Below are 55,378 nucleotides of genomic sequence, written 5' to 3'. Positions count from 1 at the left end.
CAACGAGCCGTGACACTTCCGATAGATAGGACGAAAGGGCTGGGCTCCGCTCAGGATTTCGCCTGTCGGCTCCCGCTCGCCTTCGCTGCGCTCGGCATCGCTCACGCCGCCAAAATGGCTCAATTTCGTAGGGGCCGAGTTTATGGCCGGAGGTCAGGGGCATTGCCGGGATTATATGGGACGAACCGTGCTCCTGCGACGGGCGGGTGCACGTCGACGAAAAAAACTTCTCACCGCGGATGACGCGGATTTTCTTGACTCGATGCGGTATTGGGGTTGACCGGAGTCCGTGTTGATGGGAGCGGCGCACACATCTGCCAACGGAGGGCAGATGTGGTGCACCGGAGCAGTGGTGCGGTGTTCGCGGGCGGGGTCGCCCGCGTCCACAGGGTTCGTGGTCGCCCGATGGGCGGTGCTGCGGGTAGGGATCCTTCGACTCCGCCCGCGCTATTCGCGCGGACTTCGCTCAGGATGACTCGGGTGAAGAGCGGAGGTAGCGCGGAGACGTAGCAAGCTGCGTCTCTACCAACGTTTCTTCTCCTTACTTCTTTTTGAGTTCGGCGGGCCAGTTGACGACGAGGTTGAGCGGGGCGGGGGAGTCGTTTTCGGCGAGGTTGGCGAGGATGCGTCTCCGGGCCAGGCGATCGGCGCTTTCCGCAAGCGAGCCGGACTTAGGCGTTCCATCATCTATGATGGGAGAGCGGCGTGGCCGCGCTCATCATGCAGGTGCGAGTTCTGTTTTTTGGGGTGCTGAAGGACGTGCTGGGGCGCGCGGGGGAGACCGTGTTGCTGCCTGAAGGGGCGACGGTTGGCGACCTGGTGGCGCGCTATGAGCAGGCGGAGCCGCGGCTGGGGAAGTGGCGGGCGTCGCTGGCGATGAGCGTGAACCAGGAGTACGCGCGGCCGGAGTCGCGCCTGAAGAACAATGATGAAGTGGCGCTGCTGCCGCCGGTGAGCGGCGGCGGCGAGGGCGCGGTGGTGGGGCCGGGGTATCCGCGAGTGGGGATGGTGCACGAAAAGATTGACGCGCACAGCATCGTGCCGCCGCTGGAAAGGCCGGAGGATGGCGCGATCGTGATGTTTGACGGCATTGTGCGCAACCACAGCCGCGGGCGGAAGACGCTGTATCTGGATTACGAGGCTTACGAGCCGATGGCGCTGGCGGAGATGGCGAAGCTGCGGGCGCAGGCGCTGGAGAAGTTCGCGGTGCGCGAGGCGGCGATCGTGCACCGGCTGGGGCGGCTGGAGGTTGGCGAGTCGAGCGTGTTCATCGCGGTTTTCTCGGCGCATCGCGCGGCGGCGTTCGAGGCGTGCCGGTGGATCATCGACACGCTGAAGAAGACGGTGCCCATTTGGAAAAAAGAGTATTTCGAGGACGGCGCGGTGTGGGCGGATGGCGAACCGTTTCCGGCGGAGATTGCGAAAAGCGGAGCCGGGCTGCGCTCGGCCTCGCCCGACGAGCCGCCGGACGCCACGCAAACCAGATGAAGCGCGGCGCCCTCATCGCAATCCTGTTTCTGCGCGCGCTCGCTGCTCCCGCGCAGCAGCCAACGGCGGCTCCCGAAAATCCGCAGGACGCGCCGGCCACCACGCTGAAAGTGGACGTGAAGCTGGTGAACGTGTACGTGAGCGTGCTCGACGCGAACGGTTCGCCGGTGGCGGGGCTGACGCGCGACAACTTCCGGCTGGCGGAGGACGACGAGCCGCAGAAGATCGCGGTGTTCGACCGCGAGGCGGAGCAGCCGCTTTCGATCGTGCTGGCGATTGACACATCGCTGAGCACGCGCAAGGACATCCGGCTGGAGCTGGAGTCGGCGCGGCGGTTCGTGCACACCATTCTGCGTCCGGTGGACCGGCTGTCGCTGTATCAGTTCGACGAGGTCGTGAAGGAGATGGTGCCCTTCACGGCGGACCTGAAGGCGATCGATCGCGGCATCGATGGCGTGCGTGTGGGCTCGGCGACGGCGGTGTTCGACGCGGTTTACCTGGGATCGGAGGCGCTGAGCGGGCGGCGCGGACGCAAGGTGCTGGTGATCGTGACCGACGGCGGCGACACGGCCAGCCAGGTGGACTACCTGGAGGCGCGGCGCGAGGCGCTCACGGCGGAAGCGCTGGTGTACAGCGTGATCATTGTTCCGATCGCGTCGAGCGCCGGGCGGAACACGGGCGGGGAGCACGCGCTGATCCAGCTGTCGAAGGACACGGGCGGCAAGTATTTTTACGCGGACACGACAGCGCGGCTGGACGAGGTGTTCCACAAAATTGACGAAGAGCTGCGCACGCAATATCTGCTGGGCTACTACCCGAGCCGGAGAGTTTCAGACTCGGAGTTCCGGCGGATTGAAGTGAAGGTGACGCCGCCGGCGGGCAGCGGCGAGATGACGGCGCGGCATCGGACGGGATACTTCACGAATCCGTCGAAGTAGGCCAAGGCAGACACAAAAGACTTCTCTCTCACCCGAGTTTCTCAGGACGACAATTTCGGTGCCCTCGGGTGACTCGCAGGCAAGGTGCGAGCGCGCCGCCTGGCGCTTCCGGTCGTCCGACGCGGAATAGAACATCGGAACAAGCAGACACGGGCGACGCAACGCTACGTTCCTGCCCGGGCAGGCATCTGCTACATTGCGCGCATGGGTAGGGCGAAAGCAGAAGGGATGCTGGCGCAGATCCGGCAGACGGTGACGCGCATTCCGAAGGGCAAGGTCGCCAGCTACGGGGAAGTGGCGCGTGCGACCGGGTATCCGGGAGCGGCGCGGCAGGTGGTGTGGGCGCTGCATGGCTCGCGCGGGTTGCCCTGGCAGCGCGTGGTGGGCGCGCAAGGACGAATCCTGCTGCGGGGTGAGCACGCGCTAGAGCAGCGGCTGCGGCTGCAGAGCGAGGGCGTGGCGTTCATCGGGGAGCGCGTGGACATGAAGGCGCACGGTCTCGTGTTTCCGCGCCGGGCGGCGCGGAGAGTGTAGGCGCTGGTTGCGTGGCTCGCTTTCGGGAGGCGCCTCCATGCGGGCGGGGGCGTCCGCGTCCACACGGCCGGTGGTGGCGCGAGCACGCGGACGAGGCCGTCCGCGCCAAACGGTCTGTGGTTGCCCGGAATGCGTGGCGATGGGAGCGGCGCCCAAACGCCAAAAGAGGCGGACGCGCGGGGCGCCCGCAGACGCGGGCGCCGGGGACTTCCGCCGATGGTCTGTGGTGAACCAGAAAAGGTTGTCCACGAGTAACCAATCATCCCGGCAGGAGGACAGGGCCGGAGTGTCCGGATGCGCGGCTGCGCTGCGCTTCCGTAATTAGCGCGAAACGCGCGCGTAGTTTTGAATGGGCTCATGAAGTGGTGGTCTGAACGGCGCGCACGGCGGGCGGTTCCAACGGATGCCTCGGGGCGTGCACCCGGCCGGTCGCAGCGTTTTGCGGTGCGGGGGCCGGTGCAGTATCGCTGCCGCGGAGAGCAGGACTGGCACGCGGGCACGAGCGAAAACCTGAGCTGCACCGGAATCCTGTTTCGCGCGCAGCAGCCGCTGGCGTCAGACACGCCGGTGGCGATCCGGCTGGCCCTGCCATCACAGCTTACCGGCGGGGCGCCCCTGGAGATCGTGTGCGACGGCTACATTGTGCGCGGCGAGGCGGATTCGGACCGCGGATACGGACTGGCGGCGGCGATCCTGAGCTGCCGGCCGCGGTATCCGGAGAACCGTCGCGAGGCGGCGTACCGGCGATTGCTGGCGGGCGAGCCGGCGACCGGCAGCGACGTGCTGAAATTCGTGCACGAGCTGAGCAGCCAGCTGGCGGTGATCGTGGGGAACGCGGACATCATTCTGGGACAGAACGAAATTCCCGAGCCGCTGGCGATCCGCGCGAACGAGATCAAGCGGGCCGGATTGGCCGCCGCGGCCGCGCTGCAGCAGGAGCTGAAGCGGAGGCTGGAACCGCAGTGAGCGGTCCGTGGTCGTTGAACCAGGGTTCATGGAGGGTTGCTCCCGCCATTTGCGGAGCAAAAAGGCGCTCGGCAAAGGATGGCGGACCCGCACGCTCCGCAACGATTTTGGGAGATGCACGACGGCGCGAGCTGGCGCACAACTGGTGAGGCAGGCGCCTCATCTGATGAGTGCCACGCTCGTCTGCCGGTTGATCACAATCAAGAAGGAGAGTCATGGACACCAGGGACACGCTGCCTCCTCCCGCGCCCCTAGTCCCGCCGCAGCAGTTGCGGGAAACGGTGTGGATTGATCACCTGATCGCAGTGACCGACGAGCTGCTGCATCAACTGGAACAGTCAGGGCAGAAGAAGGCGGCGTAGGCTCGCCTCCCTCGCGTCTCGCGCTCGTTCGGCGCGAGACGCGCCCCTTCAACGTGGAATTCCGCTCAAGCCAAAGAAGGCTTGAGTTGCGGCACCCAAGTCCTTCGTTGTGCATATTCCGTCATCTATAATTGAGGCATGGCGGAGACCGACAAGATCAGCACCAGCGTTCCGTCGGCGGAATCGCATCTGAGCGGTCACACCGTGTTCGAGAACGCGGTGGGCAGCGAGCACGATCCGAGGCGGATTGCGCAGGTCACGTATGGCGCGGGCGAACAGCCCGAGGGCGTGATCCTGACCACGCTCGACCGCGCAGTGAACTGGGTGCGCAAGAATTCCCTGTGGCCGATGACGTTCGGCCTGGCGTGCTGCGCCATCGAGATGATGGCAATGGGAGCGTCGCGGTTCGACATTGCGCGCTTTGGGGCTGAGGTATTCCGGCCATCGCCACGGCAAGCTGACTTGATGATCGTGGCGGGACGCGTCTCGCAAAAGATGGCGCCGGTGATCCGGCAGCTGTGGGAGCAGATGCCCGAGCCGAAGTGGGTGATCAGCATGGGCGCGTGCGCCACCTCGGGCGGCGTGTTCAACAACTACGCGCTGGTGCAGGGCGTGAACCAGTTCATTCCTGTGGATGTGTACGTTCCCGGATGCCCTCCGCGACCGGAGCAGCTGATTTATGCGATCACGCTGCTGCAGGAAAAAATTGCCAGCGAGCGCGGTTCGTTCAAGCGGGCGCTGAACCTGGGGTAAATCCAAAAGACTCACCGCGGACAGCGCGGATTGGCGCCGATTTCTGAGGCGAACGCGAACTTCCGTGACGCTGCAGCCCGCGGACGAAGGCGTCCGCGCCACGCAGGTTGTGGTCGCCCGGTGTTTGCTGGTGGCGTGCTCGCGGGCGAGGTCGCGCGCGTCCACACGGTCCGTGGTGAATAACGGCGGGCGAGGGCGCCCGCCGCTACAACCTGTGATGTTGTGATGGTGCGCTAGTCGGCGGCGACGGTTTCGGTGGCGGGTTCGTATTCGCGGATGTAGCCGGCGACGGCGCTGGCGGCGACGGTGAGGGGTGAGGCGAGGTACATCTGGCCGGGGCCGCTGCGTCCGGGGAAGTTGCGGTTCTGGGCGCTGATGACAACCTGGTCAGGGCGCGTGCTCACGCCGGGGCCGGCATTGATACAGGCGCCGCAGCTGGGCTCGATGACGATGGCGCCGGCTTGCCTGAAGACGTCGAGATAGCCCTTGCGCACGCAGTATTCGCGCGTTTCCTGAGAACCGAACTGAATGTAGAAGCGCGTGGACGAGGCGACGCGGCGGCCTTGGCGGACGGCGTCGGTGAGCACGCGCGCGTACATGTCCATGTCTTCGTTCTTGCCGGCGGTGCAGGTGCCGCCGTAGGCGATCTCGACCGGGACGGGCGTGTTCAGGTCGCGGACGAACTTGCCGTTGCCGGGGTCGCCGGGCGTGGCGACCATGGGGTAGATATCAGCGGCGTCGAGCTCGATGACATGGGCGTACTCGGCGCCCGGGTCGCTGGAGAGGCCGGCGATCATGCGCTCGACCTCGGCGCGGTCCATGCCGCGGCGCTCGGCGAGGAAGTTCACGACCTTCACGTCGGGCGCGACGATGCCGGTGAAGCCGCCGATCTCGGCGGCCATGTTGGTCATGGTGGCGCGCTCGTCAACACTCAGCTCTTCCACGGCCTCGCCGGAGTACTCGATGACTTTGGCGAGCGCCTTGCCGCTGCGGATGTAATCGAGCGCGAGCAGGACGAGGATGAAGTCCTTGGCGGTGACGTTGGGGCGGCGCTTGCCGCGGATGACAACCTTCACTGATTCTGGAACTCTTACGCGCACGTCTTTGGTGATCCAGGAGTTAAAGACGTCGGTAGTGCCGATGCCAAAGGCCACGCAGCCGACGGCGCCGACGTGCGGCGTGTGCGAGTCGGAGCCGACGTTGAGCTGGCCGGGCAGGGCATAGCTTTCAGTAATAACCGAGTGGCAGATTCCCTCTGAACCCTTGCGGTCGGTGAGCTCGCCGTGCAGCTTGATCCCCTGACGCTTGCCGAAGTCTTCCTGTTTGAGCTTGAGCTGGGTGGCGAGGTCGAGCAGCCCCATCTTGCGCTTTTCTTCCGAAAGGACCTCGTCAAGGAAGGTGAGGTGGTCGCGGAAAAAAAGGATAGATGCGGGATCGTTGACCTTGGCGTCTTTGCCGACGAAGTGCTCGAAAAAGATGGCCGCCATGGGCGTGACGTACTCGTGGCTGAATCGCAGGTCGGTGCGGGCGAAGCCGGTGTCGCCGGGCTTGACGCTGGGGACGCCGACGTTGCCATGCTCGTCGACCATGTGGCGGGCGAAGATTTTTTCCGCCAGCGTCATGGGGCGTTCGGGCGTGGTTATAGCCGGCAGAAATACTTTTTTCTGCATGCGGGCGACGTTGAAGGGGAACAGGCCGCCGTACTCGATGACCTGGCGCGTGATCTCGTCTTCGCCCGCGGTGAATTCGGAGAGCGGGATTTCCTGGCCGGCGCGAATCTTGTCGATGAGCGAGAAGTTGGTCGAAGTGAGAACGCCGAGGTTCTGGCAGTTCTGCTTGTAGATGCGCTCGATGTTTTCCGCGATGACGAGCTGGATGCCGGCGGAGCGCTCGGCGTAAGGCGACTGCTCACGGCTGGAACCTTTGCCGCGACGCTTGCCGCTGACGGCGGCGACGAACCCGCCCTTCTTCACGTCAGTGCGCTTGATGGGGAGTTCGGAGCCGCACTTCAGGCCGGTGTAGGGGAACTCGCCCAGGGTTTCGTCGAAGAAGAAGCAGATGTGCGCGGGCGTGATCTCGTCGGTGGAGATGTCGTCGCGCAGCTTGGGATTGGCGGCCGGATTTTTCGTGTCCCAGGGGAGGTCCTCGCCGGCCAGTTGGCGGCGGATGAGCGCGGGATCTTCGGTGAGGAACAGGATGCGGCCCTGGAGGCGGACTTGGGAGGGTCGCTTGATGATTTCGCGGGTGAGGAGCGCAGGTATCACAACGTGATTTTAGCAGGGAGGCGTCGTTGGTCGTCGGTCGCTGGAGCATCCGATGTTTCCCAGCCTCCGCCAAAAGACGGCGGAAGGGTGGGCACTCCAGGGTCGCGGTGATGGGGGGACGCGGACGAGGGCGTCCACGCCACGCAGGTCGTGGCGGCCCAGTGCTCAGATGTGGGTTGCCGGCGGGCGAGGGCGCCCGTCGCTACAGCCTGCGACGTTGAGGGGCCCGCGGGCGGGGTCGGCCGCGTCCACACGGTCCGTGGTGAATGCGAGGGCGCCTGTGGCTAGAACACGCGCGGGTCGGGCAGTGGTTCGAGGTTGCGGCCGGCGAAAATCTGGTCGAACTGGTCGACGAGGGCGGCGTGGATGATGCCGTTGGTGGCCAGGGTCTGGCGGGCGCTGCGGTGGTCGAAGGGGCGGCCGTGCATGTCGGAGATGGCGCCGCCGGCTTCGGTGACGAGGAGGGCGCCGGCGGCGACGTCCCAGGGATTGAGGTTGAATTCCCAGAAGCCGTCGAAGCGCCCGGCGGCGGTGTTGGCCAGGTCGAGGGCAGCGGAGCCGGCGCGGCGCACGCCGTGCGAGCGCATGGTGATCTGGTGGTAGAAGTGGATGTTGGGATTCTTGTGGCGTTTGTGGGCGGGGAAGCCGGTGGCCAGCAGGCTTTCGGAAAGTTTTTTTGTCGCGGAGACGTGGAGCGGCTTGCCATTCAGTTCGGCGCCTGAGCCTTTTCCGGCCGAGAAGAGCTCGTCGCGGGTGGGATCGTAGACGACGGCGGCGAACAGCTCGCCCTTGTACTCGAGGCCGATGGAGACGCAGTAGACGGGAAAGCCGTGCGCGAAATTGGTGGTGCCGTCGAGCGGGTCAACGTACCAGATGAAGTCGCTGCCGGTGGAGCGGCGCGTGCCTTCTTCGCCGACGGCGTCATGGGTGGGCCAGAGCGAGCGGATGCGGCCCATGATGAGCTGCTCGGACTCGCGGTCGGCGATGGTGACGATGTCGACCTCGCCCTTGTACTCGATGGCGACGCGCTGGGCGGCGTGGCGCTGGAGCAGAGCGCCGGCGTGGCGCGCGATTTCGCGCATGGCGCGGAGGAATTCTGCGGGCTGGGGCATCAGTCGCGGCCGCCGTTTTCCGACGACGGCGCGGTGTTGGAGACACGGGTGCGGCGCGGCAGCGCGTCGCGCTCGGCGATGTAGGCGATGTCGTGCTTGTAGATGAACAGATTGGGAGCGCCGTCGCGGGTGAGGCGCACCATGCCGTGGTCGTAATACTCGATCCAGCCGTGAACGAGTTCGCCGTCGAGCAGCCGGATGGTGACGGGGCGCTGCTTTTCGCCGAGATACTTGAGGTAGGCGGCTTCCTGGCGTGTGTCGTCGGGCGGCGGAGTTTTTCCGCGCGGTGCGGGCTGGAAGGGCATCTGAGCATTGTAGCAAGATGTGATCGGCCGCGACGGAGCACGGACGAGGGCGTCCGAGCAACGGAGGTCGTGGCCGCTCGGTGTTTGGTGGCGGCGTGCTGTCGGGCGAAGTCACCCGCGTCCACACGGTTCGCGGTGAACGCCTGCGGGCGAGGGCGCTGGCCGCTGCACGTTCGCGTATCATGGCGGCCATGGCTGCAGCTGATTTCTTCTATCTGGTGGTGGGAATCGTTGTTGGCGTGCTGTCGGGGATTATCGGGATTGGCGGCGGGATCCTGATTGTGCCCGCGCTGGTGCTGTTCATGAAGATGAGCCAGCATCGCGCGCAGGGGACGTCGCTGGCGTCGCTGCTGCTGCCGATTGGACTTTTCGCCGCGTGGAAGTACTACCAGGCGGGCAACGTGGACGTGCGCGCGGCCGCGCTGATCGCCTTTGGTTTTGCGGCGGGCGGATACTTTGGCGGAATGTGGGCGCAGCGCATTGACGACCTGCTTCTGCGGAAGATTTTTGCCGCAATCCTGATGCTGGTGGCGGTGCGGATGTTTTTCCAGAAGTAGGCGTTCGACTTTAGCGCCGCAAGAAGCGCGTCGCGAACGCGGGGCTCCCTCGCGGTTGCGGTTTCCGAATTGGAGAAGCTCGGGGCCAACCTGCGGGTGTGCCTGGGAATCTGTGTGGGAGCGCCCTTCGTACAGCAACCCGTGCCGCGGCACGGGCCAGGCCATGTACGACCGCGCCCACGTCCCGCTCGATGGATTAACCCATTCGCGTCGCCGAGATCGCGAAACCCGCTCGTGGGTGAACCACCTGCTGCAGCTCGCCGACCAGGTACTGGCGGAGCCCTGGAGCGCTGAACCGGCCTTCAGCTTCCCCGAAGAGAGCTTCCACGCGCACATCCAACAGGCGCGCCGGACGGCGAAGGTGATGGAGTTGCGTCCCAGGCAGCGGTGATGGCAAGATTCCCGGTCTTCTTCAACTAGAAGGAACTCAGGAGAGAGCATGAGCGGTTTGCGGCGGTCGGTGTGTCTGCTGGCGGTGGTGGTGTGGTGTGCGTGCATTTCGGCAGCGCAGAGGCAGCGCCCGCAGCAACAGCAACCGCCGGCGCCGCCTGCGGCGACTTCGCCAGGCCAGAACGCGGCTCCCAGCCCGACGCCTGCGGCCGGGGAGGAAAAGCAGGGCGAAACAACGGTGGCGAAAGGCACGCTGCCGGCGGCGCAGGAGAAGGAACCGCCGGAAGAAAAGCCGGTGGTGACGCATCACGAGATGCGCGCTGGCGGCAAGGCGCTGCGCTACACGGTCACAACGGGCATGATGCCGATCCGCGACGCGGCAGGGAAGCTGGAGGCCAACATCTTCTATATGGCGTACACGCTGGACAATCCCGGGCCGGGGAAGCGTCCGCTGACGTTTTCGTTCAACGGCGGGCCGGGATCGTCGTCGGTGTGGCTGCACCTGGGCGCGATCGGACCGAAGCGCGTGAAGATGCAGAACGAGGGCTTCATGCCTTCGCCGCCGTTCGAGCTGGTGGACAACGAATACACGTGGCTCGACCAGACGGACCTGGTGTTCATCGATCCGGTGGGGACGGGGTACAGCCGCGCCGTGTCGCCGGAAGTGGGGAAGAAGTTCTGGCAGGTACGGGGCGACATCGAGTCGGTGGGCGAGTTCATCCGGATGTACCTGGTGCGGAACCAGCGGTGGACGTCGCCGCTGTTCATCGTGGGCGAAAGCTATGGAACGTTTCGCGCGGCGGGGCTGTCGGGTTACCTGGTGGACCGCGGCATTGCGCTCAACGGCGTATTGCTGATTTCGACCATCTTGAATTACGGAACGCACGACCCGGCGCGGATGAACGACATGCCGTATGCGCTCATGCTGCCCAGCTACACGGCAACGGCGTTCTACCACAAGCGGCTGGCGCCCGATCTTCAGCAGGACCTGCAGAAGACGCTGCGGCAGGCCGAGGCGTTCGCGGTGGGCGACTACGCGGCGGCGCTGGCGAAGGGAGATCTGCTGTCGCCCGAGGAGCGTGCCGCGGCGGCGGAGAAGCTGGCGCGCTTCACCGGACTGGACAAGCAGTACGTGGACAACAGCAACCTGCGCGTGCCGCTGGGCATGTTCCTGAAAGAGCTGGGGCGGCCCGAGCGGCGCAGCTATGGGCGACTGGACAGCCGCTTCGCAGGCATTGACGCGAACGCGGCCGGGGCGACGCCGGACTTCGATCCCTCGCTGGCGGCGATCACGCCGCCGTACACCAGCATGTTCAACAACTACGTGCGCTCGGAGCTGGGATATAAAAGCGACAAGACGTACTACATCCTGGGCGGCGGGTTTTCGAACTGGGACTTCACCAAGGGCTTTGGACGCGGCGAGGAGGGCGGGCAGGGCTACGCCGACACCAGCGAGCTGCTGCGGTCGGCCTTCGCCAAGAATCCATACATGAAGCTGTTCGTCGCGTCCGGGTATTACGACATGGCGACGCCGTACTTTGCGACCGAGTACACGCTGTCGCATCTGTCGCTCGATCCGAGCGCGCAGAAGAACATTACCCGGCGCTACTACGAGGCCGGGCACATGATGTACATTCATACGGAAATGCTAGCGCGCCTGCGTAAGGACGTGGGCGCGTTTCTCGACGCTGCGCTGCGCTGACCAACTGCCAGGGCGCGCGGACGGCGATCAGGGTGGCGGAGCGCGAAGACCCGCCACGAGATGAGACCTGGGGAGCGGGCAGGAGGAGCCGGGGCCGCTCCTGCATTGGGTGTCCTGCTGCGAAGCAGGTTCGATCAGGGAGAGCCATGCCAGCTCAGCCGGCAGCGCAACCACCCGCACCTGGACTTCAGGAAGAACAACTCACCCCAATTGACGGGCTCATCAAGCTGCAGCGGGCGCGTTACTACCTCTCCGGGTATTACGGCGGACAACGCGACGAGAACGACCGGCAGGCGGCCGAGACGGTGATCCTGCCGCTGGAGGGGGAGCTGATGCGGGACTTGGGGATCAGGAAGTTGTAGGAGACCGCCGTTGGTCGCCGGTCGTTGGCAAGAATCGAGCGTAGTTGAAATTCCCTGGGTCGGCGTGGCGCTGCTGGCGTGTGCGGGGTCGTTCGACTTCGCCTTCGATCCCGCCGCGCGGGATCGAACGCTGCGCTCAGGATGACTCGTCCAGATTACGGAACAAGAAAAAGGAAAGCGGCCGGGTTGCGGCCGCTCTTTTCTTTTTGCACGCGCTTTGCGCTGGCGTGGGAGACGTAGCAAGCTACGTCGCTACGGCCTTACGCGGCGGCACCGACCTTGTGGGCGGTGGAGTTCTCGACCTGCATGGAGTGGACCTTGGGCGGCTCGTTCATGAGCGGGCCGAGTGTCTGCGCGATCTCCTGGAACAGCCCGCTGTTGTAGCGGTCGAGGTCCTGCTGCGTGTTCCACAAGGTCATGCAGACGAAGTGCCCGGTAGCCGGGTCAACCGATTCGACCAGGTCAACGAAGCCGGGTTGCGCCTTGAGGCGCGGAATGAAGCGGGTGTTGAGCGTGTTCTTGAATTCGTTGAGCTTGCCGTGCTGAATGTTGCAATCGACGATGCGAGAGAACATGCGACCTCCTCGAGCGTTCGTGGGTGACGGGCGTGGCCTGCGGTACGAGTGGCCGGAGGTACTGAGGCCGGAAAGCGTAGAACGGTTCGCGAGCCGGGTCAAGTAAGGCAGCTCTCAGTTTCCGGTTCTCAGGGCTCAGCCTGCGGACGAATGATCGGTCAGGAAGTTCGCGGCGGAGCGGGTGAAGCGCCGGCGGGGGCCGCGGCGGCGCCTTGTGCAATGGCGGCGCCGGGCGCGGCGGCGAAGGGGGTCTGGCAGAAGGGGCAGACGACGGCGGCCACGTTGGACTTCTGCGCGCACTTGGGGCAGATCTTGAGCGGCTGCGCGACCTTCATAAAGATGAAGATGATGAGCGCGCCGACCGGGTGCAGGCCGAACCACATCCAGTGCGGTGAGCGGTTCTTCTGTTTGGCGGCGCGGATGCCGAAGAAAACCAGGCTGCCCCAGATCGAAAATACGATCAGGAACATGAACAGGATGATGAAGACCACCAGGGCCCCGGCTTGGTTGTCGCTCATGTCGCCTCGCGAAAGCGGGATGCAGCCGCCGTCCGCAGCCGGCAGCCGGTTGCGGGAATCTATGCCGTGGCGGGGCAGAGTGTCAATGAATTTTGGCGGCGGAAAGAATGGCTCCGCAGGTAGGACTCGAACCTACAACCCTCCGGTTAACAGCCGGATGCTCTGCCATTGAGCTACTGCGGAGTAGATGCGCAGCGCGGTCGCGATGCGCAAACTGAATTTGTAATTACTTTATATCAGCGCGGGTTGTGGGTCAAAAGCGGGGACTGTCGATGTTGCCACGCGGCGCGACCGGTTCGGTGGCGCAATCGGCAACTGCAGATCCCTCGTCGCTCCGCTCCTCGGGATGACAATTCCTGAAGATATGTGGTGGCATGCCGACGGGCGAGGGCGCCCGTCGCTACAACGTGCCGGGCATCGCAGGTGTCGCGCTACCCGCAGTAATTGTTGTGCTCGCGAATGAAAACCAAAAAGCAAAAGCGCACGGCAATGCCGTGCGCCTTTGCAGCAGAGACTCGGGTGTCAGCGGCCGTAGTATTCGGCGTTGCGCGCGGTGAAGGCTTTCCACTTTTCAGGCAGGTCGTCGAGCGCGAAGATGGCCGAGACCGGGCACACGGGAACGCAGGCGCCGCAGTCAATGCACTCCACCGGGTCGATGTAGAGCATTTCCTCTTCGGCGTGCCGCGGCTCGTCCTTCTTGGGGTGGATGCAGTCCACCGGGCAGGCGTCGACGCATGCCGTGTCCTTCGTGCCGATGCAAGGTTCTGCGATTACATATGCCATGACGCGGGTGGTCTCCCCTCGTTTTCGCGATGATGACTACCAGAGCCCGCCATTCTAGCAGTATTCCGGAGTGGCGCAAGCGCGGGGCGGAGTAGCGTGCGTTTTGACGCACCAGCCGACCCACGTCTGCCAGCAGAGGGCGCCGCGTCCACACGGTCCGTGGCTACTCGGCCTTGCCGCGGACGGCGGGGGTGGCGGAGAACGGGCCGTAGTCGTCGAAGAGAGCGATGGAGGCGACGGGGCTCGATGCGGCGACGGTGATGGAGCCCACCCAGTTCGCGGCGGGCAGAGCGGACCGGATTTCGGGAACCTGCGAGAGGTCGAGGGCGGCCTGGGCGAAGGGCGCGAGATTGAACGAATACGTGGCGGCGAGGGCTCCGCTGGAGTCCACCAGGCGAAGGGTGACGAGATTGACGGCGCCGCTGGTGTTGGCCAGGGCGAGGCCGATGGTGCGTCCGGTGGGCGCGTGTTGAGGGACGGGTTCGAACTCCGCGGGCAGGGAGAACTCGGTCATGGGCGGGGCGTCGTTGAAGCCGACGCTGTTGGCCACGGGCTGTCCAGGAGCGGCGACGAATTCGAAGAACAGGTTCACGGCGACGGGCTGCTCCGAGCCAACCACGGCCCATTGAATCCTGAGCGGAGAGAAGCGCGCGGCTTCGTCGGTGGAGACGCGCAGCGTGGCGCCGCGGGCGAGCGGATACGTGTTGCTGGATGCGCGAACACCGGACTGAGTGATGAAGTTCACGGTCACGTTGTTGGAGGCGCCGGTGATGTTGACGACGGTGATCTTGGTGACGAATCCGGCGCCGCTGGGCACGTGAGGCAGGAAATAAAGATGCGGCGTGTTGGGCAAAGGCGCGGCGCCGACGGTGAACGGCAGCGGGTTGGAAGTGCCCCCGCCGGGCGCGGGCGTGGAGACGGTGATCTGGGCAACGCCGGCGACGGCCAAATCCTGTGCGGTGAGCGAGGCGCGAAGCTGGTTGCTGTCGATGCGGGTGGTGCCGCGTCCCAAGCCGTTGAATTGCACCTCCGACGTGGGCTGAAAGTTCGCGCCAGTTACGACGACAGAAACCGCCGCGGTGCCGGCGGGCGCGGTGGCGGGCGTGAGCGAGGTGGCTGTCGGCGCGGGGCTGATGGTGGCGCCAAGGCCGATGAGCGAGACGGTGTGCGGCGAGCCGGGGGCGTTGTCCACCAAGGTGAGTGTGCCGGAGCGGCTGCCGGCCTGGAGCGGCGTGAAAACGACGGAGATCTGGCAGCTGGAGCTGCCTGCGAGCGAGGCGCCGCAATTGTTGCCGCTGATGGCGAAGTCACCAGCGCCGCTGGAGATCGAGATGCTCGCGATGCCCAGCGGAAGCGTGCTGGTGTTGGTGAGGATGACGGGCTGGGCAATGCTTGTAGTGCCGACGAACTGCTCGGAGAAGGAGAGCTGCGACGTGGAGAGCACGGCGACCGGCGAACTTGGGGTGATGGTGAACCAGTTCGAGGCCGCGAAGATCAGGCGCGTGGGCGCGGGCGCGATGTTGGAGGCGACGTAGCGGGGGACGGCGCTGGCGTTCACGTCGTCGTTGCCGGCGCCGGCGGCGGCGCCGGGTCCGAAGAACGCTCGCAGCGAGACTGTCCCCGCGCCGGAGGGACTGGCGACGTGGACGCCGATCGCCGGACTCGAACCGTTCGCGCCGGTGCGAGGGCTGGCTGCGGTGACTACGGTGATGGTGGAGCGGGCGGCGGAGGCGGTGGTCGCGTCATAGATGGCGGCGCAGGGTGTGATGCCGGGGCAGGTGCCGCCGCTACGGAGCGTGAAGACGACTCCGGCGCCGCCGGAGGTGGAGCCGATGATCGAGTTGGGGAAGGTGACGGTGACGCCGGCGGGCACGGAGCTGCCGGCGTCGAGGATGAGGCTGGTGGAGGTTGTTGGCGCGTCGTTGAGGACGCGGCTTGTGCCGGCGGCGCGGAAGGCGCCGGTGAAGCCTTCGGTGAAGCGGAACAGGGCGTCGTTGGCGAGCGTGGTGTTGGAGTTCTGCGTTCCCGAGCCGGAGCTGATGAACGGGCCGGGCACAGCCTGGATGGTGGCGGCGATGATGCCGACGTTCTTCGTCGGCGCAGCGGGCGCGGTTCCTGTGGCGGTGGTGCTCACGGCGACAGTGACGTTCAGGCCGCCGGAGATGGCGGTGACATCGGCGCGCAGGTTCTTGATGCGGACCGCCGAGCCGGCGGCGCCAGTGGTGAGATCGCCGGAAGCGCCGCTGCTGGTGATCGTGAGTTGAATGGTTGTCGAGGAAAGAGCTGCGGCGGTGAAGTTGAGCGCTAAGCCGGTGTCGTAGGCGTCGAAGTTGGCGGCAGTGCGCGCGAGCGTGCCGGCGGCGATGGATGCGGGCACGGTGATGGGCGCGCCATAGGTCAGTGTGATGACGTTGCCGGCCGAAAGGCAGTTGGGCGGGACACCGCTGTCGAAGATGAGCACGTCGGCCAGGCGCTCGGCGAGGCCTTCGTTGTTGAGCGTGGGACCGTCGGGCGGCTGATTGAGCGGGGTGATGTGGACGTTGGTGGCGCCGCCGGCGGGATCGGTTTGCGGGATAGAGATGACCGGCTGGACGACGCAGATGGCGGAGGAGAGTTGCGTGACCGCGAGGATGGCGAAGATGACCGCGGCGCTGCGCATCGGAGGATGCTAGTTTTGGTCGGAGGGCGTTCAAAGCGTCAGAATCTGTCACCGGTGGCGTGTGGTGGCGCATGTCGCGGGCGAAACGTCAACGCCGTTTTCACACCAAGGGCACGAAGGGTTGTGCCGGCATTGGGTGAGCGCAGTGGCGATGGTGCGAGCGGCAGGCTCAGATCCCTCGCGCGATGGCGCGCTCGGGATGACAATCCTGAGGAGGCAGTGGTGCGGTAGGGACCAGTACGCGCCTCAGCTTCCTGGCGTCGTGGATTAATGACATTCCTGAGGAGGCAGTGGTGCGGTAGGGACCGTTCGAGTGCGCGCGCGAACCCGCTGCGCGGGATCGCGCGCTCCGCTCAGGATGACACCAAAAACATGACGCCAAAAACAGCGCGGACGAGGGCGTCCGCGCCACGCGGGTTGTGGTCACCCCGTGTTCAGCGGCGGCGTGCCGGCGGGCGAGGGCGCGCGGCGGCGTGCCGGCGGGCGAGGGCGCCCGCCGGTACCACGTCCCGCGCATTGCTGAAGGCGAAAAGCCCCGCCGGAGCGGGGCTCTTCGTTGATCGGCCGGTCAGGAAGGCCGATGCCTGCTCGCAACGCCGGTGTGCCTACTTTGCGACGAAGGCGCCTTTGTAGCGGGCGCGGCCGTCGTTGTCTTCGATGGCGTAGTGGTAGGTCTGGCCGGGTTGCAGGCCGGTCAACTGGACCTGGTGATTACGCGTTCCGCCCGGCGTGTACGCCTTCTGGTTCATGTTGTTCGGATCGGTGCCGTACACGACGCGCGTGGCCGAGTTGTTGTTGGTCGTCCAGGAAAGGACGGCGGTATTGCCGGCGGTCTGGACTTGCGGCTCGCCGGTCAGATCAACCTTGTCGCTGATGCCGCTGGCCTTCTCGGTAGCGGCTTCATTGGCGCTGACGCCGGGGGGTACCTGGGCGCCAGGCGCCTGGGGGGCGGCGGTTGTGGAGCTACCGGCCTGGAACTGGCCCTGATAACGGCGGCGTCCATCGTCGTCTTCGATGGCGTAGTAGTAGGTCGCGCCGGCCTGCAGGTTCTTCAACTGCGCGGTGTGGTCACGTGATCCGCCGGGCACGTAGGCGTGCTGCGACATGTTGTTCGGATCGGTGCCATACACGACGCGCGTGGCGGCGGTGTTGTTGGTGGTCCAGGTCAGACTGGCCGTGTTGGCCGAGGTCGGCGTGACGTTGGGACCGTTGACGATGTCCACCTTGTCGTTAATGCCGCTAGCCTTCTCGGTGGCGTTCTCCTGCGAGGTGACGGCGGGGTTGGGATTCTGCGTCTGGGCGAACAGGGGTAGCGCCAGGGTGGCGAGTAGAGTAAGTACAAGGACGAGGGTAAAGCGTTTGGCAGTCATATCTCCGATCTCCTCAGGCAAACATTGGGACAATGCTCCTGCCGGCAGGGGACAGGGGTTTCTTGTGGGATGTCGCTGGCGGACGGCGAGTTTCCCCGGACAGCTTTCATTGACGGGGGTGGCAATCCCGCCTAAGATGGCGCGGTTCAACGACTTTCCACGGGGTAAGGCATGCTGGGCTCGGTGATCTCTCACTACAAGGTTGAGGCTGAGCTGGGCGGCGGCGGGATGGGCGTGGTGTATCGCGCTCTCGACACCAGCCTGGGACGAGCGGTCGCACTGAAATTTCTTCCTGCCGACAGCGTTGCCGACAAGACGGCGATGGAGCGCTTCCTGCGCGAGGCGCGGGCATCGGCCGCGCTGAATCATCCCAACATCTGCACGATCCACGAAATCGGCGAGCACGATGGGCGGCCGTTCATCGTGATGGAGCTGCTGGAAGGCGAAACGCTGCGGCGGCACATCGAAGGACGTCCGCTGAAGCTGGAGCGGCTGCTCGATCTTGCGATCCAGATTGCCGACGCGCTGGATGCGGCGCACACGCGCGGCGTAACGCATCGCGACATCAAGCCGGCAAATATTTTTGTGACGCGCTCGGGGCAGGCGAAGGTTCTGGACTTTGGGCTGGCGAAGCTTTCGCAGCATCGCATGCTGGCCGCGGTAGGGGCGTCGGGCGCGGTGACAGCGATTTCCGACCATGATTTGACGAGCCCGGGAACGGCGATTGGGACGGTGGCGTACATGTCGCCGGAGCAGGCGCGCGGAGAAGAACTGGATCCGCGCACCGATCTGTTCAGCTTCGGCGCGGTGCTCTACGAGATGGCGACGGGACAGCTGGCGTTCCAGGGCACGACCTCGGCGGTGATCTTCGACAGCATCCTGCACGGTACACCGAAGCCGTTCGGCAACATTTATCCGGGATTGCCGACGGAGCTGGAGCGCGTGATCCAGAAGGCGCTGGAGAAAGACCGCGACCTGCGCTACCAGACGTCGGCCGAACTGCGCGCGGACCTGAAGCGGTTGCGGCGCGATCACGGGTCGAGCGGGCGACAGGAGCCGGCGCGCAGCGCCAGCAGCACGACGGCGGCGGCCGCAGCGGCGGCGCCGGCGCTGAAGTCAGTCGCGGTGCTGTACTTCGAGAACGTGACCGGGACGAAGGAAGACGAGTACTTCCGCGACGGGATTACCGAGGACATCATTACCGAGCTGTCGAAGATCGCGCGCCTGAAAGTCTTTCCGCGCTCGGAAATCCTGGCGTTTCGTGACAAGCCGATCACGGCGCCGCAGGTCGGGCAGCAGTTGAACGCGGCGTACGTGCTGGAGGGCAGCATCCGGCGCGCGGGCAACCGGCTGCGCATCACGGCGCAACTGGTGGAGACGCAGACGCGGCACTCGGCCTGGGCGGAGCGCTACGACCGGCAGATGGAAGACGTGTTCGCCATCCAGGACGAGATTGCGCGGGCGATCGCGCAGGCGCTGCGCATCACGCTGACGCCGCAGGAAGAGAAGACGATTGCGCGCAAGCCCACGGCGAACACGCAGGCCTACGACTTCTACCTGCGGGGACGCGACTACACGCGGCGCGAGAGCCTGGACTTCGCGCTGCAGATGTTCGAGCAGGCGATCAAGCTCGATCCGGGGTTCGCCGACGCGCACGCGGGCATCGCGACGGTGTGCGGGCTGAACTACGAATATCGCGAGCAGAGCGCGAAATGGCACGAGCGCGGCTTCGCGGCGTGCGAGCGCGCGCTGCAACTGAATCCGCAATCGGCGGAGGCGCTGGCGGCGCGCGGGCGGCTGCTCTACGGCCAGAAGAAGTACGACGAAGCGGTGCAGGCGGCGAAGCAGGCGATCGAGCGCAAGCACGATTGCGAGGGAGCGTACAGCGTGCTGGGCCGGGCGTTGTTCGCCTCGGGGCGCTACCAGGAAGCGGTGGAACTGGCGGACAAGGCGGTCGAGGCAAACGGTGACGATTACAACGTCAGCGTCCCGTTCATCAACTCGATGGAGAAGTGCGGAGAAATGGAGCGCGCGCAAAAGCTGCGCGCCCACGAGCTCAAGGTCGTGCAGCAGCAGCTGGAGCTGGCGCCGGAAAACGTGCGCGCGCGCATCCTGCTGGCGGCGAACTTTGCCTGGCTGGGCGACGGCGATGAGGCGATTCGTCACCTGGAGATCGCGGTGGCGCTGCGTCCGAACGACTCAAATGTGCTGTACAACGCGGCGTGCACGTATGGCGTCCTCGGGAAGAAAGCCGAGGCGCTGGAGATGCTGCGGCGGTGCGCCGCGGCCGGATACGGCAACTGGGAGTGGGTGAAGCGCGATCCGGATTTGACGTGCCTGCATGATGATCCGGAGTTCAAGCAGATTTGCGAGGGCGGGGCGAAGAAATAGTCTTGTTGGTTGCGGAAGCCGGGGCTGCGGCCCCGGCTTTTTGTTTTTAACAAACACGTTTCACGCCAAGGACGCAGCCGTGGTGGCTTGCTCGCGCGGGCGGGGTCGCCCGCGTCCACACGGTTCGTGGCAGCGCGGGCTATTGCGTGAGTTCGGCGCTCCGGAGGAAGTCGTAGTTGCCGCTGGGGCTGAGCTTGAGGTTGCGCACGCGGCGGGTGTGGACGACCACGTTGTCGAGATACCACATGTGGATGTAGGGCAGGTCCTGGTTCAGGATTTCCTGTAATTCCACGTAAATTTTGCGGCGTTTTTCCTGGTCGAGCTCGCGGCGGCCTGCGTCGATGAGCGCGTCCACGCGCGGGTTGGAGTAGTAGCCGCGGTTGGCGCGCCTGGGCGCGAAGCTCGAGGTGTGGAAGACGTACTCGAAGATGTCGGGGTCTTCGTTGCCGCCGATCCAGCGCAGGCCGGTGAAGATCTGGAAGGCGCCCTTGGTGACGTCGGCATACCAGGTGGCGAACTCGAAAGTGCGGATGTCGAGCGCGATGCCGACCGCGCGCAGTTGCTGCTGCAGGATGGCGGCGAGCAGGCGGTTGTACTCCTCGGTGGACGTCTTCAGCACGAGATGAAAGCGGACGCCGTTACGCTCCGGGTAGCCGGCGGCGTCGAGCAACTGGCGGGCGCGCGCCGGATCGTAGGGAAACTGCCGCGCTCCGGTGTCGTAGGCCCAGCTCTGCACGGGAAGGATGCTGGCGGCGGGCTCGGCGAGATCGCGCCAGAGGTAGTGCAGGATGGGCTTGCGATCGATGGCGTAGGCCAGCGCCTGGCGCACGCGCACGTCGCGCAGGATGGGGTCGCGCAGGTTGGGCGCCAGATACGTGTAGATGGTGCCGGGCGCGGTCTGGACTTCGAGCGAGCCTTCGCGGCGGATGGCGGCGACCATGTCAGCCGTGAGGGCATTGATGGCGACGTCGGCGCTGCCCTTGCGGAGCTCGAGGGCGCGCGTGGTGGTGTCGGGCACAACCATCATGCGAACGCGCGCGATGCGCGCTTTCTCGCCCCAGTAGTCGGGGTTGCGTTCGACGATGACTTCCTTGTCCTGCTCGTGGCGGACGAAGCGGAACGGGCCGCTGCCGACGGGATGGAGGTTGAAGTCAGGGCCGGAGCCATACGGCACGATGCCGATGGCGCCATCGCTCAGGTTCCAGAGAAGCGTGGCGTAGGGCTCCTTGAGGCGGACGACGAAGGTGTAGTCGTCGGGCGCTTCGACGGCGGCGACATAGCGGAACGTGCCCGTCTTCAGCGTGCGCGGGTTGCCGGCCATGATGGTGTCGAGCGTCCACTTGACGTCGCGCGCGGTGAGCGGCCGGCCGTCGTGAAACTTCACGTCATGGCGCAGGTGGAAGATGTAGGTGAGCGGGTCGGGGACATCCCAGCGCTCGGCCAGGTGCGGGCGCAGGTTGAAGTGCTCGTCGCGCTCGAGCAGGGCGTCGAAGATGAGCTTGCCGATGCGCTCGGATTGCGCGTCTGTGCCGACGCGCGGATCGAGGTTCACGGGGCTGCTCTCGATGATGAGGACGAGTTCGCCGGGGGCGGGTCGGGAGGTGCAGGAGAGCGAGAGGAGGCAAAGTGCTACCGCCAGCAGTATCCAGTGCTGAATGGTAGGTGGCGACTTGAGGCGGCACTGGGGCACGTTCCCTGCAAAGTTAGCATGGGCCGGATTCTGCTGCCGTGAGCGCGTATCATCGGCGCCACCGTTTGCCGCAGTGCCAACCGTGCAGGCCCCTCGCTTCGGCTTCGCGCAGGGTCGGGATGACAATTCCTGAAAATTTGTAGCGGCGCGCCGACGGGGACGTGGCCCGCGTCCACACGGTCCGTGGTAATGGCCGACGGGCGAGGGCGCCCGTCGCTACACCGTGAAGGGCGCCCGCCGCTACAACGTGAAGGGTGGAAACGAGATCTTGCCGAGGACGGCGGCGTGCTTAGCGCCGGTGGCGGAGGGCAGGTTGCTGGGCTGGCGGCGCCAGGTTTGATAGGCGAGGACGGCGAAGGCGACCGCTTCTTTGGCTTCGGAGGGCAGGCCGAGCTGGTCGGTAGTGCGGATGCGCAGGCCGAGCGGGGCGAGATCGGCGGCGAGGGAGCGCATGAGCGTGTGATTGCGCGCGCCGCCGCCGGAGACCAGAAAGTCACTGAAAGTATTCCTTGAAGCTTTCCCGATAACCAGCTTGATAGAAGCGAATACGCTGCGCGCCGTCAGGGCAGTCGCCGTGGCGACGACGTCTTGGCGGCGGGCGCCGCGGCAGCGGCGCAGGAAGGCGGCAACGAACTCGCGTCCGAACTCTTCGCGTCCGGCGGTGCGCGGGGGCGGGCGGCGGAAGAAGGGGCGGGCCAGGGCCCAGCGCAGCGCGTCTTCGAGGATGCGGCCGCGGGCGGCAATGCGGCCGTCGCGGTCGAAGGGCTGATGGAAGAGGCGCTCGGTGACGGCGTCGATCACCATGTTGCCGGGGCCGGTGTCGAAGGCGGTGACGTCTTGGGGGCGCGCGCCGGCGGGGATGGCGCTGAGGTTGCCGATGCCGCCCAGGTTTTGGACGATGCGGCCGCGGGTTCGGTGGCGGAAGAGCAGATAGTCGAGGAAGGGAACGAGCGGCGCGCCCTTGCCGCCGGCGGCCATGTCGGCCGGGCGGAAGTCGGAGACGACAGGCACACCGAGGCGCGCGGCGATGAGGGCGCCTTCGCCGCTCTGCCACGTGGTCACGATGCTGCCGCCAAGGAACGGCGCTGGCTCGCCCTGGTGATAGAGCGTCTGGCCGTGGCAGCCGACCAGGTCGAGCTTGAGTCGCGGTGCGCGGCGGAGCGTGGCGGCGACGGCGTCTGCGTATATTGCGCCAAGCGCGAAGTTGAGGCGCGCGAGGTCGGCCACGCTGGCGGCGGGCGCGTTCATCAGCGACAGGACTTTGCGGCGGAGCGGCGCGGGGTAGTTCACGTGGTGGTGGTTGAGTAGCCGCAGGCGCGTCGAGAAGCCGCGCCCCCAGACGCGGCAGAGCGCGACGTCGATGCCGTCGGCGGAGGTGCCGGACATGATGCCGGCGACGATCACGGGGACACCGTCGAGAGGCGCTTTTTGCTCTGGGCCCTTGGCCTTTGGCCAAAAGCCAAGAGCCAGGAGCCAGGGGCGCAGGCTTGCCTGCTGCTGCTCATTGGTTCACAGCCTCTGCGCCGCCGCCGCTTCGCAGGCGCGGCGGAATTCGAGCACGCTCCAGCGCAGCTTTTCGACGGTGCGCTCGCTGGGCGGCGCCGGCAGGCGCGCGCTCAGCTTCCACTTCCTCTTGGCCTGGCGGACGCGGCGGGCGCTCTGCGCGATGTGGCGCGCCAGCTTCCGGTCGCGCTCGGCGGCGGTCAGGACCGCGTCCCATGTCTGCTGCACGGCTTCTTCATTGTGGCAGACGAGGAACATGTCGGCGCCGGCGCGCAGGGTTTCGACGGCGGCTTCGCCGATGGAGGAGGCAGCGAGCACGCCGCCCATCTCCAGGTCGTCGGAGACGATGAGGCCGTCGTAGCCGATTTTCTTGCGCAGGATGTCGGTCATCCACTTCTTCGAAAGCGAGGCGGGGCGGCGGTCGCGCGTGACCTTGGGATACGCCGCGTGCGCCACCATGACGAAAGGCAACTCGCGGCGCAGTTCGCGGTAGGGCGCCAGGTCCTCGCGCCAGAGCGCGTCCCAGGGCTTGGCGACGGCGGGCAGTTCTTTGTGCGTGTCGAGCGCAGCCTCACCGAGTCCGGGGAAGTGCTTGCCGCAGCCGAGGACACGGGCGTCGGCGAGTCCGCCGAGGAACTGGCGCGCGTAGCCGGCGACGGCCTCCGGGCGCGATGAAACGACGCGCGTGGTCAGAACGTTACGCGAGGCGGGAAAGGCGAGGTCGAGCGTGGGCGCGAAGTCCACGTTGAAGCCCAGCGCGCGGACTTCTTCGCCGATGACGCGTCCGTGGCGGCGGAAGAGGCGCGGGTCGCCGGTGGCGAACACTTCGGCGGCGGCGGGCGCGTGCGCGACCACGTTGCGCAGGCGGTCCACCGTGCCGCCCTCGAGGTCAACGCATCGGAAGAGCGGCGTGTCGAGCACTTCCTGGCATTCGGCGAGAAATTCGTGCGTCTGCTCGGCGCCGGTGATGTTGCGCGCGAACAAAATGATGCCACCCGGGGCAAGCGTGCGCAGCAGCGCGCGCAGCGTGGAGGTGGCCTCGACGCCGGTGAAGCCCATGATGAGAAGCTGGCCGACGTCGCGGCGAAGGTCGGAGGAGCGCATCGCGATAAAACCTACCACAGAGGCACAGAGACACAGAGAAAAGCGTTTGAACTCTGTGCCTCTGTGTGTTTGTGGTCGATGTCGTCAGTCCAGCTGCTTCTTCAGTTCGTGCAGCAGGTTCAGGGCTTCGAGCGGGGTGAGACGGTCAACGTCGGCGGCGCGGAGGCAGTCGACGATCTTCCGGGAGAGCGGGGTGAACATGGTGAGCTGCAGGGCTGATTCGGCGGGCGCGCCGGCGACGGCTTCCAGGTGCGCGGTGACGTCGCGTTCGGCGGATTCGTGTTCCGCCAGGACCTCGCGGGCGCGGGCGACGACGGCGGGCGGGAGTCCGGCGAGCTTTGCCACTTCGATGCCGTAGCTGCGGTCGGCAGTGCCGGGCTCGACTTTGCGCAGGAAGACGATGCCGCCGGCGTTTTCTTTGACCGAGACGCGGAAGTTTTTGACGCCGCTGAGGCGCTCGGCCAGTTCGGTGAGTTCGTGGTAGTGGGTGGCGAAGAGGGTGCGGGCGCGCGTCTGGGCGTGGATGTACTCGATGGCGGCCCAGGCGATGGCGAGGCCGTCGTAGGTGGCGGTGCCGCGGCCGATTTCGTCGAGAAGGACCAGGGAGCGCGGCGTGGCGGTGTTGAGGATGGTGGCGGTCTCCATCATCTCGACCATGAAGGTGGAGCGGCCGCGGGCGAGGTTGTCGCTGGCGCCGATGCGGGTGAAGATGCGATCGACCAAAGCGAGGCGGGCCGAGCGCGCGGGGACGAAGCTGCCCATCTGCGCGAGGATCACGATGAGCGCGGCCTGGCGCAGGTAGGTGCTCTTGCCGCCCATGTTGGGACCGGTGAGGACCAGGATCGCGTGCGTCGTTGAATTCAGGAACAAATCGTTGGGGACGAAGCGCTCGGCGCCGCCGCGCAGTTCCTGCTGTTCGACGACCGGATGGCGGCCAGCGATGATCTCAATCGTGCCGCTCGAGTCGGCGTCGCTTAGCAGCTCGGGGCGCACGTAGCCGCGCTCGGCGGCCAGGTGGGCGAGCGAGGCGAAAACGTCGACTTCGGCGAGGGCGAGCGCGGCCTGGCGGATGCGTTTTGCTTCGGCGGCGACGGCGGCGCGGAGTTCGGCGAAGAGGCGGCGCTCGATCTCGAAGATTTTCTCCTGCGCGTCGAGAATCTTGCTTTCGTACTCCTTCAATTCCGGCGTGGTGAAGCGCTCGGCGTTGACCAGCGTCTGCTTGCGTTCGTATCCGGTTGGCACCAGGTGAAGGTTGGGCCTGGTGACCTCAATGTAGTAGCCAAAGACGGAGTTGAACTTCACCTTGAGCGAACCGATGCCGGTGCGCTTGCGCTCGCGCTCCTCGATGCCAGCGACGTACTGCTTGCTGTTGCGGGAGAGGTTGCGGAGCTCGTCGAGCGCCGGGTCGATGCCTTCGCGGATGACGCCGCCCTCGGTGAAGGCAACGGGAGGCTCGGGAACGAGGGTGGATTCGATGCGGTCGCGCAGGGCGGCGAGTTCGGATTCGTCCAGCGAGCTGTGCAGCGCCGCGATCCGGCCGGCAGACATGAAGTTCGCAAGCGCTGCGCGGACGGCGGGGATGCGGCCGATGGACGCGGCGAGAGCAAGGACGTCGCGTGGGTTCGCCGTTTCCAGCGTCACGCGGCTGAGGAGGCGCTCGAGGTCGAGGATGCCGTCGAGGGCGCGGCGAAGTTCTTCGCGGGCGACCAGGTCTTTCGACTGCGCTTCGACGGCGTCGAAGCGGCGCGAGATTTCGGCGCGGTCGAGCGAGGGGCGGAGCATCCAGGCGCGGAGCAGGCGCTTGCCCATCGGGGTGAGCGTCGCGTCCATCGAGCGGAAGAGGGTGGCCGATTCATCGCCCGAGGCGAGCAGCGGTTCGATCAGCTCCAGGTTGCGCACCGTGACGGCATCAAGGACGAGGCAGTTCTGGCGCTCGTAGTAGCCGATGCGGTCCACGTGCTGGAGCGCGCCGCGCTGCGTGCTGCGGACGTAGTGCAGGATGGCGCCGGCGGCGCAGGCGGCGGCGCTGCGATGGGCGAGGCCGAAGCCCTCGAGCGAGAGCACGCCGAAGTGGTATTCGACCAGCGGAATGGCGTAGTCGGGTGCGAAGACCCAGTCGTCGAGCGGCGTCGAGGCCCACACCGGTTTGGCGGCGGGCGCGGGCAGCGGACTGGACCCCTGCGCGAACAGCGGCAGAGAAGCGCCAAAAAGCAACTCGCGCGGGCGCAGCTGGTCGAGTTCGTCGGCCACGCGCCGGTCGGCGTCGTCGCCGGAAAATTCGGTGGCGCGGAACTCGCCGGTCGAGAGGTCGAGGGCGGCAAAGCCCACGGCCGAACCCATGCGCGCGACGGCGGCGAGGAAGTTGTTCTCCTCCGAGCGCAGTTCCGTGCCGGCGGTGCCGGGCGTGACCACGCGGGTGACCTCGCGGCGGACGAGCTTTTTGGCGGCGCGCGGGTCTTCGACCTGGTCGCAGATGGCGACCTTGTAGCCCTTGCGGATGAGACGCGCGATGTATCCCTCGGCGCTGTGGTAGGGCACGCCGCACATGGGGACGGCGATACCTTTTTCCTTGTTGCGCGAGGTGAGGGTGATTTCCAGTTCGCGGGCGGCGGTGACGGCGTCGTCGAAGAAGAGCTCGTAGAAGTCGCCCAGGCGGAACAGCAGGAGCGCGTTGGGATGCTGCTTCTTGATCGCGCCGTACTGCCGCATGAGCGGCGTGGAGTGCTCGACGGCGTCGGAGTCAGGCATGGGCGGAGTGGCGGAATTATAACGGCATTGCGGAGTTGCCGAATTGCGGAACTGCGGAACTGGAGTTCAGTCCGGGAATTCCGGGGCGCCGCCCGGCTTGCGGCCGCGCAGGTGGGGGTAGGGATCCTTCGACTTCGCGCTCACTGTCGCTCGCGCTTCGCTCAGGATGACGGCGGAAAAAAGCCCGCGGACGCGGGGCGCTGGCGGCACGCAGCCCGTGGTGACGCCAGTGCGCGGGCGAGGCCGGCCGCCGGTACAGCGTGTCGCGTTGGGTTGACTTGGGATGGCGCCGGGTGTTTTGCTTGCCGGGATGGAATTGCGCAAGGATCCGATTACACGCTCTTGGGTGATTACCGGCGAGGGCATGGAGGCGGCATTCCACGAGGAAGGGGCGTGCCGGTTTTGTGCAGGCAGCACGATGCCGGTGCAGGTAGTGAGCTCGATGCCGTCGCTGGACGGCGGGCCGTGGTCGGCGCGGGCGGTGGTGCATCCGGCGCCGCTGTACCGCATCGAGGGCGATCCGCAGCGCAGCGGCAACGGGCTGTACGACACCATGCGCACGGTGGGAGCGCACGAGGTGCTGGTGGAGACGCCGCACCACGATCGCCCGCTGTGGAAGGCGTCGGACGCCGAGATCGGGCAATTCCTGGCGCTGGCGGCGCAGCGCATCCAGGACCTGAAGCGCGATCCGCGCTTCAAGTACGTGACCATTTTCAAGAACCAGGGCGCGGCGGCGGGGCAGGAGTTCGCGCATCCCACGTGGCTGCTGACGGCGACCACGTTCGTGCCGCGGCGCGTGCTGTACGAGCTGCGGGCGGCGCGCGAGTACTTCGACCAGAAGGAGCGCTGCGTGCTTTGCGACATCCTGGCGCAGGAGCAGCGGCAGAATGTGCGGATCGTGGAGAGCATCGGGGACTACGTGGCGGCGTGTCCGTATGCGCCGCGCGTCCCGTATGAGACCTGGATCCTGCCGCTGACGCACGAGGCGTCGTTCGAGACGGGCGTGCTGCGGCGGACGCACTTGAACGACCTGGCGGCGCTGCTTCGGCGCACGCTGGTGCGGCTGCGGGCCATCAGCGAAGACTTCCACCTGGTGGTGCACACCACGCCGAACACCAAGTCAACGCGCACGCTGGGCTACTGGACGACGCTGGACGACGACTACCACTGGCACATCGAGATCATGCCGATCGTGCCCGGGCGCTCAAAGTCGTATACCTTCAAAGAGGTGTACTACTCGGACGTGACGCCGGAGTCGGCGGCGGCGCGGCTGCGCGATGCCTCACCCACCTTGTGACCACTCGCCGCATGAAAACGTACACCGCCGCCAGCGGATATGTGTATCAGTACTACTTCGTCGGAAAACGCGATGCCCTGGCGGACGCGCCGGAAGCGCCGGCGACCGAGTACGTGTTTGACGTCTCGCCGGACCGGAAGGCGACCTACGCGGTGAGCGTTTTTCTGAAGCCCGAGGCGCTGGACGCGTGGCGCAGCTCGAAGGCGCGCGCGCTGACCGACACCGAGCAATACGCGGCGGCGAAGATGCGGTTGCTGCGCGGGTTCGACGAGGCGGAAGTGATTCGCAGTCACGTCAGCATGGTGGTGGATGCGGAGAATGTGGGGGAGTTGCTGGCAGAGATTGGGGTGGAGTAACGCGGTACCGGGTCCCGAGAAATGGCACGCGGACGACGGCGTTCGCGGCAAGCGGTTTGTGGTCATCCTGGAGAGCAGTGATGCAGGCAGGGATCCTTCGACTCCGCGCTTCGCGCTCCGCTCAGGATGACGTGCAAAAGACCACACGTACATAGCTGAATCGTATAGCGTGTTTGTGACGTCCCAAGTGTGCGGTGAGCCGCATCACGGGCCCATCCGGAAAGATATAATTTCCCTGCTCGAATCATGCCGCTGCTCTGGCTGCGCATTGCGATCGCGTTCTACGCCGTGGGGCTGGTGTATGCCCTGACGGTGCTGGTACGGCGCACGCCGTTGCTGGCGCGGATTACGCCGCCGGCGATGGTGTTCGGCATGGTCTTTCACTTTGTCGCCGTCGTGGAGACGGCGAGCGAGACGCACCACGTTGCGCCGACCACGGTCCACGACGTGGAGTCGTGGCTGGCGTTCCTGATGGTGGCGTTGTTTGCGGCGGTGTATGCGCGCTACCGGACGCTGGGGCCGGGACTGTTCGTGTTTCCGCTGGTGTTCGTGCTGGCGCTGGCCGCGTCGGTGGGAAAGCAGCCGCCGGAGTTCTCGTCGCCCGTGCTGCGCAGCGGCTGGATCGTGCTGCACATCGCCCTGGTGTTTGCCGGATACGCGGCGCTGTTTCTAAGTTTCGCGGCCAGCTTCCTTTATCTGGTGAGCGAGCGCGGGCTGAAGTCGAAGAAGCCCGGCGGACTGGCGTCGCGGCTGCCGCCGCTGGAAGTGATTGACGAAATCGGCTACCGCTCTTTGCTGCTCGGCTTCCCCGTGATGACCTTCGGATTGATCGCCGGCGCGGTGATCGCGCAGGCGGAGTTCGGGCCGGGATTTTTCCGGGACCCCAAGATCGTGCTCTCGCTGCTGACGTGGGTGCTCTACATGGTGCTGCTCTATACGCGCTGGAGCGCGGGATGGCGCGGGCGGCGGGCGGCGGTGCTTTCGGCGGTGGCGTTCGTGGCGGCGGCGGCGGCGTTCGCGGCCAACTACTTCAGCGGCGTGCACAGGTTCGTGGCGCAATGAAATTCATGCTCATCGGCGTGAATCACCGGACGGCCCCGGTCGAGGTGCGCGAACGCTTTGCCGTGCCGGAGTCGAAGCTGCCGGAGGCGACGCGGCGGCTGGCGCAGCATCCCGGCGTCGAGGAGGGACTGGTGCTCTCGACGTGCAACCGGGTGGAGTTCCTGGCGCGTTCGCTGAACGGCTCGGCGGACATGCGCGGGTGGCTGGCCGACTACTTCCGCTGCGACATCGCGCCGTATCAGAAATATCTCTACGAATACGAGGAGGAAGATGCGGTACGGCACCTGTTCCGGGTGGCGGCGTCGCTGGACTCGATGGTGCTGGGTGAGCCGCAAATCCTGGGGCAGGTGAAGGAGTCGTACGCGATTGCGCGGGCGGTGGGCGCGGTGCACTCGCACCTGGACGCGCTGGTGACGCGCGCCTTCAACGTGGCCAAGCGAGTGCGCTCGGAGACGGCCGTGGGCGGCAGCGCCGTGTCGGTTGCGTCGGTGGCGGTGGAGCTGGCGGAGAAAATTTTCGGCTCGCTGCACGGCAAGACGGTGTACCTGGTCGGCGCCGGAAAGATGAGCGAGCTGGCGGCGCGGCATCTGCTGGCGCACGGGGCGGGGTCGATCTTCGTTTCCAACCGCACCTACGAGCGGGCGCAGGAGCTGGCGGCGCGCTTTGGCGGCGAGGCGATCCGCTTCGACGCGCTCTATGACAATGCCGACCGCGCCGACATCGTGATTACCTCGACGGGGGCGCCGTGCGCCGTCTTCCGGCAGGAGCACGGCGAGCAGTTCCTGGCGCGCCGGAAAAACCGCCCGATGTTCTTCATCGACATTGCCGTGCCGCGCGATGTGGACCCGGCGGTGAACCAGCTCGACGGGCTGTTCGTGTACGACATTGACGACCTGCAATCGGTGGCCGCGTCGCATGCCGACGGACGCAGGCGCGAGGCGGAGAAGGCCGAGCAGATCATCGAGAGCGAAGTGCAGCGCTTCCGCTCGCGCGTGCAGTCACTCGAAGTGGTGCCGACGATCGTCAGCTTGCAGGAGCACCTGGAGAACATCCGCATGGCCGAGGTCGAGCGCGTGCGCGGGCGGCTGGGTCCGCTTTCGGCGGAGCAGGAGCTGGCGGTCGAGGCGATGACGCGCGGTATCGTGAACAAGATCCTGCACACGCCGATTACCACTTTGAAGAGCGCCGCGAAGGAGCCGGAGGCGGCGACGACCGTGGTTGATCTGATCCGGCGGATTTTCAACCTGCGGGAAAGCGCGGCGGGGGCCGGGGCCGCGGGCGCTTCCGAACCCCACGTGAGCGCCGATAAGGCTGGCGCGAACGCGGGGCGCCGCCGGCAGACCGGGTCCGACGTAGCCAAGCCGGTGACGCGGCGCTGATGGCAAGGCTGCGCATCGGCTCGCGCGGATCGCAACTGGCGCTCTGGCAGGCCAACCACATTGCCGCGCGACTCGGCGAGCGCGGGCATCGGGTCGAAATAGAAATCATCAGGACGACCGGCGACAAGATCACCGACGTCGCCCTGGCCCAGGTCGGCGCCGCTACTGGCGGCAAAGGAATTTTCACAAAAGAAATTGAAGAGGCGCTGGCGGCGAGGCGTGTGGATTTGGCAGTCCACTCGCTCAAGGATTTGCCGACGGAGTTGCCGGCGCAGTTTGAGCTGGCCGCGGTGACGGAGAGGGAAGACGCGCGTGACGTGCTGCTCTTGCCCGCGGGGGGCGCGGCAAGCGCGGTCTCTACGGACGGTGATGGCATCGAGTCGCTGTCGAGAGGCGCGCGGGTGGGAACCAGCAGCCTTCGGCGGCAGGCGCAGTTGAAGGCGCGGCGTCCCGATCTGGAAGTTGTTGCGCTGCGTGGCAACGTGGACACGCGCGTACGCAAGCTGCGCGAAGGACAGTTCGACGCCCTCGTACTGGCGGCTGCGGGGCTGAACCGGCTCGGCGCAGAGCACGCGGCGGGACTGGCGCGGCAGGTGATTGCGCCTTCCGAGATGTGTCCGGCGGCGGGGCAGGGCGCGTTGGGCATTGAGATTCGCGCGGGCGATGCGAGCGTGCGCGGCGAACTGGAGTTCCTGAACCATCCGGCGACGCGGGCCGCGGTGACGGCGGAGCGGGCGTTGCTGGAGGCGCTGGGCGGCGGATGCCAGGTGCCGATCGGCGCGTTCGCGCAGATGGAGAGTCGGACGTCGCTGAACCTGATGGCAGCCGTGGCGAGTCCTGATGGCGCGAAGCTGGTGCGGGGGTCGGGGAGCGGACACGATCCGGTGCAGCTCGGAAAGTCGGTCGCGTCAGAGTTGCTCGCCAAGGGCGCACGGGAGATCTTGGACACGGTGTACGGGCGCAAGGCGGCGGTGCCGGAACAACCGTAAAGCAGGTGTCGGTTGCCGGTTGCCAGTTCTTGTGCAGGTGGCATTGGTGGCGTGTAAGCGCGAAGGAACCGCGGAGGCACGGAGACGCGGAGGAAGCGGTACATCAATGCCCGCGTCGCGACGCGTTGGTGACTTTGGTTGAGTTTCTTCGCGCGTCAGCGGCTCCGCCGTTAGATCACGAACACACATGACGCAATCGAAGCCCTTGGCCGGGGTGCGCGTGCTGGTGACGCGGGCGCAGCGGCAGGCGGGGAAACTCTCTGCGGCGCTGCGGGGACTGGGCGCGGGCGTGGTGGAGATACCGAGCATCGAGATACGGCCGCCGCGGTCGTATCGGCCGCTGGATGCGGCGCTCGAGCGCGTGGCAGAGTACGACTGGCTGGTCCTGACCAGCGTGAATGGCGTGGAGGCGCTGTTCGCGCGGCCTGGGGCGAAGGGGCGCGGCGGCTGGCGTCGCGCGCTGCGTGGCGTGAAGGTCGCAGCGATTGGTCCGGCGACGCGGGCGGCGCTCGCCGAGCGCGGCCTGCGCGTGGCGCTGACGCCAAAAAAGTATGTCGCCGAATCGGTGGTCGAGGCGCTGCGCTCGCGCGTCCGTGGGAAGCGCGTGCTGCTCGTACGGGCGCGGGTGGCGCGCGACGTGATCCCCGCCGGCCTCCGTGCGGCGGGCGCGCACGTGGACGTGGTGGAGGCTTACCAGACGGCGGCGCCGGCGGGATCGGTGGCGCGGCTGCGGGCGGTGCTGGGGGATGCGAAGCGGCGTCCGGATGTGATCACGTTCACCAGCTCTTCGACGGCGCGGAACTTTGTCGAGATGCTGGGCGACCGGCGGGCGCTGCGCGGCGTGATGCTGGCTTCGATCGGGCCGGTCACAAGCGGGACGCTGCGCGAGCTGGGGCTGCGCGTGGATGTGGAGGCGCGGGAGTATACGGTGGCGGGGCTTGTAAGGGCGATCAGGCGGCTCCTGGCTTCTGGCTGCTAGCTGCCCGCCACAGCCAACTCCGCGAGCAGCAACGAGCCAGCAGCGAGCAGCGCTTTGACTTACTGCACTTCGCAGCCGCAGTCCGCGGGCGTCACGTGCTTGCGGAGGAAGTTGGCGACGCGGGTGTAGGCGTCGATCTGGTTTTCGACGCGGGCGAAGCCGTGTCCCTCGTTTTCGTAGATCTTCAGCTCGACTTCGCCGCCGCGCGCCTTGATGGCTTTTTCCACCTGCTCTGATTCTTCCTTGGGGCAGCGCGGGTCGTGTCCGCCGGCGAGCAGCAGCAGGGGCGCCCTGATGTGGTCCACGAAATTAATGGGCGAGCGGTCTTCCCACAGCGCTTTGTTCTTCACCGGGTCGCCCATGGTGGCCAGATCGTACTGCTGCAGGAGCGGGTCTTCGTGCTCGACCTCGGTGAACCAGTTGACGAAGGGCACGATGGCGACGCCGGCGGCCCACTTCTCCGGCGCCTTGGTGACGCCCATCATGGTCATGTAGCCGCCGTAGCTGCCGCCCATGATGATGAGCTTTTTGGGATCGACGAAGCCGGTCTGCGCGATCCAGTCGGCGGCGCCGAGAACGTCCTGAAGGTCGCCGCCGCCCATGTCGAAGCGGTTGGCGTCCTGAAATTCCTTTCCGTAGCCGGTTGAGCCGCGATAGTTGGGCGCGATAACGACGTATCCCTGGTTCACGAGGTATTGAACGATGCGGTTGAACGAGTTCACGGTTTGCGACTGCGGGCCGCCATGCACGTAGACGATGGCGCCGGTTTCGCTGTTGCGCTTCAGGTTCCAGGGGACGTAGGCGAAGGCGGAGATGGTGAACTTGCCGTCTTTGCTCGGGTAGTGCACCAGCTGCGGGCGGACCATGTCTTGCGTGCGCACACCGCCGAAGAGTGAGTGGGTGATCTGGGTGGTGCGGTTGGCGGCCAGATCGTACGTCCAGAGATCGTTCGGCGCGTCAGGACCGTTGTGGTAGAGCAGCAGGCGCGAGCCGTCGCGGGAGAATGGCGACTCGGAGCCGCCGTGCGTGTTGACGCCGGCGTCAAGCGGCACGCGGCGCGACGCGTGCGTGGCGAGGTCGTGGAGGACGGCGTCGGTCATGCCGTCAACGTTCGAGGTCCAGAGCACGCGCTTGCCGTCGGGGGAAAAGCCGGAGGCCTGCGTCTCCCATTTGTCGCGGGTGAGCCAGGCAAGTTTTTTTGTGGTGATGTCGAGCAAGGCGACGTTTTCGTGGCCGTTGAGTGCGTTTGAGGTGATGAGGAGCTGCTTTCCATCCGGCGAGAAGGCGACGGCCTGGTGGATTTTTTCGCCATCGTGCGGCGTGAGGTTGGTGTGCGTGCCGGCGGCGAGGTCAGCGATGAAGACGCTGGAGTCTTTGCCGGCGGCGTGCGTCTGCGTGTAGGCGATGCGCTTGCCGTCGGGCGACCAGATAGGGTCGAAGTTGCCCAGGTCCTTCGGCGTGTTGTTCGTGACCGCGACGGGCTGGCGCGAGAGCAGGTCGAGCGTCCAGATTTCGTAGGTGGGCGAGTCCTTCGGCTTGCGCTGGTAGGCGATCTTCGCGCCGTCAGGCGACCAGGCGGGCGCTTCTTCAGAAACGGCGGAGCTGTTGGTGAGGTTGTCGACCACACCGGTCGAGGGCGAGACGATGAAGATGTCCCACTGCTCGTTGCCGTCGAAGTCGGAGATGTAGGCGATCCATTTGCCGTCCGGCGACCAGGCGGGCGAGGCCTGGCGCTGGTCGCTGGCGGTGAGCTGCGTAGGCCATCCGCCGGCGGACGGGACAAGCCAGAGATTGGCGCGTCCGCTGATGTTGGTGATGAAGGCGATTTGCTTCGCGTCGGGCGACCAGGCCGAGCCGCCGACGATGCGCGTGCGGTAGAGCTGCTCGAGCGCGATGCGGTGCACACCGAGGCGTCCGTGACCGGAGAGCTGCCTGGGGTCGGTGATGGCTTGCAGCGGGGCGGCGGGTTGCGGCGCGGGCTTGGGCTGGGAGAGGACTTCGGTTGCCATGAGGGTCACCAGGAGGAGAGTGAGGGTTCGCATGCGTGAAGGTTCATTCTAGCCGGTCGGCACGGGACGCGGGCGAGGCCGCCCGCGTCCAACACAGGCCGTGGCCGGTCAAGGCCTGGCCGATTTGTGGATCTCGACCGTGCTCCAGGTCTTATCGGCGGCGTGGCAGAGGTCTTCCAGCGGGCACTCGGCGCATTTGGGTTTGCGCGCGATGCAGAATTTGCGCCCGTGATGAATGACCTGGTGGGAGAAGTCGGTCCAGCGCTCCTGCGGGATGACGCGCATCAGGTCCTGCTCGATTTTGCCGGGGTCGTCGTTCTTGGTCAGTTCGAGGCGGCGCGAGATGCGGGTCACATGCGTGTCGACGACCACGCCGATGTTCTTCCTGAACCAGGTGCCGAGCAGGACGTTGGCGGTCTTGCGGGCGACGCCGGGCAGAGTGAGCAGCTCTTCCATGGTTTGCGGGACTTCGCCGTTGAATTCGGCAACGAGTTTTTTCGCCGCGCCGACCAGCGATTTCGATTTGTTGCGGAAGAAGCCGGTGGAGCGGATATCGGGCTCGAGCTGCTCGGGCTGGAGGCGGGCGAAGTCCTGGACGGTCGGATATTTCGCGAACAGCTCGGGCGTGGTCTTGTTGACGCGCTCGTCGGTGCACTGCGCCGAAAGGATGGTGGCGACCAGCAGCTCCCAGGAGTTGCGATGTTGCAGCGCGCAGGTGACGCCGGGGTAGGTGGCGTCGAGGCGGCGGATGATCTCGGCCACGCGGGCACGGCCGGTGGGGTTGTACCTGGCGTTTGTGGACTTGGCGGGGCCTTTGGCGGCGCGTGCAGCGGGCCTGGGTGCGGGCCTTGGCTGCACTTTCGCGCGCGCGGGCGGGCGGGTGATCCTGTATCCCTGCTTGGCCCAGCGGGGTTGTCGCGGGCCGGTTCCGCGCGGCATGGGTGCTTGCCCTCCTGGAAAATCAAAAGCCAACCACAAAGGACACCAAGGTAGCACGAAGGAGACGACGGCATGCGTGCACCTCGTGAAACTGCGAACTGTTAACTGTAAACTGTGAACGTGAATTCGCCGCTGCCGGCCAGGTCCGCCGCCAAGACTGATCTCGCGCAGGTCCCGCTCACGCTTGAGGGCTCCGGCGTCCTGCACCAGATGTTCCGCTTCCGTTGGAGTGCGTGGCGGCAACTCAATGCCAAGTACCGGCCCCGCATTCTCAATGCGGTGACCGCGGCGCTGGCGCCGATGGAGGCCGAGGGCACAACGGCGCTTTACAGCCTGCTGGGACACAAGGGCGACCTGCTGCTGGTGCACTTTCGGCCAACGTTCGCCGAACTCAAGCAGCTCGAGCTGCGGCTGGCGGCGGTTGGACTGAACGAGTTCCTCGAGCCGGTGTCGTCGTACCTGTCGGTGATCGAGTTGGGGCTCTACGACTCATCGGTGAAGCTCTTCACCGAGCTGGCGCAGAAGGGCGTGGCGCCGCATTCGCCGGAGTGGAACGCGGCGGTGGAGGAAACGCTGGCGCGGCAGCGGGAAGCAATGGCGCCGCGGCTGTTTCCCAAGATTCCCGGCGCGCGCTACATCTGCTTCTATCCGATGGACCGGCGGCGCGGCGAGCAGAAGAACTGGTACACGCTCGACATCCACGAGCGCCAGCGCCAGATGGAGGAGCACGGCAGAGTCGGACGCCGGTGGGCTGGCAAGGTGCAGCAGATCATCTCAGGCTCGATCGGCTTCGACGACTGGGAGTGGGGCGTGGACCTGTTCGCCGACGAGCCGGTGGACTTCAAAAAGCTGATCTACGAAATGCGCTTCGACCAGGTGAGCGCCGAGTACGCGCTGTTCGGGCACTTCTACGTGGGCGTGCGGGTGAAGGCGGACGCGCTGGCTGGGCTGCTCGAGGGCAAGCTGCCGCCGTCCGAGGCGGCGAGGTGATGCGGCTGCTGAAGTGGGTGGCGTACCTGCTGCTCTCGGTGGGGATGATCGCGCTGCTGCTGGTCGTCGTTGTGATCCCGTTCCAGTGGTGGTTCCTGCTGCATCGCGACCCGACGGCGAACCCGATCGGCCTGGTGCTGGCGTTCGTCACGCTGTTTCCTTTCGCGCTGGTGACGGCGGCGGTTGGGCTGACGCTGGCGGTGGTGCACCGCGCCATCGCGCGGAGGCAGAAGCGGCGGGAACGGGCGGCGGCAGCCGTGGACGCAACAGGCGTTGACGCAAACGGGCAAGGCCGTTAACCTTCCTAGCGATGTCGGTGAAATCCATCCAACTCGGCCAGGTTTGGCGGCAGGATTCGAGCGGTCAGAATTTCCTGGTGACCAAGCTCTACAACGAGGTCTTCAACCAGTACGCGGTGTTGCGCGTGGCCACGGCGAATGCGGCCACAACCGACACTGTGCGCGTCAAGGTGAGCAAGACCACGGACGGCGCTACACTGCCGGGGTATACGTTCACGCAGGATTCGCAGGACTTCTAGGACCGGGCGGCGAGTGCCGACTTGAGGACCGGGGGCTGAAGCCCCGGTTTTTCTTTTCTGGTTCGCGCGGCTAAAGCCCCGCGCTTCCACCGATATCGCGCCCGAGGGGTGTTTTTCGGGGCGCGGGCTTGGTCAGCCTGTCGAGACTCTCAGTTACACTGGCTGCGTGATCGGGAAAATCATCGCTTTCCTCGCCGTTTACATCATCGCCGTCATTTCCTCGATTGGATACTTCGGCGTTGTCCTGCTGATGGCGATTGAGTCGGCGTGCATACCGCTGCCCAGCGAGATCATCATGCCGTTCTCCGGATACCTGGTGTACACGGGGCGCTTCAACCTGTGGTGGGTGGCGACGGCGGGCGCCCTGGGGTGCAACCTGGGCTCGTGGGTGGCGTATTGGGTGGGGTATCACGGCGGGCGTCCGCTGGTGGAAAAGTATGGGCGGTACATCTGGCTGAGCAAGACCGAGCTCGATATGGCCGACCGCTTTTTTCAGCGCTGGGGATCGGCGACCGTGTTTTTTTCGCGGCTGCTGCCGGTGATCCGCACGTTCATCGCGCTGCCGGCGGGGATTGCGCGCATGCCGCAGGGGAGGTTCCATGTGTACACGTTTCTGGGGTCGTGGCCCTGGTGTCTCGGGCTGGCGTGGGTGGGGCTGAAGCTGGGCGAGCGCTGGGACTCGGATCCGCGGCTGAAGATGTGGTTCCATCGCTTTGACGCGGTAATCGCGGCGCTGATCATTTTCGGCGTCGTGTGGTTCGTGTGGACGCGGTGGAAGCACCGGATACGGGCCGTGGAGGCGTAGGCGGGTCCGTCAGTCTTTCAGGCCGTCAGCCTGTCAGCGATGAATGGTTGGCGCTGATCGACTGGCAGACTGACGGACTTCTCCCTTACCGTGGCATCTTTTCGGGAGCGGGCGCGGCAGGCGGGGTGGGCGGCGTCGCGGGTAGATTCGCATCGTTCCAGATGCTGCGCGCGACGAGCCAGGCGCCGTCCGGCTGCTTCTTGAGGACGCGCATCACGTTGTACTTGTACTCGATCTCCTTAGCGCCGGCTTCGATGGGGCGAAGGCGACCGGAGATGGTGCCCCACTCGACGGCGGTATCGCCGAGCACGTTGACTTCCTGCCAGTCCTCGCTGTAACCGAGGACTTCCATCCGGTCCATCTCTTTCTCGCCGGCGCGGAGGAACTCCAGGTTGGCAACACGGCCGGTGATCGGCGCATGGTTGGGCGGGATGGCAACGATGTCATCGGTCCAGAGGGCGGAGAGGGCGTCCACGTCGTAGGCGAGCGAGGCCTTGATGTCGGCGTCGTGCAGGTACTTGATGGCGAGTTTGTCCTGCTCGGGAGTTTCGCGAACCTGCGTGGGCGGCGGTGCGGACCGCCTGGCCGCGGGCGTGCGGCGCTGGGTCCTGGCGGTTTGGGCCGTCGCAATGGCGCCGATGACGAGGATGGCGATCAGGGTGAAACGACGCTTCATAGGGACATTCTAGCGGCTCGTGCAGGGCTGCATGGCGTGGACGGCATCGTGGCCCACCCTTTCCGGGGCAAAGGGCGACCCGGGAAAAGGGTGGGGCACCCACATCTGTGGTCGTGCGAGGCGTTTGAACACCCATGTTTTTTCTGAGAAGATAGCCGGTTTGCAATTCGCTCGGTGAGCAAGAAGGGAAGTGCCGGGAATGGCGAAGGTCAAGAGGAAGTCGCGGCCACGCAAGGCGGTGCGTCGCCGGGCGGCCGCGGTGTTGAAGGCGGCGCCGGGGCGCGCGGCCGAGAGCATAGCGCCCGCGGCGGGCCGGCTGGGCGTGATGATGCCCGGCATGGGGGCAGTAGCGACCACGTTCGTCGCCGGCGTGGAGGCGATACGCCGGGGATTTGCGGCGCCCATCGGATCGCTGACCCAGATGGGAACCATTCGCCTCGGCAAGCGCACCGAGGGCCGCTCTCCGAAGATCAAGGACTTCGTCCCCCTGGCGCGGCTGGAAGATATGGTGTTCACCGGGTGGGACATCTATCGCGACGATATGTACCAGTCGGCGCTGAATGCGGGCGTGCTGGAGCGCTCGATGCTGGAGAAGGTGAAACCGCTGCTGTCGTCCATCAAGCCGCGCACCGCCGTTTTCAGCCAGGACTACGTGAAGAAGCTCGACGGGCCGAACGTGAAGCGCGGGCGCACCAAGCGCGACCTGGCTGAGCAGGTGCGCCAGGACATCCGCGAGTTTCGCAAGAATTCGGGCGCGGCGCGGCTGGTGATGATCTGGTGCGGCTCGACCGAGGTTTTTCTGCAGCCGGGCGAGGTGCACTCCTCGATCCGGAACTTCGAGCAGGGCCTGGACAAGAGCCACCAGGACATTTCGCCCTCGATGATCTACGCCTATGCGGCGCTGAAGGAGAACGTGCCGTTCGCCAACGGCGCGCCCAACCTGACCACCGACATCCCGGCGCTGATTGACCTGGCGCGCAAGAACGATATTCCGATCTGCGGCAAGGACTTCAAGACCGGGCAGACGCTGATCAAGACGGTGCTGGCGCCGGCGTTCAAGGCGCGCATGCTGGGGCTCTCGGGCTGGTACTCGACCAACATTCTGGGGAATCGCGACGGCGAAGTGCTGGACGATCCGGGAAGCTTCAAGACGAAGGAAGAGTCAAAGCTGGGCGCGCTGGAGCACATTCTGCAGCCGCAGGTTTATCCCGAGCTGTACGGCAACATGTTTCACAAGGTCCGCATTAACTATTACCCGCCACGCGGTGATAACAAAGAGGGTTGGGACAACATCGACATTTTCGGGTGGCTCGGGTACCCGATGCAGATCAAGGTGGACTTCCTGTGCCGCGACTCGATCCTGGCGGCGCCCATCGTGCTCGACCTGGTGCTGTTCCTCGACCTGGCGCAGCGCTGCGGTCTGCGGCGCATGGGAATCCAGGAGTGGCTGAGCTTCTACTTCAAGTCACCGATGACCGCGCCGGGGCTGTATCCCGAACATGATTTGTTCATTCAGTTGATGAAGCTGAAGAACACGCTGCGGCACCTGCGCGGGGAAGAGCTGATCACGCACTTGGGGCTGGAGTATTACGACTAGGACAGGGCTGGTAGGTTTTCGGTAGGAGCACCGGCCTTAGGCCGGTGATGTAGACGAGAACTAGCGCAAGCTTCAGACCCGGAAATGTTCGGCGTGTTGGGCGGGGATGATAGCACTGCTGGAGCGGTCGGCTAGCGCTTCGGCTGTCGGCGCGGGCGAGGTCGCGCGCGTGCACACGGGCGGTGGTTGGTGGAATGTTTGCTCGCGCGATGTGTCTGTTCGGGGCAGGCGCGGACGAGGGCGTCCGCGCCACCTGCTGCCCGATGAGCGGTGGTGCGGGTAGGGATCCTTCGACTGCGCGCTTCGCGCTCCGCTCAGGATGACAACACTGAATGTTCCGGCTGAAGCTCGTGGTATACCGCACGCGAGGGCGCTCTGCGTCACACCGGGCGTGGTGATTGCCGGTGGCCGAGGACCCCGCAACTGCCATGCAAGAGTGCTCGCCGGCAGCGATCGGGACGCACAACGGGAAACGGGAACCTGGGTTTTCAGGCTTTGGCCAGTGAGCCGACAACGGACTCGAAGATCTTGAAACCTGCCGTCGACCCGAGCTGCGGTTCGCTGGCGCGCTCGGGGTGGGGCATCATGCCGACGACGTTACGTCCTTCCGAGCAGATGCCGGCGATGTTGTCGAGCGAGCCGTTGGGATTGGCGGCTGCGTTGATCTGACCCTCGGGCGTCGAATAACGGAAGATGATGCGGCGTTCGCGGGTGAGCCGCGTGTGCGTTTCCTCGTCGCAGAAGTAATTGCCTTCCATGTGTCCGATGGGGATGCGCAGCACTTCACCCTCGCGGCAGGCGGCGGTGAAGGGCGTCTCGGCGGATTCCACGCGCACGTTCACGAACTTGCAGACGTACTTCAGGCCGGCGTTGCGCATGAGCGCGCCGGGCAGCAGGCCCGATTCGCACAGAATTTGAAAGCCGTTGCAGATGCCGAGCACGAGGCCGCCGGAGTCGGCGAACTGCTTTACCGCTTCCATGACGGGCGAGAGCTTGGCGATGGCGCCGGTGCGGAGGTAGTCTCCGTAGGCGAAGCCGCCCGGGACGATGATGACGTCGGAATTCTCCAGGTCGTGCGACTCGTGCCAGAGAAAGCTGACGGGCTGCTTCGCGACCTGGCCCACGACGTGGTAAGCGTCGTGATCGCAATTCGATCCGGGGAAGACGAGCACGCCAAATTTCATCGCCGGCTCCGCATCAGGAATGTGTTTTCAGTATAGCGCCAAAGTCTTTGACCATGTTGGCGCATTCGGAGCCCGAGGTTGCTGCGAACCCCGGTGGAGGTGCAGGCCGGCGGCAAGCACAACGTGAAAGTCACGGTGCAGTTCGGTGCGGCGCGCATCTAATGTTGTATTCATTCGTCATAACGGACAAACGGTTTCGCGCCTGTGCCTGAACCCGCCTCCAATCTGCCGCGGCCCGTTGGGCCGCAGATGCCCAACGTTCCGGCCGCGCCGGCGCCGAATGGCGCCGCAGCGCAACCGTGGACCGAGCAGCGTTTTTCGTCGCACGTGCGGACGGCGGGCGGCGCGCTGAAGAACTGGTTCGTCGCGACCTGCCAGGACGCTCTCGCCGTCGCGGCGATGTGGCTGGTGGGGCTGCTGATGATCGGCGTGCCGCTGGCGCCGCTGTGGGCCGTGCTGGGCGGGCTGTTCCAGTTTGTCCCCAACATCGGACCGACGCTGGCGATCATCGGACCGGCGTTCACCCTGCTGGTGACCGAGGTTGCAGCGCCCGACGCATCGGATGCGGGATGGATGCGGTTCATCTACCTGCTGATGGTGTTTGCCGTGATCGTGGTCGTGGATGGGCTGGTGTTGCAGCCGTACCTGATGAAGCGGACGGCACGGGTGCCGATATGGGCGTCAATCCTGGCGCCGATTGTGCTGGGGTTCCTGTTTCCGTTCTGGGGCGTGCTGCTGGCGCCGCCGCTGCTGGCCGTGGTGTATGCGTTCCGGGCGAAGGCGAGGGAAAGGACTTGAACCGAACGGAAGTGGATCGTGAATAGTGGGTAGTGGACAGCAAGGGCTGAGTCACTCCCGGAAATCGCGGTGTTGCCATTCACTTTTCACTATCCACTATCGACTGGAATCCCGGTTCATCCGCGTGAATCGGCGGTGAGCATATTTTCCGCGGTGAGGGATTGTCCTGCGCCGAGGACGCGGACGAAAACGTCGCGGTCCACGTTGCCGCCGGTGAGGACAACGGCGACGCGCTTGCCCTGGTTGCGGTCGCGCTCCTGCATGGCGGCGGCGACCGAGGCGGCGCCGGCGCCTTCGGCGACGTTGTGCGTGTCGCTGAAGAGGGCGCGCATGGCGGCCTCGATTTCGTCGTCGGTGACTTCGACGATGCGTTCCACGCCGCGGTGCATCCACTCAAGGGCGTCGGGGTCGGGGGTGCGGCAGGCCATGCCGTCGGCGATGCGGGTAGTGCAGTCGCGCTCGATGAGCTTCTTTTGCGCGAAGGAAAGCGCGACGGCGGGCGCGGCGCTGGCGACAACGCCGACAATCTTCGCTTTCTCGCCCAGCGCGTCGCGCGCGGCCATCATTCCGCAGATGCCTGAACCCAGGCCGATGGGAACGTAGACCACGTCGAGTCCGGGAGCGGCGCGGAACAACTCCAGTCCGTAGCTGGCGACGCCGCGGACCAGGGCCGGATGCCATGGCGGAACGACGTGCAGTTGGCGCTCGGCGGCAAGCGCGTGCGAGTGCTCCAGTGCAGCCTGGAAGTCGTGTCCGTGCTCGATCAGTTCGGCGCCGAGCGCTCGCATGGAGGCGTTTTTCTCCACGCTGTTGCCGTGCGGCACGACGATGACGACGTTCATGCGGTTGCGGCGCGCGGCGAAAGCGATGGACTGTCCATGATTGCCGCGGGTGGCCACGATCACGCCGCGGACTTCGGGGTGATTGCGACGCAGCTCGTCGAAGTAAGTAATGCCGCCGCGAACCTTGAAGGCGCCCAGCGGCGTGTGATTTTCGTGCTTCACCCACACTTCGTGTCCCAATCGCTCGGCCAGCAGCGGCCAGCGATACTGCGGTGTGGGCGGGACGACGCCATGGACCAGGCGGGCGGCGGCGTCGAGTTCCTGGAGGGAGAGGTTGCGCATAGCAGTCAGACTCGTGACCGGAAATCAGGTCATCCACTACCGAATTATGAGAACGGCCGAACTGCGGAATTGAACACCATCGTTGGAAGGGCTTTCCCTTCGGCAGTCTCTTTCGAATCGTAAATCCTAAATCGTAAATGCTATAATTCCGTCTTCAACATCCTTCCGCTGGCGCGCCGTAGGTCCGCGCGAAAAAAGGGGTTTCGTCATGTCTGGCCACTCAAAATGGGCCACCATCAAGCATAAAAAGGGCGCGCTGGATGCCAAGCGCGGCAAGATTTTTACTCGCCTGATCAAGGAAATCACCATGGCGGCCAAGAGCGGGGGCGACCCGGACAAGAACCCGCGCCTGCGCACGGCCGTGGCGGCGGCCAAGGCCGAGAACATGCCGGCCGACAACATCAAGCGCGCCATCCAGCGCGGAACGGGCGAGCTGCCCGGCGCCACCTACGAAGAGTTTTCGCTCGAGGGCTATGGCCCGGGCGGCGTGGCCGTGCTGGTGGAGATTTCCAGCGACAATCGCAACCGGACGGTGAGCGAGATCCGGCACGTGTTCACCAAAAACGCCGGCAACATGGCCGAGGCGGGCGCGGTGGCGTGGATGTTCCACAAGAAGGGCTCGATCGTGGTGCCCAAGTCGGCGGCACCGGAAGACGCGCTGATGAACATTGTGCTGGAGTCGGGCGGGGAAGACCTGCGCGATGACGGCGAGAGTTGGGAAATCCTGACCGATCCGGGCAGCTTCGAGGGCGTACTCGCGGCGGTAAAGGGCCAGAACATCCCGACCGTGGCCGCCGAAGTGACGATGGTGCCGCAGAACTACATCAAGCTCGAGGGGCAGCAGGCCGGGAACATGATTCGGCTGATCGAGGCGCTGGAAGACCACGACGACGTGCAGCACGTCTACTCCAACTTCGACGTGGACGCGAAGCAGCTGGAGGAAGTGGCGAGCTAGAAGCGCCATCGGTCCTCGGCTGCCGGCCCAGCCAGGACGCAACGCGGGCGGAAAGGCGCCCGCGTTTTTTTGTCGCTGGGAGTACAGTGCACAGGGTCCTGGTCCCGCAACCAACGCGGGCTCAGGACGACCCCGCAAAGAGTGATACTGGCGGAACGCCTGCGGATTTCGCTCACATCGCGCGGCGCGAGCCTGATAAATTCCTTCATACATGAAAAAAGCTTTCCTTTTTATGTTGCTGTTCGGCCCGTGTGCGTGGGCGCAGAACATCGGCGAGTTCGGGCGCGGCGCCCGCGAGTTCGGCGTGTGGACGTCTGGCGGACACGGCATCAGCGGCGGATTTTCCGCCGACACCTCGATGATCAGCACGGGCGTGCGCCTGGGCTGGATCGTGTTCGGCCCGCACGGGCGCGGCCCCCTGCGCGGCAACTTCGAATACGCGTTCGACGTCGTGCCGGTGCAGTACCTGTGGCAGCCCGGCGTGAACAACAACACCTACGGCGGCGGCTTCAACGGCGCGGTGCTGAAGTGGAACTTCATCGGCAAGTACACGCCTTACGTGGAGATCGCGGGCGGCGCGCTGTTCACGCCGAAAAACGTTCCACCCGGGATCAACACGGTGAACTTCAGTCCACAGGGATCGGTCGGGTTTCAAGTCCCGCTGGGCGAGGCGAAGAAGCTCGACCTGGCGATCCGCTACGTACACATCTCCAACGCCAGCCTGCAACTGCCGAACCCGGGCCTGAACTTTATCCAGGGACGCGTGGGGCTGATCTTCTGGAACGGCAGATCGGGGAAGAAGAAATAGGTTTTTAGGGGTTGGGTTTCGCGTTTCGAGTTTCGCTTCAAGCCGAGATGCCTTTTGTGCCGGTGCTCGCCCGCCGAGCGTGAAGGTTCGGCCTCCAGAACTGCTATTCTTGCCGGTTCATTCCCATGTCCACCCTCGTTGAGTGCGTTCCCAATTTTTCCGAAGGCCGCGATGCGGCCAAAGTTGACGCCATCATCGCGGCGATGAAGATGGACGGCGTGTATCTGCTCGACCGCGAAATGGACGCCGATCACAACCGCTCGGTGATCACGCTGGTGGGCGAGCGTGACGCGGTGGCCGAGGCGGCGATCCGCGGCGTGTGCAAGGCGGCGGAGCTGATTGACTTGACCAAGCACACCGGCGCGCATCCGCGGATGGGCGCCGCCGACGTGGTGCCGTTCATTCCCATCGAGGGCCTGACCCTGGAAGATTGCGTGGCGATCGCGCGGCACGTGGGCGAGCAGATCTGGAAGCGCTGCGGCGTGCCGGTGTACCTGTACGAGGCGGCTGCGACGACGCCCGAGCGGCAGAACCTGGAGAACATCCGCCGCGGGCAGTTCGAGGGCCTGCGCGACGAGGTGCCGAAAAACCCGGCGCGCCGTCCGGATTTCGGCGAGGCAAAGCTGCATCCGACGGCAGGCGCGACGGTGGTCGGGGCGCGGAAATTTCTGATCGCATACAACGTGTTTCTGAACACGGGGGACGTGGAGATCGCCAAGAAGGTCGCCCGGGCGACGCGGTTTTCTTCCGGCGGACTGCGCTACGTGAAAGCGGCGGGATTCAGCGTGCGCGGGCTGGCCCAGGTTTCGATGAACCTGACCGACTTCGAGCAGACGCCGATCGCGCGCGTCTTCGAATACGTGCGGCGCGAGGCGCAGCGCTACGGCGTGCAGCCGCTGTCGAGCGAGATCGTGGGGCTCATCCCCAAGCGGGCGCTGGAAGACGCAGCGGAGTGGTTCCTGCAGGTGGAGAACTTCGACAGCTCGCTGATCCTGGAGAACCGCCTGGCGGCGGTGATGGGCGGCAAGATGGCCGTGGGTGGACTGCGCGCCGGCCTTGAGCCGTTCGTGGAGCAGTTGGCGGCACCCACGGCAACTCCCGGCGGCGGCAGCGCAGCAGCGGCCGCGGGTGCGATGGCCGCCGCGCTGGCGCACATGGTCGCCGCCATGTCGCGCGGCAAGAAGAATTATGTGCAGTTCGAGCGCGAATTGAGCGATGCGATCGCGCGCCTGGCGCAGCTACGCGAAGAGTTCAAGGCCGCAGTGGACGCCGACGCCGCGTCCTACGGCGCGGTGATGGCTGCCCTCAAGGAAGCGAAGACCAAAGAACCGGCGGCGGGCGAAGCGGCGATCCAGGCGGCAACGCGCCGCGCGTCTGAGACGCCGTTGGGCGTGGCTGAGCGCGGCAGGGAAGTGCTGCTGCTCGTCGAAAAGCTGCGGCAGATCACGAATCCGAAGATGGCCAGCGACCTGACGGTGGCGTCGTCGCTGGCGCGCGCGGCGATCGAGGGCGCGGCGGCGAACGTGGAGATCAATTTGGAGTCGCTGACGGACAGCGCTTTTGTGGCGAAGACGCGGGCGCGGCTGCGGGCAATTCAAACAATGCAAAATGCAAAATGAAGACCCCGGCAGAGTATCCGCTTCGCATTTTTTCATTTGCATTGCCTGAGAACTACTGCCAGCCGTAATACCGATACCGCTTCGGCCGGGCTGGAAACAGCTTAATCATGAGCGCGCCGGCAACGAAGCCGCCGACATGTGCCCAGAAGGCGACGCCGCCTCCGCTCTCCTGCGTGTAGGCGACGGCCGTTGAGGCGCCCGAGAGGAACTGGACCAAAAACCAGTACCCGAGGACGAGCCAGGCCGGGAGCCAGACGAAATAGATGAAGAAGAAGGGAACCAGCGTAAGGACGCGCGCGGAAGGGTAGAGCAGAAAGTAGGCGCCCATCACGCCGGCGATGGCGCCCGAGGCGCCGACGCTGGGAATGGCGGAGCTCAGGTTGAAGAGCGTGTGCACGATGGACGCCAGAACGCCGGCGGCGAGATAGAAGAGCAGGTAACGCGTGTGTCCCAGGTGGTCTTCCACGTTGTCACCGAAAATGTAGAGCGCCCACATGTTGGCGATCAGGTGCAGCCAGCTCGCGTGCAGGAACATGGAGGTGAAGATGGGCACCAGGGCGGCCTCGGCGCTGGCGTGGCGCGCGCCGGCCAGCAGCCCGGTGACGTTGGCGGGCACGACGCCGAATTGAAACATGAGCACGGAGCGCGCGTGCGGATCGAGCGCGACTTCGAAGAGGAAGACGAGGGTGTTGATCCCGATGAGGAAGAAGTTTACCCAGGGCGTCTCGGTGCGCGGCGCGTCGTCGCGGATGGGAATCATGAGGGACTTGGGATTTACGATTTGCGATTTACGATTTGAAGACCGCAGAGAGGAAGCAGGTGGCCTGCGGCTAGAATCGTCAATGGCGCAGTCAAATCGTAAATGATGAATGGCTTCCTGGTCATCGATAAGCCGGCGGGGATGACGTCGCACGACGTGGTGAGCCGCGTGCGCAAGCTGCTCGGCGAGCGCAGCGTGGGCCACCTGGGGACGCTGGATCCGATGGCGACCGGCGTTCTGCCGCTGGTCGTCGGGCGGATGACGCGCCTGGCGCAGTTCTACACCGCCGCCGAGAAGGCGTACGAGGGCGAGATCCGGCTGGGATTTGCCACCGATACCTATGACGCGGCCGGCGATGCGGTGGGCGAAACGCGGGCGGTGAGCGTGTCGCGCGACGAGGTGGAAACGGCGGCAGGGAAGTTTCGCGGCACAATCGAGCAGATGCCGCCGCCGTTTTCGGCCAAGAAGATTGCCGGCGTGCCGGCCTACAAGCTGGCGCGCAAGAAGAAGGACGTGGAGCTGAAGCCGGTGCAGGTGCAGGTGAGCGAGCTGGCGGTGCTCGGCGTGGAGGGCGACCGCGTGCGTTTCCGCGCGGCGGTTTCGTCCGGAACGTACCTGCGATCGATCGCGCACGAACTGGGACAGGAGCTGGGATGCGGCGGACATCTGGCGTCGCTGCGGCGCACGCGGGTGGCCGAGTTTACGCTGGCGGACGCGCGCACGCTTGAACAGGTGGCCCAGGTGGCGGAGGCGGCGCAGCGCATCGCCGGCAATGCTCGCGACGACGAGGACACGCGCGGCAATCGCGTCGACGACAGCGGCCGGGAACTGGATTCCCTGTTCGTTCACCCGCGGCGCGTGCTGCCGGCCATGCCGTCGGTGACGGCGAACGAGGAGCACGTGGCGCGCATTAGCACGGGACAAAGCGTCAATCTGCCGGAGCTGTCGAAGGCGCCGCTGGTCAAGGTCTTCCGCGGGCAGGCCGAGATCATCGCCATCGCCAGCCGCGTGGCCGGGACGCTGTTTCACCCCAAGGTTGTGCTGCTGGAGCGGTGAGCGGGGTAGTTCGGTTACGCGGGCCTGGGTCTCTCCCAATATGCGGGAAAGCGCGAAAAAACTCCTGAGCTTGCGTAAAGATTGCTTTCATCCCCTGCGCATACCCTCAGAAAATAAGCGAGTTAGTGTTGGCAGGCAGGTTGCGATCCAGCACGGCAGGCGCAGCCAGGCGCATCCCAGGAGGCCGTGATGGGACGTTGGAAGAAGCTCGATTACGAAGTCCAGACCCCGACCGCCGAGGCCATGCGCGATCAGGTCCGTGCCGCCAGGCACGACTGCGGGTCTACACCGCCATTGAAGGTCCACAGCTGGTTCGACTTCCAGAGGAACGTGATGGTGGTCGAGGTGGCGGTTGAGAACCCTGCTGAGGCGGAACGCTAGGGCTGCCTGCGGACCCGCACCTGCGGTGAGATCTTACCCTTGCGCGTGAGGACATAACGGGCAGGGTCCCTGGGCGGCGCATGTCCGATAACGGATATTATGTTAATGAACCGAAACGCGGCTGTTTTCGCGGTCGCGCGCCTCCTCAAGGCGACGGCAATAGGGCTTTTTCCAGGTCGGCGCGAAACCCGGCGAGTTCAGCCAGCCGCTCAGCAGTGGCCTCGACCGTTTCCTGCTTGGCCTGGAAGACCTGGCGGCCGTCCCGCTCCACCAGAACGCCCAGCGTGCCGCCGGCGGCGCCGCCCATGCGCCAGCCGGGCGTACCGATCAGCCGCAAGCCCTCGGGTGTGGCTTCGACGAGGGCAATGCAATTCCCTCTTGTCACCCCTACGGCCCGCGGAAAGCGCTCGAAGGTCTGGAGGTCGAAGCCGGCGGCGTAGAGGTGCTGGAGCTGGGTGGAGGGATCAGGCATACCGGCTGATTGAACATCGGGGCATCGGGCCATTGAACCCGATCCAGCCGTTGCTGTCGGTACACTGGTCCGATATTCAACGACCGGATGACCCGGCCGACTACATCTTGTATCGCCCCAGGTCCTCGTCGTTCAGGTTCTCGAGCCACTTGCGGAGCTCTTCGCTGGAGACGCGGTCGGAGCCTTCGGCGGCCTTCTTGCTCGTTTTGAGGACTTCGTCGGCGACGAAGATGGGGCAATCGACGCGCAGGGCGAGGGCGAGCGCGTCCGACGGGCGCGAGTCGATGCTGATGATGCGGCCGTCGCGCTCCAGCCAGATGACGGCGAAGAAGGTGTCGTCGCGCAACTCGCTGACCACGATCTTGTGGACGCGCGTCTCCAGGCCCGTAAGCACGTTCTTGATGAGGTCGTGCGTCATGGGGCGCGGCGTGGCGACCTTCTCGATTTCCAGGGCGATGGCATTCGCCTCGTAGATGCCAACCCAGATGGGCAGGACGGCGTCGCCGCTGGTGTCCTTGAGAATCACGATGGGCATGTTGGTGACCGGATCCATCATCAAGCCGCGAATTTTCATTTCGACTTCCATCGTGAACTCCCTGGCCCCCGGGGCTAAAGCCCCTTTGCTGCACGCTCCTGTTCGCGGGGCCAAGGCCCCGCGCTTCCATCGTTGCCCGGGGCGGAAGCCCCGGCAGTGATCCGCCGCCCAGTCGCTACGCTCCCCCGCCGCGTCCCCAAGAACTCTGCTCGCATCGGCACGGCGGAAGCCGCGCCCCTTCCAGGCTACGGCCTCACCAATTCTCCAGCGAGGCTGTTGGGGAAGGTTGCCGTGACCCTGGCCTCCACGTAATCGCCAACCGCGGGCTCGGAGCCGGGGGGAGCGGTGAAGTTTAGCATCATGTGCTGCGACGTGCGTCCGAGCCACTGGCCGCGGGCCGGATTGTGTCCCTCCACCATCACCTCATAGATCGCGCCCATGTGGCGAAGATTGCGCTCCCGCTGGATGTCTTTTTGCCGCGCCTGAAGAATGTTCAAGCGCTCGGACTTGACCTCGTCGGAGACGCTGTCGGGCATCTGGAGCGCGGGCGTGTTGGGGCGCGGCGAGTACTTGAAGCTGAAGATGCCGTCGTAGCCGACCTCGCTCAGCAACGCGATCGTCTCTTCGAAGTCGGCGGCGGTTTCACCGGGGAAGCCGACGATGATGTCGGTGGTCAGCGAGATCTCGCGGCGCGCGGCCTTGATCCACGCGATGCGCTCCAGGTACTCCTCGCGGGTGTAGAGGCGCAGCATGGCGCGCAGCACCTTGTTCGATCCGCTCTGCACCGGCAAGTGGACGTGGTTGCAGACGGCAGGCACGGCGTCGATGGCTTCGACGATGTCGCGGGTGAAGTCGCGCGGATGCGACGTGGTGAAACGCACGCGGCGGATGCCCGGGACTTCCCCGACCGCCGCCAGCAGTTCGGCGAACGACTTGCGCCCGCTGGGATCGAGATACGAATTCACGTTCTGGCCGAGGAGTTGCACCTCGGTGTAGCCCTGGCCGGCCATGCGGCGCGCTTCGGCGAGCACCGAGTCCGATGTGCGGCTGCGCTCCTTGCCGCGTGTGTAGGGAACCACGCAGTAGGCGCAGAACTTGTCGCAGCCTTCGATGATGGTGATGTAGCCGCGGTGCGGATTGGTGCGCGCGGTGAACTCGGTTTCGAAGGTCTGGTCGGTCTGCCGGTCGTCCAGCCCGGTGACGCGCGAGTTCCCTGCCTCGATCTGCACGAGCATCTCGGGCAGCTTGCGGTACGACGCCGAGCCGCACACCAGCGAGACGTGCGGCGCGCGCTCGAAAATCCTGTCGCCTTCCTGCTGGGCGACGCAGCCCAGCACGGCGAACTTCTTGCCCTCGGCCTGGAGGCGCTTGTGGTCGTTCAGGCGGTGGAAGACCTTCTGCTCGGCCTTATCGCGGATGGAGCAGGTGTTGTAGAAGACCAGGCCGGCCTCTTCCACGGTCGCGACCTGTCGGTAGCCCTGCTCGATGAGCGTACCCACGACCTTCTCCGAGTCGTGGGCGTTCATCTGGCAGCCGAACGTCTCAATGTAGAACGTTTTTGAGGGCGCGGTGGACATGCGTGTGCCCAGTATAAACCGTTGGATGCAGGGTGAATGGCAAGCCGCGGAGGCAGCCGAGGCCAGAAAGGAGCTCTTCGTCTGTAAAGGCAAGCCAAGTCAGCCGACGCGGTAGGTGACGCGCGACGGTTGGCCCTTGCTGTTCCTGCCCTGCCATTCGCCGGCGAGCGATTTCATCTGCTCGAAGGCGGCCTGCGCGGGCGTGATGGTGACGGCGGATTTTGCGTCGGCGGCCGCGCAGAACGCGGCGCTTCCCAGGACCAGGATGGCGAGTGCGGTGGTCGGTTTCATGGGCGTTCTTCCCTTCTTCCTTTCGAGTTGAGGTTTCGTTTTGTGGATCAGAGATCTCCGCGGCGGCGTTTGCGGCGCGCCGGGTGCGATTCCGGGTTGGCTTCCACGTAGGCCTTCAGGCTGGCCAGGTTGGCGCTCCAGAACGTGCGGTACGACTCCAGCCAGTGATCGACCAGCTTGAGCGGCTCGGGGTTGAGACGATAGAGGCGCTGGCGTCCGGCACGATGCTCCTCGACCAGGTGCGCCCGGCGGAGCTGGCGCAGGTGCTTGGAGACGGCCGGGCGAGACACGGGAAAGCGGCGCGCGATCTGCCCCGCCGGTTGCGCGCCGGCGCGGAGCAGGTCGAGCACCGCGCAGCGGGTTGGGTCGGCGAGCGCGGCGAAGACGGCGGCAGGGGCCGCGGCCAGCGCCCTCTGCCCGGGCGCAGCGCGGCGGCGGCCCGTTGAATACGTAACCGAACGGTTCCGCATAATGACGTAACCATACGGTTACAGCACACCGTTTGTCAAGCGGGAAATCCTTCAACCGCGAGCGCGCCGTGGCGGGCTTGGTGGCGCCGCGGGTGTAGCATTATCATCAGTAAAGTAAGCGCGGTGCGCGCACCCGCACGGCCGGTCTTCATGGCGGCGGCGATAACCGGGGGTTCCTCTCTATAATCTGAACCACTATGCGCAAGGTGCTCGACTTCAACTCGCCCACGGAGCAGTACGTGGCCGATGCGGCAGTGTTGTGCTGCTTCGATGCGCGTCTTCGCGGCGTCGTCAGCAAATTCCTGGAGCGCGAGGGGATTCTGCGGCCCGACATGATCGTGGTCGCGGGCGGCGCGCGGACGCTCGCTTCGCCGCGCAATCCCTTCGAGCAGGAGTTCATCCTGGAGCAGTTCCGGATGTCCATACGCCTACACCAGACTCGGCGCGCGGTGTTGATGAGTCACTCCGACTGCGCGACCTATGGAGGACTGGCGGCGTTTGGCGGCGATCCGGTGCTGGAGCAGGGGCGGCACAAGATTGACCTGGGGCGGGCCGCGGAGTTGCTGGAATCAAGGTTTCCCGGGCTCAGCGTGGAGTGCTACTTCGTAACCTTCGACGGCATCCTGACGCTGAAGCCGCTGACCATCGCGGCTGACTGACACTGCCGAAACGGCGCCACGCTTGCACTTCCCCCCGGCGGGCCTGAAACTATGCCCTAAGTGCGCATCCTTACCCGCTACATCCTGCGCGAGGTGGTCTCGCACGCCCTGATCGGGCTGGCGCTGTTCACGTTCGTGGTGTTCATGCGCGACGTGGGCCGCATCCTGGAGCTGGTGGTGCGCAACAGCGCCTCGGCGCGCAGCGTGGCGGAAATCTTTCTGTTCACCCTGCCGGCGGCATTCAACGTGACGATTCCGCTGGCGGTGCTGGTGGGGATCCTGCTGGGCCTGAGCCGGCTGGCGGCCGACAGCGAGATCACGGCGATGCGCGCCTCGGGGATCGGCACGGGCGCCTTCGTTCGGATTGTTTCCCTCTTCGCGATCACGGCGTGGCTGCTGGCTTCGGTGAACAACCTGTACGTGGCGCCGCGGGCGGCGGCAGCCTTTACGCAGCTGCAGGAATCGCTGAAGAGCTCGCAGGCGACGTTCGAAGTGCAGCCGCGCGTTTTTTACGAAGACCTGCACAACTACGTCCTTTATGTGCAGGACGCGACGGTGAGCCGCGGCGCGGCGGAGTGGAAGGGCATCTTCCTGGCAGACGTGAGCGACGCGGCCGCGCCCAAGATTACGCTGGCGCGTCACGGCATCGCGCTCGAGCAGCCCGAGCAGCAGCGGGCCCGGGCGCCGGCTGCCGCGAACGGCAGCCCGGCGCTGCGCCTGCATCTGGAAGACGGCTCCACGCACGAGACACAGCTCAAGGCGCCGCATGAGTACGCCATCTCGACCTTCTCGGCGACCGACATTCCGCTGCCGCTGCCCGGCTCGAACCGGCAGGAGCGCGATACGGTGCCGACGGCCGAGCTCCCGACCAGCGAGCTGATGCGGCGGGCGCGCAGCTCGTCGCCGGCGGAGGCGCGCTGGTACGAGATCGAGTTTCACCGCCGGCTGGCGTTGCCCACGGCGTGCCTGGTGCTGGCGCTGGTTGCCATCCCTCTGGGACTCTCGGCGCGCAAGGGCGGCAAGAGCACCGGCTTCGTGCTGACCATCGCGCTGGTGTTCATCTACTACTTCGCCACACTCGCCGGGCTGGCGCTGGCGCGCCAGGGCAAGGTTCCGCCGGCGCCGGGCGTTTGGATGGCCAACGCCGTGTTCGTCGTTGCCGGCGCGTGGCTGCTGTGGCACACCGACCGGCGTCCTCTGGAGCTGGCGTGGCTGCGCGCCGTCCCCGCGTGGCTGCGCGAACAGGTAGCACGCGTGGCGCCGGCCACGACCGGACGCGGCGGTGCCTGGGAGCGGGCCATGCGCCGGGCGCGATTCCTGCGCACCAAGTTCCCGCAGATCCTGGACGACTACGTGCTCCGCGAGTTCGCCGGATACGTGGGCATGGTGCTGTCCGCGTTCCTGGTGCTCACCCTGGTGTTCACCTTCTTTGAAATTTTCAAGGACGTGCTCAAAAACGACGTCGGGCTGGCAACGCTGGGCGAGTACCTGCTGACCGTGCTGCCTTCGATGCTCTACCTGATGACGCCGATGGCGGTGCTGATCGCGGTGCTGGTGACGTTCGGGCTGATGGCGCGCGCCAACGAGATCACAGCCATGAAGGCGACCGGCATCAGCATTTACCGCGTCATTGTGCCCGTGCTGGTGGTGGCCGCCGTATTGGCGACGGGGCTGTTCTTCTTCGACCAGTTGTACCTGCCGCGCTTTAATAAGCGGCAGGAGACGCTCTTCAACCGAATCAAGGGGAAGCCCGCGCAGACGTATCTGCGTCCGGACCGCAAGTGGATTTTTGGCGAGCACTCCACCATCTACTACTACCAGTTCTACGATCCCGACCGGAACCGCTTCGGCAACATCACCGCGTTCGAGTTCGATCCCAGGACGTTCGCCATCACGCGGCGGGTCTTTGCGGCGCGCGCCCACTGGGAGCCGGAGCTGAACAAGTGGGTGTTCGAGCAGGGCTGGCAGCGTTCTTTCCGGGGCGAAGCAATTGAGGAGT

At 65.7% G+C, this 55,378-nt stretch carries 53 protein-coding genes and 1 tRNA gene (1 of these 54 running past the window's edge); 30 read left to right on the top strand and 24 right to left on the bottom strand.

Translation table 11 applies throughout. The annotated features are described in order from the left end of the window. Window positions 1-705 precede the first annotated feature (705 nt). The 6 genes from VFA60_13975 to VFA60_13950 all read left to right on the top strand — a co-directional run bounded on the left by VFA60_13975 (window position 706) and on the right by VFA60_13950 (window position 5,041). Complete coding sequence (locus tag VFA60_13975) at window positions 706-1,488, top strand: molybdenum cofactor biosynthesis protein MoaE (GenBank protein HZQ92897.1); 783 nt, start codon at window positions 706-708, stop codon at window positions 1,486-1,488. Next, a complete protein-coding gene (locus tag VFA60_13970) occupies window positions 1,485-2,426 on the top strand; it encodes a VWA domain-containing protein (GenBank protein HZQ92896.1) in 942 nt (313 codons plus the stop codon). The genes VFA60_13975 and VFA60_13970 overlap by 4 nt, the downstream gene beginning before the upstream one ends. 204 nt (window positions 2,427-2,630) lie before the next feature. Then, a complete protein-coding gene (locus VFA60_13965) occupies window positions 2,631-2,960 on the top strand; it encodes an MGMT family protein (GenBank protein HZQ92895.1) in 330 nt (109 codons plus the stop codon). Between the two features lie 357 nt (window positions 2,961-3,317). Next, window positions 3,318-3,926 (top strand): PilZ domain-containing protein, encoded by a 609-nt coding sequence (locus VFA60_13960; protein ID HZQ92894.1) that lies wholly within the window; start codon window positions 3,318-3,320, stop codon window positions 3,924-3,926. 215 nt (window positions 3,927-4,141) lie between these two features. Then, window positions 4,142-4,288: a hypothetical protein gene (locus VFA60_13955; protein HZQ92893.1), complete on the top strand. Its 147-nt coding sequence runs from the start codon at window positions 4,142-4,144 to the stop codon at window positions 4,286-4,288. Between the two features lie 138 nt (window positions 4,289-4,426). Then, complete coding sequence (locus VFA60_13950; GenBank protein HZQ92892.1) at window positions 4,427-5,041, top strand: NADH-quinone oxidoreductase subunit B family protein; 615 nt, start codon at window positions 4,427-4,429, stop codon at window positions 5,039-5,041. Window positions 5,042-5,274: 233 nt separating this feature from the next. Here the strand turns inward: VFA60_13950 and VFA60_13945 are convergent, their stop codons facing one another. The 3 genes from VFA60_13945 to VFA60_13935 form a co-directional block, all read right to left on the bottom strand. Continuing rightward, window positions 5,275-7,305 carry an aconitase family protein gene (locus tag VFA60_13945; protein HZQ92891.1) on the bottom strand — a complete coding sequence of 677 codons (2,031 nt, stop codon included), beginning with the start codon at window positions 7,303-7,305 and terminating at the stop codon, window positions 5,275-5,277. A gap of 284 nt (window positions 7,306-7,589) precedes the next feature. After that, on the bottom strand, window positions 7,590-8,417 hold the full coding sequence (locus VFA60_13940; protein HZQ92890.1) for an inositol monophosphatase family protein: 828 nt from the start codon (window positions 8,415-8,417) through the stop codon (window positions 7,590-7,592). Beyond that, window positions 8,417-8,722, bottom strand: coding sequence for an RNA chaperone Hfq (locus tag VFA60_13935; protein ID HZQ92889.1), 306 nt, complete (start codon window positions 8,720-8,722; stop codon window positions 8,417-8,419). Before VFA60_13935 ends, VFA60_13940 begins: the two co-directional genes overlap by 1 nt. A 191-nt stretch (window positions 8,723-8,913) precedes the next feature. Between VFA60_13935 and VFA60_13930 the strand changes: the two genes are divergently transcribed. From VFA60_13930 to VFA60_13915, 4 genes are all read left to right on the top strand, one after another. After that, window positions 8,914-9,279, top strand: coding sequence for a sulfite exporter TauE/SafE family protein (locus VFA60_13930; protein ID HZQ92888.1), 366 nt, complete (start codon window positions 8,914-8,916; stop codon window positions 9,277-9,279). A 163-nt stretch (window positions 9,280-9,442) separates the two neighbouring features. Further along, window positions 9,443-9,670: a hypothetical protein gene (locus VFA60_13925; GenBank protein HZQ92887.1), complete on the top strand. Its 228-nt coding sequence runs from the start codon at window positions 9,443-9,445 to the stop codon at window positions 9,668-9,670. A gap of 48 nt (window positions 9,671-9,718) precedes the next feature. Continuing rightward, window positions 9,719-11,371, top strand: a complete 1,653-nt coding sequence (locus VFA60_13920; protein HZQ92886.1) for a peptidase S10 — start codon at window positions 9,719-9,721, stop codon at window positions 11,369-11,371. Between the two features lie 146 nt (window positions 11,372-11,517). Beyond that, complete coding sequence (locus VFA60_13915; GenBank protein HZQ92885.1) at window positions 11,518-11,733, top strand: hypothetical protein; 216 nt, start codon at window positions 11,518-11,520, stop codon at window positions 11,731-11,733. Between the two features lie 260 nt (window positions 11,734-11,993). Here VFA60_13915 and VFA60_13910 read toward each other — a convergent pair whose 3' ends face one another. From VFA60_13910 to VFA60_13885, 6 genes are all read right to left on the bottom strand, one after another. Further along, window positions 11,994-12,308 carry a hypothetical protein gene (locus VFA60_13910; protein HZQ92884.1) on the bottom strand — a complete coding sequence of 105 codons (315 nt, stop codon included), beginning with the start codon at window positions 12,306-12,308 and terminating at the stop codon, window positions 11,994-11,996. A gap of 158 nt (window positions 12,309-12,466) precedes the next feature. After that, window positions 12,467-12,826 carry a hypothetical protein gene (locus VFA60_13905; protein ID HZQ92883.1) on the bottom strand — a complete coding sequence of 120 codons (360 nt, stop codon included), beginning with the start codon at window positions 12,824-12,826 and terminating at the stop codon, window positions 12,467-12,469. A 108-nt stretch (window positions 12,827-12,934) separates the two neighbouring features. Further along, a tRNA-Asn gene (locus VFA60_13900) sits at window positions 12,935-13,009 on the bottom strand. 339 nt (window positions 13,010-13,348) lie between these two features. Then, window positions 13,349-13,609 (bottom strand): ferredoxin family protein, encoded by a 261-nt coding sequence (locus tag VFA60_13895; GenBank protein HZQ92882.1) that lies wholly within the window; start codon window positions 13,607-13,609, stop codon window positions 13,349-13,351. A 163-nt stretch (window positions 13,610-13,772) separates the two neighbouring features. Further along, window positions 13,773-16,268: a choice-of-anchor D domain-containing protein gene (locus VFA60_13890; GenBank protein ID HZQ92881.1), complete on the bottom strand. Its 2,496-nt coding sequence runs from the start codon at window positions 16,266-16,268 to the stop codon at window positions 13,773-13,775. Window positions 16,269-16,873: 605 nt separating this feature from the next. Next, the gene (locus tag VFA60_13885; GenBank protein ID HZQ92880.1) at window positions 16,874-17,638 is read right to left on the bottom strand and encodes a fibronectin type III domain-containing protein; all 765 of its coding nucleotides are present in this window, start codon (window positions 17,636-17,638) and stop codon (window positions 16,874-16,876) included. Window positions 17,639-17,809: 171 nt separating this feature from the next. Between VFA60_13885 and VFA60_13880 the strand changes: the two genes are divergently transcribed. Further along, entirely contained in the window at window positions 17,810-20,029 is a 2,220-nt protein-coding gene (locus VFA60_13880; protein HZQ92879.1) for a protein kinase, read from the top strand. Window positions 20,030-20,168: 139 nt separating this feature from the next. Here VFA60_13880 and VFA60_13875 read toward each other — a convergent pair whose 3' ends face one another. From VFA60_13875 to mutS, 4 genes are all read right to left on the bottom strand, one after another. Continuing rightward, on the bottom strand, window positions 20,169-21,719 hold the full coding sequence (locus VFA60_13875; protein ID HZQ92878.1) for an ABC transporter substrate-binding protein: 1,551 nt from the start codon (window positions 21,717-21,719) through the stop codon (window positions 20,169-20,171). 240 nt (window positions 21,720-21,959) lie between these two features. Then, the gene (locus VFA60_13870) at window positions 21,960-23,123 is read right to left on the bottom strand and encodes an anhydro-N-acetylmuramic acid kinase (GenBank protein HZQ92877.1); all 1,164 of its coding nucleotides are present in this window, start codon (window positions 23,121-23,123) and stop codon (window positions 21,960-21,962) included. 105 nt (window positions 23,124-23,228) lie between these two features. After that, window positions 23,229-24,326 (bottom strand): beta-N-acetylhexosaminidase, encoded by a 1,098-nt coding sequence (gene nagZ, locus VFA60_13865; GenBank protein HZQ92876.1) that lies wholly within the window; start codon window positions 24,324-24,326, stop codon window positions 23,229-23,231. An 84-nt stretch (window positions 24,327-24,410) separates the two neighbouring features. Next, entirely contained in the window at window positions 24,411-27,074 is a 2,664-nt protein-coding gene (gene mutS / locus VFA60_13860; protein ID HZQ92875.1) for a DNA mismatch repair protein MutS, read from the bottom strand. Window positions 27,075-27,384: 310 nt separating this feature from the next. On the opposite strand from mutS, the gene VFA60_13855 reads away from it, so the two are divergent. From VFA60_13855 to VFA60_13830, 6 genes are all read left to right on the top strand, one after another. Beyond that, on the top strand, window positions 27,385-28,371 hold the full coding sequence (locus VFA60_13855) for a hypothetical protein (protein HZQ92874.1): 987 nt from the start codon (window positions 27,385-27,387) through the stop codon (window positions 28,369-28,371). 11 nt (window positions 28,372-28,382) lie between these two features. Further along, window positions 28,383-28,727, top strand: a complete 345-nt coding sequence (locus VFA60_13850; GenBank protein ID HZQ92873.1) for a hypothetical protein — start codon at window positions 28,383-28,385, stop codon at window positions 28,725-28,727. Between the two features lie 246 nt (window positions 28,728-28,973). Next, window positions 28,974-29,789, top strand: coding sequence for a cytochrome c biogenesis protein CcsA (gene ccsA / locus VFA60_13845; GenBank protein ID HZQ92872.1), 816 nt, complete (start codon window positions 28,974-28,976; stop codon window positions 29,787-29,789). Then, window positions 29,786-31,168 carry a glutamyl-tRNA reductase gene (gene hemA, locus VFA60_13840; protein HZQ92871.1) on the top strand — a complete coding sequence of 461 codons (1,383 nt, stop codon included), beginning with the start codon at window positions 29,786-29,788 and terminating at the stop codon, window positions 31,166-31,168. The genes ccsA and hemA overlap by 4 nt, the downstream gene beginning before the upstream one ends. Next, a complete protein-coding gene (gene hemC, locus VFA60_13835; GenBank protein ID HZQ92870.1) occupies window positions 31,168-32,157 on the top strand; it encodes a hydroxymethylbilane synthase in 990 nt (329 codons plus the stop codon). Before hemA ends, hemC begins: the two co-directional genes overlap by 1 nt. Window positions 32,158-32,344: 187 nt before the next feature. Next, the gene (locus tag VFA60_13830; protein HZQ92869.1) at window positions 32,345-33,136 is read left to right on the top strand and encodes a uroporphyrinogen-III synthase; all 792 of its coding nucleotides are present in this window, start codon (window positions 32,345-32,347) and stop codon (window positions 33,134-33,136) included. Between the two features lie 59 nt (window positions 33,137-33,195). Here VFA60_13830 and VFA60_13825 read toward each other — a convergent pair whose 3' ends face one another. Both VFA60_13825 and nth read right to left on the bottom strand, forming a co-directional pair. Beyond that, on the bottom strand, window positions 33,196-35,178 hold the full coding sequence (locus tag VFA60_13825) for a S9 family peptidase (protein ID HZQ92868.1): 1,983 nt from the start codon (window positions 35,176-35,178) through the stop codon (window positions 33,196-33,198). A 75-nt stretch (window positions 35,179-35,253) separates the two neighbouring features. After that, the gene (nth, locus tag VFA60_13820; GenBank protein ID HZQ92867.1) at window positions 35,254-36,084 is read right to left on the bottom strand and encodes an endonuclease III; all 831 of its coding nucleotides are present in this window, start codon (window positions 36,082-36,084) and stop codon (window positions 35,254-35,256) included. A 120-nt stretch (window positions 36,085-36,204) separates the two neighbouring features. On the opposite strand from nth, the gene hemQ reads away from it, so the two are divergent. The 4 genes from hemQ to VFA60_13800 all read left to right on the top strand — a co-directional run bounded on the left by hemQ (window position 36,205) and on the right by VFA60_13800 (window position 38,417). After that, the gene (gene hemQ / locus VFA60_13815) at window positions 36,205-37,074 is read left to right on the top strand and encodes a hydrogen peroxide-dependent heme synthase (GenBank protein HZQ92866.1); all 870 of its coding nucleotides are present in this window, start codon (window positions 36,205-36,207) and stop codon (window positions 37,072-37,074) included. Continuing rightward, entirely contained in the window at window positions 37,074-37,373 is a 300-nt protein-coding gene (locus tag VFA60_13810) for a hypothetical protein (protein ID HZQ92865.1), read from the top strand. Before hemQ ends, VFA60_13810 begins: the two co-directional genes overlap by 1 nt. Window positions 37,374-37,384: 11 nt before the next feature. Continuing rightward, window positions 37,385-37,612, top strand: a complete 228-nt coding sequence (locus VFA60_13805; protein HZQ92864.1) for a hypothetical protein — start codon at window positions 37,385-37,387, stop codon at window positions 37,610-37,612. Window positions 37,613-37,778: 166 nt separating this feature from the next. Next, window positions 37,779-38,417: a DedA family protein gene (locus VFA60_13800; GenBank protein HZQ92863.1), complete on the top strand. Its 639-nt coding sequence runs from the start codon at window positions 37,779-37,781 to the stop codon at window positions 38,415-38,417. Between the two features lie 85 nt (window positions 38,418-38,502). Here the strand turns inward: VFA60_13800 and VFA60_13795 are convergent, their stop codons facing one another. Continuing rightward, complete coding sequence (locus VFA60_13795) at window positions 38,503-39,093, bottom strand: nuclear transport factor 2 family protein (protein ID HZQ92862.1); 591 nt, start codon at window positions 39,091-39,093, stop codon at window positions 38,503-38,505. 325 nt (window positions 39,094-39,418) lie between these two features. On the opposite strand from VFA60_13795, the gene VFA60_13790 reads away from it, so the two are divergent. Further along, entirely contained in the window at window positions 39,419-40,690 is a 1,272-nt protein-coding gene (locus VFA60_13790) for an inositol-3-phosphate synthase (GenBank protein HZQ92861.1), read from the top strand. Between the two features lie 488 nt (window positions 40,691-41,178). Here VFA60_13790 and purQ read toward each other — a convergent pair whose 3' ends face one another. Continuing rightward, window positions 41,179-41,874: a phosphoribosylformylglycinamidine synthase subunit PurQ gene (gene purQ, locus VFA60_13785; protein ID HZQ92860.1), complete on the bottom strand. Its 696-nt coding sequence runs from the start codon at window positions 41,872-41,874 to the stop codon at window positions 41,179-41,181. Between the two features lie 204 nt (window positions 41,875-42,078). On the opposite strand from purQ, the gene VFA60_13780 reads away from it, so the two are divergent. Beyond that, entirely contained in the window at window positions 42,079-42,672 is a 594-nt protein-coding gene (locus VFA60_13780) for an AI-2E family transporter (GenBank protein ID HZQ92859.1), read from the top strand. A 116-nt stretch (window positions 42,673-42,788) separates the two neighbouring features. Here the strand turns inward: VFA60_13780 and VFA60_13775 are convergent, their stop codons facing one another. Next, window positions 42,789-43,796, bottom strand: coding sequence for a threonine dehydratase (locus VFA60_13775; protein ID HZQ92858.1), 1,008 nt, complete (start codon window positions 43,794-43,796; stop codon window positions 42,789-42,791). Window positions 43,797-44,004: 208 nt separating this feature from the next. Between VFA60_13775 and VFA60_13770 the strand changes: the two genes are divergently transcribed. The 3 genes from VFA60_13770 to ftcD all read left to right on the top strand — a co-directional run bounded on the left by VFA60_13770 (window position 44,005) and on the right by ftcD (window position 47,178). Further along, complete coding sequence (locus tag VFA60_13770) at window positions 44,005-44,751, top strand: YebC/PmpR family DNA-binding transcriptional regulator (protein ID HZQ92857.1); 747 nt, start codon at window positions 44,005-44,007, stop codon at window positions 44,749-44,751. 211 nt (window positions 44,752-44,962) lie between these two features. Then, window positions 44,963-45,559 carry an acyloxyacyl hydrolase gene (locus tag VFA60_13765; GenBank protein HZQ92856.1) on the top strand — a complete coding sequence of 199 codons (597 nt, stop codon included), beginning with the start codon at window positions 44,963-44,965 and terminating at the stop codon, window positions 45,557-45,559. A gap of 125 nt (window positions 45,560-45,684) precedes the next feature. Continuing rightward, window positions 45,685-47,178 (top strand): glutamate formimidoyltransferase, encoded by a 1,494-nt coding sequence (gene ftcD, locus VFA60_13760; protein ID HZQ92855.1) that lies wholly within the window; start codon window positions 45,685-45,687, stop codon window positions 47,176-47,178. A gap of 52 nt (window positions 47,179-47,230) precedes the next feature. On the opposite strand, the gene VFA60_13755 is transcribed toward ftcD, so the two are convergent. Beyond that, on the bottom strand, window positions 47,231-47,938 hold the full coding sequence (locus VFA60_13755) for a rhomboid family intramembrane serine protease (protein HZQ92854.1): 708 nt from the start codon (window positions 47,936-47,938) through the stop codon (window positions 47,231-47,233). A gap of 102 nt (window positions 47,939-48,040) precedes the next feature. Here VFA60_13755 and truB point away from each other — a divergent pair, with 102 nt between their 5' ends. After that, window positions 48,041-48,994, top strand: coding sequence for a tRNA pseudouridine(55) synthase TruB (truB, locus tag VFA60_13750; protein HZQ92853.1), 954 nt, complete (start codon window positions 48,041-48,043; stop codon window positions 48,992-48,994). 189 nt (window positions 48,995-49,183) lie between these two features. Next, window positions 49,184-49,375: a hypothetical protein gene (locus VFA60_13745; GenBank protein HZQ92852.1), complete on the top strand. Its 192-nt coding sequence runs from the start codon at window positions 49,184-49,186 to the stop codon at window positions 49,373-49,375. Window positions 49,376-49,520: 145 nt separating this feature from the next. On the opposite strand, the gene VFA60_13740 is transcribed toward VFA60_13745, so the two are convergent. From VFA60_13740 to VFA60_13720, 5 genes are all read right to left on the bottom strand, one after another. Then, complete coding sequence (locus tag VFA60_13740) at window positions 49,521-49,847, bottom strand: hypothetical protein (protein ID HZQ92851.1); 327 nt, start codon at window positions 49,845-49,847, stop codon at window positions 49,521-49,523. Between the two features lie 100 nt (window positions 49,848-49,947). Continuing rightward, complete coding sequence (locus VFA60_13735; protein ID HZQ92850.1) at window positions 49,948-50,433, bottom strand: bifunctional nuclease family protein; 486 nt, start codon at window positions 50,431-50,433, stop codon at window positions 49,948-49,950. A gap of 194 nt (window positions 50,434-50,627) precedes the next feature. Continuing rightward, window positions 50,628-51,959, bottom strand: a complete 1,332-nt coding sequence (miaB, locus tag VFA60_13730; GenBank protein HZQ92849.1) for a tRNA (N6-isopentenyl adenosine(37)-C2)-methylthiotransferase MiaB — start codon at window positions 51,957-51,959, stop codon at window positions 50,628-50,630. 99 nt (window positions 51,960-52,058) lie between these two features. Continuing rightward, on the bottom strand, window positions 52,059-52,250 hold the full coding sequence (locus tag VFA60_13725; protein ID HZQ92848.1) for a hypothetical protein: 192 nt from the start codon (window positions 52,248-52,250) through the stop codon (window positions 52,059-52,061). 47 nt (window positions 52,251-52,297) lie between these two features. Continuing rightward, window positions 52,298-52,720: a metalloregulator ArsR/SmtB family transcription factor gene (locus tag VFA60_13720; protein HZQ92847.1), complete on the bottom strand. Its 423-nt coding sequence runs from the start codon at window positions 52,718-52,720 to the stop codon at window positions 52,298-52,300. Window positions 52,721-52,917: 197 nt separating this feature from the next. On the opposite strand from VFA60_13720, the gene VFA60_13715 reads away from it, so the two are divergent. Further along, on the top strand, window positions 52,918-53,379 hold the full coding sequence (locus VFA60_13715; GenBank protein ID HZQ92846.1) for a carbonic anhydrase: 462 nt from the start codon (window positions 52,918-52,920) through the stop codon (window positions 53,377-53,379). Window positions 53,380-53,439: 60 nt separating this feature from the next. Continuing rightward, on the top strand, window positions 53,440-55,378 hold the 5' portion of the coding sequence (lptG, locus tag VFA60_13710) for an LPS export ABC transporter permease LptG (GenBank protein HZQ92845.1). Its footprint extends 422 nt past the window's final position; 1,939 of the gene's 2,361 nt are visible here — the first part of the coding sequence; the start codon lies at window positions 53,440-53,442; its stop codon lies off the right edge, out of view.

The organism is Terriglobales bacterium, assembly GCA_035651995.1.
GTDB lineage: Bacteria > Acidobacteriota > Terriglobia > Terriglobales > Acidobacteriaceae > DASRER01.
Note: the sequence above shows the minus strand (reverse complement) of the source record. Positions and strands in the feature narration are given on the sequence as shown.

What these genes read in the sequence shown, in the direction of transcription:
- VFA60_13970 (HZQ92896.1), top strand. Translation starts at nt 1,485, where the DNA reads ATGAAGCGCGGCGCCCTCATCGCAATCCTGTTTCTGCGCGCGCTCGCT.
- VFA60_13965 (HZQ92895.1), top strand. Translation starts at nt 2,631, where the DNA reads ATGGGTAGGGCGAAAGCAGAAGGGATGCTGGCGCAGATCCGGCAGACG.
- VFA60_13960 (HZQ92894.1), top strand. Translation starts at nt 3,318, where the DNA reads ATGAAGTGGTGGTCTGAACGGCGCGCACGGCGGGCGGTTCCAACGGAT.
- VFA60_13955 (HZQ92893.1), top strand. Translation starts at nt 4,142, where the DNA reads ATGGACACCAGGGACACGCTGCCTCCTCCCGCGCCCCTAGTCCCGCCG.
- VFA60_13950 (HZQ92892.1), top strand. Translation starts at nt 4,427, where the DNA reads ATGGCGGAGACCGACAAGATCAGCACCAGCGTTCCGTCGGCGGAATCG.
- VFA60_13940 (HZQ92890.1), bottom strand. Translation starts at nt 8,417, where the DNA reads ATGCCCCAGCCCGCAGAATTCCTCCGCGCCATGCGCGAAATCGCGCGC.
- VFA60_13935 (HZQ92889.1), bottom strand. Translation starts at nt 8,722, where the DNA reads ATGCCCTTCCAGCCCGCACCGCGCGGAAAAACTCCGCCGCCCGACGAC.
- VFA60_13930 (HZQ92888.1), top strand. Translation starts at nt 8,914, where the DNA reads ATGGCTGCAGCTGATTTCTTCTATCTGGTGGTGGGAATCGTTGTTGGC.
- VFA60_13925 (HZQ92887.1), top strand. Translation starts at nt 9,443, where the DNA reads ATGTACGACCGCGCCCACGTCCCGCTCGATGGATTAACCCATTCGCGT.
- VFA60_13920 (HZQ92886.1), top strand. Translation starts at nt 9,719, where the DNA reads ATGAGCGGTTTGCGGCGGTCGGTGTGTCTGCTGGCGGTGGTGGTGTGG.
- VFA60_13915 (HZQ92885.1), top strand. Translation starts at nt 11,518, where the DNA reads ATGCCAGCTCAGCCGGCAGCGCAACCACCCGCACCTGGACTTCAGGAA.
- VFA60_13910 (HZQ92884.1), bottom strand. Translation starts at nt 12,308, where the DNA reads ATGTTCTCTCGCATCGTCGATTGCAACATTCAGCACGGCAAGCTCAAC.
- VFA60_13905 (HZQ92883.1), bottom strand. Translation starts at nt 12,826, where the DNA reads ATGAGCGACAACCAAGCCGGGGCCCTGGTGGTCTTCATCATCCTGTTC.
- VFA60_13895 (HZQ92882.1), bottom strand. Translation starts at nt 13,609, where the DNA reads ATGGCATATGTAATCGCAGAACCTTGCATCGGCACGAAGGACACGGCA.
- VFA60_13890 (HZQ92881.1), bottom strand. Translation starts at nt 16,268, where the DNA reads ATGCGCAGCGCCGCGGTCATCTTCGCCATCCTCGCGGTCACGCAACTC.
- VFA60_13885 (HZQ92880.1), bottom strand. Translation starts at nt 17,638, where the DNA reads ATGACTGCCAAACGCTTTACCCTCGTCCTTGTACTTACTCTACTCGCC.
- VFA60_13880 (HZQ92879.1), top strand. Translation starts at nt 17,810, where the DNA reads ATGCTGGGCTCGGTGATCTCTCACTACAAGGTTGAGGCTGAGCTGGGC.
- nagZ (HZQ92876.1), bottom strand. Translation starts at nt 24,326, where the DNA reads ATGCGCTCCTCCGACCTTCGCCGCGACGTCGGCCAGCTTCTCATCATG.
- mutS (HZQ92875.1), bottom strand. Translation starts at nt 27,074, where the DNA reads ATGCCTGACTCCGACGCCGTCGAGCACTCCACGCCGCTCATGCGGCAG.
- VFA60_13855 (HZQ92874.1), top strand. Translation starts at nt 27,385, where the DNA reads ATGGAATTGCGCAAGGATCCGATTACACGCTCTTGGGTGATTACCGGC.
- VFA60_13850 (HZQ92873.1), top strand. Translation starts at nt 28,383, where the DNA reads ATGAAAACGTACACCGCCGCCAGCGGATATGTGTATCAGTACTACTTC.
- ccsA (HZQ92872.1), top strand. Translation starts at nt 28,974, where the DNA reads ATGCCGCTGCTCTGGCTGCGCATTGCGATCGCGTTCTACGCCGTGGGG.
- hemA (HZQ92871.1), top strand. Translation starts at nt 29,786, where the DNA reads ATGAAATTCATGCTCATCGGCGTGAATCACCGGACGGCCCCGGTCGAG.
- hemC (HZQ92870.1), top strand. Translation starts at nt 31,168, where the DNA reads ATGGCAAGGCTGCGCATCGGCTCGCGCGGATCGCAACTGGCGCTCTGG.
- VFA60_13830 (HZQ92869.1), top strand. Translation starts at nt 32,345, where the DNA reads ATGACGCAATCGAAGCCCTTGGCCGGGGTGCGCGTGCTGGTGACGCGG.
- VFA60_13825 (HZQ92868.1), bottom strand. Translation starts at nt 35,178, where the DNA reads ATGCGAACCCTCACTCTCCTCCTGGTGACCCTCATGGCAACCGAAGTC.
- nth (HZQ92867.1), bottom strand. Translation starts at nt 36,084, where the DNA reads ATGCCGCGCGGAACCGGCCCGCGACAACCCCGCTGGGCCAAGCAGGGA.
- VFA60_13810 (HZQ92865.1), top strand. Translation starts at nt 37,074, where the DNA reads ATGCGGCTGCTGAAGTGGGTGGCGTACCTGCTGCTCTCGGTGGGGATG.
- VFA60_13805 (HZQ92864.1), top strand. Translation starts at nt 37,385, where the DNA reads ATGTCGGTGAAATCCATCCAACTCGGCCAGGTTTGGCGGCAGGATTCG.
- VFA60_13795 (HZQ92862.1), bottom strand. Translation starts at nt 39,093, where the DNA reads ATGAAGCGTCGTTTCACCCTGATCGCCATCCTCGTCATCGGCGCCATT.
- VFA60_13790 (HZQ92861.1), top strand. Translation starts at nt 39,419, where the DNA reads ATGATGCCCGGCATGGGGGCAGTAGCGACCACGTTCGTCGCCGGCGTG.
- purQ (HZQ92860.1), bottom strand. Translation starts at nt 41,874, where the DNA reads ATGAAATTTGGCGTGCTCGTCTTCCCCGGATCGAATTGCGATCACGAC.
- VFA60_13775 (HZQ92858.1), bottom strand. Translation starts at nt 43,796, where the DNA reads ATGCGCAACCTCTCCCTCCAGGAACTCGACGCCGCCGCCCGCCTGGTC.
- VFA60_13770 (HZQ92857.1), top strand. Translation starts at nt 44,005, where the DNA reads ATGTCTGGCCACTCAAAATGGGCCACCATCAAGCATAAAAAGGGCGCG.
- VFA60_13765 (HZQ92856.1), top strand. Translation starts at nt 44,963, where the DNA reads ATGAAAAAAGCTTTCCTTTTTATGTTGCTGTTCGGCCCGTGTGCGTGG.
- ftcD (HZQ92855.1), top strand. Translation starts at nt 45,685, where the DNA reads ATGTCCACCCTCGTTGAGTGCGTTCCCAATTTTTCCGAAGGCCGCGAT.
- VFA60_13755 (HZQ92854.1), bottom strand. Translation starts at nt 47,938, where the DNA reads ATGATTCCCATCCGCGACGACGCGCCGCGCACCGAGACGCCCTGGGTA.
- truB (HZQ92853.1), top strand. Translation starts at nt 48,041, where the DNA reads ATGATGAATGGCTTCCTGGTCATCGATAAGCCGGCGGGGATGACGTCG.
- VFA60_13745 (HZQ92852.1), top strand. Translation starts at nt 49,184, where the DNA reads ATGGGACGTTGGAAGAAGCTCGATTACGAAGTCCAGACCCCGACCGCC.
- VFA60_13740 (HZQ92851.1), bottom strand. Translation starts at nt 49,847, where the DNA reads ATGCCTGATCCCTCCACCCAGCTCCAGCACCTCTACGCCGCCGGCTTC.
- VFA60_13735 (HZQ92850.1), bottom strand. Translation starts at nt 50,433, where the DNA reads ATGGAAGTCGAAATGAAAATTCGCGGCTTGATGATGGATCCGGTCACC.
- miaB (HZQ92849.1), bottom strand. Translation starts at nt 51,959, where the DNA reads ATGTCCACCGCGCCCTCAAAAACGTTCTACATTGAGACGTTCGGCTGC.
- VFA60_13725 (HZQ92848.1), bottom strand. Translation starts at nt 52,250, where the DNA reads ATGAAACCGACCACCGCACTCGCCATCCTGGTCCTGGGAAGCGCCGCG.
- VFA60_13720 (HZQ92847.1), bottom strand. Translation starts at nt 52,720, where the DNA reads ATGCGGAACCGTTCGGTTACGTATTCAACGGGCCGCCGCCGCGCTGCG.
- VFA60_13715 (HZQ92846.1), top strand. Translation starts at nt 52,918, where the DNA reads ATGCGCAAGGTGCTCGACTTCAACTCGCCCACGGAGCAGTACGTGGCC.